Annotated in this window: 51 protein-coding genes, 1 tRNA gene and 2 pseudogenes (1 of these 54 running past the window's edge); 26 read left to right on the top strand and 28 right to left on the bottom strand. The window is 67.7% G+C overall.

Annotated elements, in window-relative coordinates; translation table 11 throughout:
- Both tnpB and SLQ33_RS15725 read right to left on the bottom strand, forming a co-directional pair.
- Positions 1-1,215 carry the 5' portion of an IS607 family element RNA-guided endonuclease TnpB gene (gene tnpB / locus SLQ33_RS15730; protein ID WP_319454801.1) on the bottom strand. It extends 165 nt beyond the left edge of the window, so only the first 1,215 of its 1,380 coding nucleotides appear in the window; its start codon is at positions 1,213-1,215; its stop codon lies off the left edge, out of view.
- Between the two features lie 10 nt (positions 1,216-1,225).
- Positions 1,226-1,498: pseudogene (locus tag SLQ33_RS15725) on the bottom strand (recombinase family protein); the annotation flags it as partial.
- Between the two features lie 64 nt (positions 1,499-1,562).
- Here SLQ33_RS15725 and SLQ33_RS15720 point away from each other — a divergent pair.
- A pseudogene (locus SLQ33_RS15720) lies at positions 1,563-1,823 on the top strand (class I SAM-dependent methyltransferase); the annotation flags it as partial.
- Here the strand turns inward: SLQ33_RS15720 and SLQ33_RS15715 are convergent.
- A complete protein-coding gene (locus SLQ33_RS15715; RefSeq protein ID WP_319454799.1) occupies positions 1,820-2,215 on the bottom strand; it encodes a hypothetical protein in 396 nt (131 codons plus the stop codon). The pseudogene SLQ33_RS15720 and the gene SLQ33_RS15715 overlap by 4 nt on opposite strands.
- 135 nt (positions 2,216-2,350) lie before the next feature.
- On the opposite strand from SLQ33_RS15715, the gene SLQ33_RS15710 reads away from it, so the two are divergent.
- The 6 genes from SLQ33_RS15710 to SLQ33_RS15685 all read left to right on the top strand — a co-directional run bounded on the left by SLQ33_RS15710 (position 2,351) and on the right by SLQ33_RS15685 (position 11,030).
- Entirely contained in the window at positions 2,351-6,274 is a 3,924-nt protein-coding gene (locus SLQ33_RS15710; RefSeq protein ID WP_319454798.1) for a Pls/PosA family non-ribosomal peptide synthetase, read from the top strand.
- Positions 6,271-7,608, top strand: a complete 1,338-nt coding sequence (locus SLQ33_RS15705; RefSeq protein ID WP_319454797.1) for a M1 family metallopeptidase — start codon at positions 6,271-6,273, stop codon at positions 7,606-7,608. Before SLQ33_RS15710 ends, SLQ33_RS15705 begins: the two co-directional genes overlap by 4 nt.
- Complete coding sequence (locus SLQ33_RS15700; RefSeq protein WP_319454796.1) at positions 7,605-8,852, top strand: hypothetical protein; 1,248 nt, start codon at positions 7,605-7,607, stop codon at positions 8,850-8,852. Before SLQ33_RS15705 ends, SLQ33_RS15700 begins: the two co-directional genes overlap by 4 nt.
- A gap of 18 nt (positions 8,853-8,870) precedes the next feature.
- Positions 8,871-9,584 (top strand): glycosyltransferase family 2 protein, encoded by a 714-nt coding sequence (locus SLQ33_RS15695; protein WP_319455151.1) that lies wholly within the window; start codon positions 8,871-8,873, stop codon positions 9,582-9,584.
- Positions 9,581-9,922 (top strand): DUF2304 domain-containing protein, encoded by a 342-nt coding sequence (locus SLQ33_RS15690; RefSeq protein ID WP_319454795.1) that lies wholly within the window; start codon positions 9,581-9,583, stop codon positions 9,920-9,922. The genes SLQ33_RS15695 and SLQ33_RS15690 overlap by 4 nt, the downstream gene beginning before the upstream one ends.
- A 235-nt stretch (positions 9,923-10,157) precedes the next feature.
- Entirely contained in the window at positions 10,158-11,030 is an 873-nt protein-coding gene (locus tag SLQ33_RS15685; RefSeq protein ID WP_319454794.1) for a hypothetical protein, read from the top strand.
- An 88-nt stretch (positions 11,031-11,118) separates the two neighbouring features.
- Here SLQ33_RS15685 and SLQ33_RS15680 read toward each other — a convergent pair whose 3' ends face one another.
- Genes SLQ33_RS15680 through SLQ33_RS15670 form a run of 3 tightly spaced genes read right to left on the bottom strand, consistent with a single transcriptional unit; the run spans position 11,119 to position 14,467 of the window.
- Entirely contained in the window at positions 11,119-11,712 is a 594-nt protein-coding gene (locus tag SLQ33_RS15680; RefSeq protein WP_319454793.1) for a TetR/AcrR family transcriptional regulator, read from the bottom strand.
- A gap of 1 nt (position 11,713) precedes the next feature.
- Positions 11,714-13,492, bottom strand: coding sequence for an amidohydrolase family protein (locus tag SLQ33_RS15675; protein ID WP_319454792.1), 1,779 nt, complete (start codon positions 13,490-13,492; stop codon positions 11,714-11,716).
- Positions 13,493-13,531: 39 nt separating this feature from the next.
- Complete coding sequence (locus SLQ33_RS15670) at positions 13,532-14,467, bottom strand: NAD-dependent epimerase/dehydratase family protein (RefSeq protein ID WP_319454791.1); 936 nt, start codon at positions 14,465-14,467, stop codon at positions 13,532-13,534.
- Positions 14,468-14,605: 138 nt separating this feature from the next.
- On the opposite strand from SLQ33_RS15670, the gene SLQ33_RS15665 reads away from it, so the two are divergent.
- From SLQ33_RS15665 to SLQ33_RS15645, 5 genes are all read left to right on the top strand, one after another.
- On the top strand, positions 14,606-16,252 hold the full coding sequence (locus SLQ33_RS15665; RefSeq protein WP_319454790.1) for a hypothetical protein: 1,647 nt from the start codon (positions 14,606-14,608) through the stop codon (positions 16,250-16,252).
- Between the two features lie 25 nt (positions 16,253-16,277).
- The gene (locus SLQ33_RS15660) at positions 16,278-18,044 is read left to right on the top strand and encodes a hypothetical protein (RefSeq protein ID WP_319454789.1); all 1,767 of its coding nucleotides are present in this window, start codon (positions 16,278-16,280) and stop codon (positions 18,042-18,044) included.
- Positions 18,045-18,109: 65 nt separating this feature from the next.
- Complete coding sequence (locus tag SLQ33_RS15655; protein ID WP_319454788.1) at positions 18,110-20,302, top strand: EspA/EspE family type VII secretion system effector; 2,193 nt, start codon at positions 18,110-18,112, stop codon at positions 20,300-20,302.
- On the top strand, positions 20,299-21,114 hold the full coding sequence (locus SLQ33_RS15650) for a hypothetical protein (RefSeq protein ID WP_319454787.1): 816 nt from the start codon (positions 20,299-20,301) through the stop codon (positions 21,112-21,114). Before SLQ33_RS15655 ends, SLQ33_RS15650 begins: the two co-directional genes overlap by 4 nt.
- 24 nt (positions 21,115-21,138) lie before the next feature.
- Positions 21,139-21,513 carry a carboxymuconolactone decarboxylase family protein gene (locus SLQ33_RS15645; protein ID WP_319454786.1) on the top strand — a complete coding sequence of 125 codons (375 nt, stop codon included), beginning with the start codon at positions 21,139-21,141 and terminating at the stop codon, positions 21,511-21,513.
- 2 nt (positions 21,514-21,515) lie between these two features.
- On the opposite strand, the gene SLQ33_RS15640 is transcribed toward SLQ33_RS15645, so the two are convergent.
- Both SLQ33_RS15640 and SLQ33_RS15635 read right to left on the bottom strand, forming a co-directional pair.
- A tRNA-Thr gene (locus SLQ33_RS15640) sits at positions 21,516-21,591 on the bottom strand.
- 55 nt (positions 21,592-21,646) lie between these two features.
- Positions 21,647-22,855, bottom strand: coding sequence for a DNA polymerase III subunit delta' (locus SLQ33_RS15635; protein WP_319454785.1), 1,209 nt, complete (start codon positions 22,853-22,855; stop codon positions 21,647-21,649).
- Between the two features lie 52 nt (positions 22,856-22,907).
- Between SLQ33_RS15635 and SLQ33_RS15630 the strand changes: the two genes are divergently transcribed.
- On the top strand, positions 22,908-24,530 hold the full coding sequence (locus SLQ33_RS15630; protein ID WP_319455150.1) for an adenylate/guanylate cyclase domain-containing protein: 1,623 nt from the start codon (positions 22,908-22,910) through the stop codon (positions 24,528-24,530).
- Here SLQ33_RS15630 and topA read toward each other — a convergent pair.
- The 3 genes from topA to SLQ33_RS15615 form a co-directional block, all read right to left on the bottom strand.
- Positions 24,527-27,331, bottom strand: coding sequence for a type I DNA topoisomerase (topA, locus tag SLQ33_RS15625; RefSeq protein WP_319454784.1), 2,805 nt, complete (start codon positions 27,329-27,331; stop codon positions 24,527-24,529). The two genes, SLQ33_RS15630 and topA, sit on opposite strands and share 4 nt — an antisense overlap.
- A 145-nt stretch (positions 27,332-27,476) precedes the next feature.
- Positions 27,477-28,067, bottom strand: a complete 591-nt coding sequence (locus SLQ33_RS15620; RefSeq protein ID WP_319454783.1) for a hypothetical protein — start codon at positions 28,065-28,067, stop codon at positions 27,477-27,479.
- A 129-nt stretch (positions 28,068-28,196) separates the two neighbouring features.
- Positions 28,197-28,400 (bottom strand): cold-shock protein, encoded by a 204-nt coding sequence (locus SLQ33_RS15615; protein ID WP_319454782.1) that lies wholly within the window; start codon positions 28,398-28,400, stop codon positions 28,197-28,199.
- Positions 28,401-28,709: 309 nt separating this feature from the next.
- Here SLQ33_RS15615 and SLQ33_RS15610 point away from each other — a divergent pair, with 309 nt between their 5' ends.
- A complete protein-coding gene (locus tag SLQ33_RS15610) occupies positions 28,710-31,049 on the top strand; it encodes a DEAD/DEAH box helicase (protein WP_319454781.1) in 2,340 nt (779 codons plus the stop codon).
- A gap of 261 nt (positions 31,050-31,310) precedes the next feature.
- Positions 31,311-32,372: a PAS domain-containing protein gene (locus tag SLQ33_RS15605; protein WP_319454780.1), complete on the top strand. Its 1,062-nt coding sequence runs from the start codon at positions 31,311-31,313 to the stop codon at positions 32,370-32,372.
- Here the strand turns inward: SLQ33_RS15605 and SLQ33_RS15600 are convergent.
- The 7 genes from SLQ33_RS15600 to ssd are packed head-to-tail and all read right to left on the bottom strand — an operon-like array spanning position 32,369 to position 36,878.
- Positions 32,369-32,779, bottom strand: a complete 411-nt coding sequence (locus SLQ33_RS15600; RefSeq protein WP_319454779.1) for an Rv3654c family TadE-like protein — start codon at positions 32,777-32,779, stop codon at positions 32,369-32,371. The two genes, SLQ33_RS15605 and SLQ33_RS15600, sit on opposite strands and share 4 nt — an antisense overlap.
- Positions 32,712-32,978 (bottom strand): TadE family type IV pilus minor pilin, encoded by a 267-nt coding sequence (locus SLQ33_RS15595; RefSeq protein WP_319455149.1) that lies wholly within the window; start codon positions 32,976-32,978, stop codon positions 32,712-32,714. The genes SLQ33_RS15600 and SLQ33_RS15595 overlap by 68 nt, the downstream gene beginning before the upstream one ends.
- 59 nt (positions 32,979-33,037) lie before the next feature.
- A complete protein-coding gene (locus tag SLQ33_RS15590) occupies positions 33,038-33,241 on the bottom strand; it encodes a DUF4244 domain-containing protein (protein ID WP_319454778.1) in 204 nt (67 codons plus the stop codon).
- A gap of 55 nt (positions 33,242-33,296) precedes the next feature.
- Positions 33,297-33,872, bottom strand: coding sequence for a type II secretion system F family protein (locus tag SLQ33_RS15585; RefSeq protein ID WP_319454777.1), 576 nt, complete (start codon positions 33,870-33,872; stop codon positions 33,297-33,299).
- Complete coding sequence (locus tag SLQ33_RS15580; RefSeq protein ID WP_319454776.1) at positions 33,869-34,654, bottom strand: type II secretion system F family protein; 786 nt, start codon at positions 34,652-34,654, stop codon at positions 33,869-33,871. The genes SLQ33_RS15585 and SLQ33_RS15580 overlap by 4 nt, the downstream gene beginning before the upstream one ends.
- Positions 34,651-35,814, bottom strand: a complete 1,164-nt coding sequence (locus SLQ33_RS15575) for a TadA family conjugal transfer-associated ATPase (protein ID WP_319454775.1) — start codon at positions 35,812-35,814, stop codon at positions 34,651-34,653. The genes SLQ33_RS15580 and SLQ33_RS15575 overlap by 4 nt, the downstream gene beginning before the upstream one ends.
- Positions 35,811-36,878: a septum site-determining protein Ssd gene (ssd, locus tag SLQ33_RS15570; protein WP_319454774.1), complete on the bottom strand. Its 1,068-nt coding sequence runs from the start codon at positions 36,876-36,878 to the stop codon at positions 35,811-35,813. Before ssd ends, SLQ33_RS15575 begins: the two co-directional genes overlap by 4 nt.
- A gap of 441 nt (positions 36,879-37,319) precedes the next feature.
- Here ssd and SLQ33_RS15565 point away from each other — a divergent pair, with 441 nt between their 5' ends.
- On the top strand, positions 37,320-38,189 hold the full coding sequence (locus SLQ33_RS15565; RefSeq protein WP_319454773.1) for an HAD-IB family hydrolase: 870 nt from the start codon (positions 37,320-37,322) through the stop codon (positions 38,187-38,189).
- Positions 38,190-38,595: 406 nt separating this feature from the next.
- On the opposite strand, the gene SLQ33_RS15560 is transcribed toward SLQ33_RS15565, so the two are convergent.
- Positions 38,596-39,348, bottom strand: coding sequence for an oxidoreductase (locus SLQ33_RS15560; RefSeq protein ID WP_319454772.1), 753 nt, complete (start codon positions 39,346-39,348; stop codon positions 38,596-38,598).
- Between the two features lie 137 nt (positions 39,349-39,485).
- On the opposite strand from SLQ33_RS15560, the gene acs reads away from it, so the two are divergent.
- Complete coding sequence (gene acs / locus SLQ33_RS15555) at positions 39,486-41,438, top strand: acetate--CoA ligase (RefSeq protein ID WP_319454771.1); 1,953 nt, start codon at positions 39,486-39,488, stop codon at positions 41,436-41,438.
- 8 nt (positions 41,439-41,446) lie between these two features.
- Here acs and SLQ33_RS15550 read toward each other — a convergent pair whose 3' ends face one another.
- Entirely contained in the window at positions 41,447-42,100 is a 654-nt protein-coding gene (locus SLQ33_RS15550) for a S1 family peptidase (protein WP_319455148.1), read from the bottom strand.
- A gap of 187 nt (positions 42,101-42,287) precedes the next feature.
- On the opposite strand from SLQ33_RS15550, the gene SLQ33_RS15545 reads away from it, so the two are divergent.
- Together SLQ33_RS15545 and SLQ33_RS15540 are read left to right on the top strand one after the other, a co-directional pair.
- Complete coding sequence (locus SLQ33_RS15545; protein ID WP_319454770.1) at positions 42,288-42,797, top strand: phage holin family protein; 510 nt, start codon at positions 42,288-42,290, stop codon at positions 42,795-42,797.
- A complete protein-coding gene (locus tag SLQ33_RS15540; protein ID WP_319454769.1) occupies positions 42,798-43,787 on the top strand; it encodes an alpha/beta hydrolase in 990 nt (329 codons plus the stop codon).
- On the opposite strand, the gene marP is transcribed toward SLQ33_RS15540, so the two are convergent.
- The 4 genes from marP to nth are packed head-to-tail and all read right to left on the bottom strand — an operon-like array spanning position 43,784 to position 47,122.
- Positions 43,784-44,974, bottom strand: a complete 1,191-nt coding sequence (gene marP, locus SLQ33_RS15535) for an acid resistance serine protease MarP (RefSeq protein ID WP_319454768.1) — start codon at positions 44,972-44,974, stop codon at positions 43,784-43,786. The genes SLQ33_RS15540 and marP overlap by 4 nt on opposite strands.
- Positions 44,971-45,780, bottom strand: a complete 810-nt coding sequence (locus SLQ33_RS15530; protein ID WP_413653753.1) for an NUDIX hydrolase — start codon at positions 45,778-45,780, stop codon at positions 44,971-44,973. The genes marP and SLQ33_RS15530 overlap by 4 nt, the downstream gene beginning before the upstream one ends.
- A complete protein-coding gene (locus SLQ33_RS15525; protein ID WP_319454766.1) occupies positions 45,781-46,431 on the bottom strand; it encodes a TlpA disulfide reductase family protein in 651 nt (216 codons plus the stop codon).
- Between the two features lie 10 nt (positions 46,432-46,441).
- A complete protein-coding gene (gene nth / locus SLQ33_RS15520; RefSeq protein ID WP_319455147.1) occupies positions 46,442-47,122 on the bottom strand; it encodes an endonuclease III in 681 nt (226 codons plus the stop codon).
- Positions 47,123-47,311: 189 nt separating this feature from the next.
- Here nth and SLQ33_RS15515 point away from each other — a divergent pair, with 189 nt between their 5' ends.
- Together SLQ33_RS15515 and crp are read left to right on the top strand one after the other, a co-directional pair.
- A complete protein-coding gene (locus tag SLQ33_RS15515; protein ID WP_319454765.1) occupies positions 47,312-47,632 on the top strand; it encodes a hypothetical protein in 321 nt (106 codons plus the stop codon).
- A 102-nt stretch (positions 47,633-47,734) separates the two neighbouring features.
- Entirely contained in the window at positions 47,735-48,409 is a 675-nt protein-coding gene (gene crp, locus SLQ33_RS15510; protein ID WP_247056989.1) for a cAMP-activated global transcriptional regulator CRP, read from the top strand.
- Positions 48,410-48,453: 44 nt separating this feature from the next.
- On the opposite strand, the gene SLQ33_RS15505 is transcribed toward crp, so the two are convergent.
- From SLQ33_RS15505 to SLQ33_RS15495, 3 genes are read right to left on the bottom strand one after another with little or no spacing between them, the layout of a single operon-like run.
- Positions 48,454-49,233, bottom strand: a complete 780-nt coding sequence (locus SLQ33_RS15505; RefSeq protein ID WP_319454764.1) for an MBL fold metallo-hydrolase — start codon at positions 49,231-49,233, stop codon at positions 48,454-48,456.
- Positions 49,230-49,685: a RidA family protein gene (locus SLQ33_RS15500; protein ID WP_319454763.1), complete on the bottom strand. Its 456-nt coding sequence runs from the start codon at positions 49,683-49,685 to the stop codon at positions 49,230-49,232. Before SLQ33_RS15500 ends, SLQ33_RS15505 begins: the two co-directional genes overlap by 4 nt.
- Complete coding sequence (locus tag SLQ33_RS15495; RefSeq protein ID WP_319454762.1) at positions 49,682-49,843, bottom strand: DUF4177 domain-containing protein; 162 nt, start codon at positions 49,841-49,843, stop codon at positions 49,682-49,684. Before SLQ33_RS15495 ends, SLQ33_RS15500 begins: the two co-directional genes overlap by 4 nt.
- Before the next feature lie 48 nt (positions 49,844-49,891).
- Here SLQ33_RS15495 and SLQ33_RS15490 point away from each other — a divergent pair, with 48 nt between their 5' ends.
- The gene (locus SLQ33_RS15490) at positions 49,892-50,920 is read left to right on the top strand and encodes an ArsA family ATPase (RefSeq protein ID WP_319454761.1); all 1,029 of its coding nucleotides are present in this window, start codon (positions 49,892-49,894) and stop codon (positions 50,918-50,920) included.
- Complete coding sequence (locus SLQ33_RS15485) at positions 50,917-52,062, top strand: ArsA family ATPase (protein ID WP_319454760.1); 1,146 nt, start codon at positions 50,917-50,919, stop codon at positions 52,060-52,062. The genes SLQ33_RS15490 and SLQ33_RS15485 overlap by 4 nt, the downstream gene beginning before the upstream one ends.
- A 7-nt stretch (positions 52,063-52,069) precedes the next feature.
- Here SLQ33_RS15485 and SLQ33_RS15480 read toward each other — a convergent pair whose 3' ends face one another.
- Positions 52,070-52,426 (bottom strand): WhiB family transcriptional regulator, encoded by a 357-nt coding sequence (locus SLQ33_RS15480; RefSeq protein ID WP_319454759.1) that lies wholly within the window; start codon positions 52,424-52,426, stop codon positions 52,070-52,072.
- 280 nt (positions 52,427-52,706) lie between these two features.
- Here SLQ33_RS15480 and ponA2 point away from each other — a divergent pair, with 280 nt between their 5' ends.
- The 3 genes from ponA2 to SLQ33_RS15465 are packed head-to-tail and all read left to right on the top strand — an operon-like array spanning position 52,707 to position 57,240.
- Entirely contained in the window at positions 52,707-55,151 is a 2,445-nt protein-coding gene (gene ponA2 / locus SLQ33_RS15475; protein ID WP_319454758.1) for a transglycosylase/D,D-transpeptidase PonA2, read from the top strand.
- Between the two features lie 26 nt (positions 55,152-55,177).
- Positions 55,178-56,137, top strand: coding sequence for a metallophosphoesterase (locus SLQ33_RS15470; protein ID WP_319454757.1), 960 nt, complete (start codon positions 55,178-55,180; stop codon positions 56,135-56,137).
- Positions 56,134-57,240 carry a PLP-dependent cysteine synthase family protein gene (locus SLQ33_RS15465; protein ID WP_319454756.1) on the top strand — a complete coding sequence of 369 codons (1,107 nt, stop codon included), beginning with the start codon at positions 56,134-56,136 and terminating at the stop codon, positions 57,238-57,240. The genes SLQ33_RS15470 and SLQ33_RS15465 overlap by 4 nt, the downstream gene beginning before the upstream one ends.
- Positions 57,241-57,671 lie beyond the last annotated feature (431 nt).

The following is a 57,671-nucleotide window of genomic DNA, read 5'->3' as shown; positions in this document are numbered from 1 at the left end:
GAGATTCACGGCGGCGTTGTCATCACGCTGGTGCGTGATCGAACAGGCCTCGCATTGCCAATGTTCGGCCCATCCGATGTCCTGCACATGGCCGCAGCCATGGCAGGTTTTCGACGACGGAAACCACCGGTCGGCCACCACCAGTGCCGATCCGTACCAGCCTGTCTTGTACGACAGGTGCCGGCGCGGGGTACCTAGGGCGGCATCGGACAGCCCGCGCCGACGTGCGCGCGCACCCGGAAGGCCGTTTTGCCGCAACATCCCCGCCACGTCCAAACCTTCAACAACGATCCGGCCGTGAGTTTGAGCCAACCGCGTCGTCAGGACATGCACATGGTGGGTACGGACATCGTTGACCCGGCGATGCAGCCGGGACATCTGTGTGGTGCGCTCACGGTAACGCCGTGAGCCCTTCGTGCAGCGCGACCGCGCCCTGCAGACGTGCCGCAACTCGCGCAAAGCTGCATCAAGCGGGCGTGGATTGGGCACTTGTTCAAGCACCGTGCCGTCAGCGTCAGCAACGGTGGCCAGACGACGCACACCCACATCGACACCCACCCGTGAATCAGGAAGGGCCACCCGCGGCTGTTGGGGGCGTTCGACGAGCACTCGCACGCTCGCGTCCAGCCGGGTACCGTTGCGCCGCACGCTGATTGCCAGCACCCGCGCCCGGCCTTTCGCAATGAGCCGCTCAATCCGGCGGGTGTTCTCATGTGTGCGGACGGTGCCGATGACCGGCAGTGTGAGGTGCCGTCGGTCGGGCTCGACCCGCATCGCGCCGGTCGTGAACGACACCCGATCGGCGTCGTGTCCCTTCTTCTTGAAGCGGGGGAAACCCATCGGTTTGCCGTCACGTAGGCCGGATCGGGAGGTCTGCCAGTTCCAGTACGCGTCGACCGCGCCGTCGATGCCATCGGCGTAGGCCTCTTTCGAACATTCCGGCCACCACACGACACCGGTCTCAGCGTTGACGCACACGTCGTCCTTGACGCTGTTCCAGCGTTTGCGCAGCACCCGCAGCGACGGTTTCGCTGCCGCGAGACCGGTTGCGTGCCACGCCTCGATGTCGGCCTTCAGGGTGGCCACGGTCCAGTTGTATGCCTTGCGACGAGCACCGAAATGCCGCGCCAACGCGCGGGCCTGGTCCTCGGTCGGATCCAGCGTGAACCGGAACGCCTGCACCGTGCAGCCCTCAGGAATCTCGAACTTCGCCACCTCAGGCCGCCTCGGTCACGACCTTGTCGACCGGGATCTGCTGGTCCGTGGCCCACGCGGTCACCCGCGCCACCTGCCGATCCAGATCGGCTTTCTGGCCCGCTGACGACACCCGCGCGTACTCCGCCGTCCGCCCGTGCCGGGCCGTCTCGGCCGCCGCATCGTTGACGAGGATCGGCCGACCTACTCGTCGGGCCGGAACCGGCAACAGCCCAGCGTGATACCAGCGATACGCCGTCACCAGCGCAACACCGTTGCGCTCAGCCCTCACCGCCAAATTCATGCTCTCGTTCCTACAGCACACCCCCGACAACTACCGACCACTCAACCCGCAACAGCTGGCAACCCCCTTCGCCGACGCCACCTTCGACGTGGCGTTCCTCGCCGAGGTCATCGGGGAGGTGCCGGACCAGCCGGCCTGCCTGAACTCACTCGCCCGAGTCATCAAACCGGGCGGGGTCCTAGTGTTCGAGGAGTCCTTCCCCGATCCCGACCGGCTGACGGTGACGGAGCTGCGGGAGCTCGCCGAACCCGCGGGCTTCGCGTTCCTCGAAGCGCGGGGAGGCCGCTGGCGTGACGTCGTGCGGTTCGAGCGTCGCGCCGACTAAGCCGACGCCCGACCCCGCACGGCCAGCCGGTTCAGCACGTCGCGGCCCACTCCGCGGAGGTCCTGCCGCGGGCCAACCGGGATCAGCGTGACGCCGTCCGCGACGCCAGCCAGCTCGATGTCGGCCACTAGGCCGGTGAGCCCGTCGACGGTGCCCGTGTACCGCACCGTCTGCTCGTCGTCCGCGGCCAGCGTCGCGCGGGCGGTGCGAAAGTCGCCGGGCACGGCCACCGCGATGTCGAGGATGACGGCCACGTCGTGCTCGGCCCTGATGCGCGCCGCACCTCGTTGGGCGCGCTGGAGATCGGGTGCCGCAAGGCGAACTGCGCGGCGGCCCCCCGTCGTCAGCTCGGTCCAGTCGTCCTTCGCCTCGCCCGCCACGAACAGTCGCACGCCGCGACGGTAGGTCGCCCAACGCGGTTCGTCGACGGTTGCAATCAGCCCGAGTCCAGCGGAATGGGCGAATGTGACCTCAATCCGCGTGCGGCGCGGGCCGGACGGACGCGAAGGCTTAGTAGGTTTGTACCCGTGACGACGACGGAACCGCGGCCGGACATCCCCGCCCAGTACCTGTTGTCAGGGCAAGCCCCCGAACCAAGGACGCTGATCGACGTCCTCTATGCCACCGCCGAGCGTCACCCCGACTCCCCCGCCATCGACGACGGCGACGTGCAACTCACCTATGCCGAGTTGATCGCCGACATCGAGGAGAGCGTCGAATGGCTCGCGTCTCGGGGCATCGGCCGCGGCGACCGCATCGGAATCCGCATGCCCTCGGGCACTTATGCGCTCTACGTCGCGATCCTGTCGACGCTGGCCGCGGGCGCCGCCTACGTGCCCGTCGACGCCGACGACCCCGACGAGCGTGCCGAGTTGGTGTTCGGCGAGGCGGGCGTCGTCGGCGTCATCAAAGAAGGCGGATTGGTCCGTGGCCACGGGTTGTCCCGCGGATGGCGGGCCGGACGTCCGCTCGGCCGCGACGACGCCTGGATCATCTTCACCTCGGGGTCCACCGGAACCCCCAAGGGCGTCGCGGTGACGCACCACAACGCGGCGGCCTTCGTCGACGCCGAAGCGCAGATCTTTTTGCAAGACAATCCGCTTGGGCCCGGCGACCGGGTGCTCGCGGGGCTGTCCGTGGCGTTCGACGCATCGTGCGAGGAGATGTGGCTGGCCTGGCGCCACGGGGCCTGCCTGGTTCCAGCGCCGCGCTCACTGGTCCGCAGCGGGATGGACCTGGGGCCGTGGCTGGTGTCGCGCGACATCACCGTCGTCTCGACCGTGCCGACGCTGGCCGCGCTGTGGCCCGCGGAGGCGTTGGAGGCAGTCCGGCTGCTGATCTTCGGCGGAGAGGCCTGCCCGCCCGAGCTCGCCGAGCGCCTCGCCGTCGAGGGACGCGAGGTCTGGAACACCTACGGTCCCACCGAGGCGACCGTGGTGGCGTGTCTCGCCAAGCTCGAAGGGAAGGGCCCGGTCAGCATCGGCCTGCCGCTGCCCGGCTGGGATCTCGCCGTCGTCGACAAGGACGGCCAGCCCGTCGCCATGGGCGAGGTCGGCGAGCTCGTCATCGGCGGCGTCGGGCTCGCGCGCTACCTCGACCCAGAAAAGGACGCCGAAAAGTACGCATCGATGCCGACGCTGGAGTGGGCCCGCGCCTACCGCAGCGGCGACCTGGTCCGCCTCGAACCCGAAGGCCTCTACTTCCAGGGCCGCGCCGACGACCAGGTCAAGGTCGGCGGCCGGCGCATCGAGCTCGGCGAGGTCGACTCGGCCCTGGTGAACCTGCCCGGCGTCAGCGGCGGCGCGGCAGCGGTGCGCCGCACCGCGAGCGGCACGCCCCTGCTCGTCGGCTACATCGCAAGCGCCGACCCGGAATTCGACCTCACCGCGGCGCGCGCTGCGCTGGCCGAATCGCTGCCCGCCGCGCTGGTGCCCCGCCTGGTGCTCGTCGACGAACTGCCGACCCGGACGTCGGGCAAGGTCGACCGCAACGCGCTGCCCTGGCCGATCGAGGGCGACAGCGGCGCCGACGATCCGGCGCTCGCAGGCACCATGGGCTGGCTGGCCGGACTGTGGCGCGACGTGCTCGCCGCGCCGGTCGAGGGTCCGGAGGCCGACTTCTTCGCACTCGGCGGCGGGTCGCTGTCCGCAGCACAGTTGGTGGCCGCGCTGCGTGGCAAGTACCCGCAAGTGACCGTCGCCGACCTCTACGACCACCCGCGGCTCGGTTCGCTCGCCGGCTACCTCGACGAGCTCGAACCCCCACCGAAGGTCGAAACCCGCACGGTCAAACCGGTTTCCAAGTGGACGGGCCTGGCGCAGGTCGCTGCGTCGGTTCCGCTGGCGACCCTAGCGGGCATGCAGTGGGTCGTGTGGCTGGCGTTGCTCAACAATGTCGCTGCGGCGCTGCACCTCCTGCCGTGGACCGTGCCGGTGAACTGGTGGGTGCTCCTAGCAGGGTTCGTCGCGTTCGTCACACCGTTGGGGCGCATGGCGATTGCGGTGCTTGGAGCGCGCATCCTGGTCGGTGGCCTCACACCGGGCACCTACCGCCGTGGTGGGACGGTGCACCTGCGGGTCTGGCTTGCCGAACGGCTCGGGGAGGCCAGCGGCGCCGAGAACCAGTCTGGCGCTCCGTGGTTGGTCTACTATGCGCGCGCGCTGGGCAACAAGATCGGAAAGGGTGTCGACCTGCATTCGGCGCCGCCCGTCACCGGGATGCTCACCCTGGGCCACCGCTGTTCGGTCGAGCCCGAGGTTGACCTCACCGGGCACTGGATCGACGGGGACCTGTTCCACGTCGGACCGATCACCATCGGCAACGACGCCACGATCGGCGCGCGAACCACGTTGCTACCCAACGCCATCGTCGGCAAGAACGCCGACGTCGCACCGGGCTCGGGAGTGGTCGGCAAGGTCAAGGCAGGCCAGTACTGGAAGGGCTCCCCTGCGATGAAGTCCGGCAAGGCCCGCCATCCGTGGCCGGACGAACGCCCGCGCCGCGCACCGTTCTGGGTTGCGGTGTACGGCATCACGTCGATCCTGCTCGGCGGCGTGCCGCTGGTGGCGCTCGGCGCCGGGCTGGCGGTGCTCGGCTGGGCGGTGCGGCACACCACGTCGCTGGTGGACGCGATCATCCCGTTGGCCGTGTGGACCCCGGCCGCCACGCTGGTCGCGGTCGTCGTCTACGCAGCACTCACCATCGTCGGCGTTCGCATGCTGGCGCTGGGCCTGCGGGAGGGCTATCACCCGGTGCGCAGCCGGGTGGGCTGGCAACTGTGGGCCACCGAGCGACTGATGGACGCGGCTCGAAACTACCTGTTCCCCATCTACGCCAGCCTGCTCACGCCGTGGTGGCTGCGGCTGCTCGGCGCGAAGATCGGTAAGGGAACCGAGATCTCGACCGCGTTGCTCACTCCGAAGTTCACGGTCGTGGAGGACGGCGCCTTCCTGGCCGACGACACCATGGTCGCGTCCTACGAACTCGGTGGCGGATGGATCCACGTCGCGAAGGCCACCGTTGGCAAGCGGGCGTTCCTCGGCAACTCCGGCATCACCCAACCGGGCCGGCGGGTGCCCGACGACGGACTGGTGGCCGTGCTCAGCGCGACGCCGCACAAGGCCAAGGCCGGGTCGTCGTGGCTGGGCAGTCCGCCGATCCGGCTGCGCCGCCAACCCACGGCCGCCGACGTGCTCCGCACGTTCCATCCTTCCCCACGGCTGAAGGTCATGCGCGCGGCGGTCGAGACGTTCCGCATCGTCCCCGTGATCGTGACGTTTGCGATCGGCGTCACCGTGCTCGGCGGATTACAGGCATTGGCAAACGAATTCGGCTGGCTGTGGACCGCTCTGACCGGCGGCGTCGTGCTGCTAGTCGCAGGCGCGGTGGCCGGCACCATCGCCGTCGTCGCCAAGTGGCTGGTGATCGGACGGATCAAGGCCATCGAACATCCGCTGTGGTCTTCCTTCGTGTGGCGCAACGAGGTGTCCGACACGTTCGTCGAGACCGTCGCGGCGCCCTGGTTCGCCCGCGCGGCCAGCGGAACGCCGGTGATGAACCTGTGGCTACGCGCCCTCGGCGCATCCATCGGCCGCGGCGTGTGGTGCGAAACCTATTGGCTGCCAGAGGCCGACCTGGTCAGCCTCGGCCACGGCTCCACCGTCAACCGGGGGTGCGTGGTGCAGACCCACCTCTTCCACGACCGGATCATGCGCATGGACACCGTCGTGCTGGAGGACGGCGCGACCCTCGGCCCGCACTGCGTGGCGTTGCCCGCGGCCAAGATCGGCGCGGGCGCAACGGTGGGCCCCGCTTCGCTGGTGATGCGGGGTGACGAGGTGCCCGCGTCGTCCCGGTGGCAGGGCAACCCCATCGCGCCGTGGAATGCATTCGGCAAGAAGCGCGGTGGCGCACCCAAGGCGCCGAAGACCACTGGGGAATCCGCCGCGTGACCCGATCCGCAAAGAAGGCCGCGCGCAAGAGCCCGCCGCCGGTCATCGATCCCTACCTGCCAGGCAACGGCAACTTCGGCTACCGGGTATCCCGGTATGAGCTGGAACTCGAGTACAAGGTCAACGCCAACCGGCTGTCGGGCGCGGCCACCATCACCGCCGCCACGCTGGCGTCGCTGAAGACGTTCACCCTCGACCTCGCCGATCCCCTGACGGTGTCCAAGGTGTCAGTCAATGGCCGCCGGCCTGCGCAGTTCCGCCACTCCGCGGGCAAGCTGCACGTCACACTGCCTTCTGCGCTGCCCGCCGGGGCGGCCATGTCGATCAACGTGCGGTACGCGGGCAATCCACGTCCCATCCGATCCCTTTGGGGCGAAGTGGGTTTCGAGGAGCTCACGAACGGGGCCCTGGTCGCCGGTCAACCCAACGGCGCGGCGTCGTGGTTCCCCTGTGACGACCACCCGAGCTCCAAGGCCAGCTACCGCATCCAGCTCAGCGCCGACAACCCGTATCGCGTGGTCGCCAACGGCGAGCTGGTGTCCCGTCGTACCCGGGCCGCCATGACCACGTGGGTCTACGAGCAGGCCGAGCCCACGTCCACCTATCTGATGACCGTGCAGATCGGCGACTACGGCACCTATCGGTTGGCCAAGAGCCCGGTGCAGATGAACGCGGCACTTCCAGCTCGCTTGCGGCGCAACTTCGATCACGACTTCGGCCGCCAACCCGAGATGATGAAGCTCTTCATCGAACTGTTCGGCCCCTACCCGCTCGCGACGGGCTACACCGTGGTGGTGACCGACGACGACCTCGAGATTCCGGTTGAGGCCCAAGGTATTTCGATCTTCGGCGCCAACCACTGCGACGGGCAGCGCACCGCAGAGCGGCTCATCGCGCACGAACTGGCCCACCAGTGGTTCGGCAACTCGGTGACGGCGCGGCGCTGGCGCGACATCTGGCTGCACGAAGGTTTCGCCTGTTATGCCGAATGGCTGTGGTCGGAGAACTCGGGCGGGCGCACCGCCGACGACTGGGCCGCGCACTACCACCAGCGGCTCAAGTCGTCGCGGCAGGATCTGCTGCTGTCGGACCCCGGTCCCCGGGACTTGTTCGACGACCGGGTGTACAAGCGCGGCGCACTGACACTGCACGTGCTGCGCCACACCATCGGCGACGAGAACTTCTTCAGTCTGCTGCGGGACTGGACGACGCGACATCGGCACGCGACCGCCGTCACCGATGACTTCACTGGGTTGGCGGCCAACTACGCCGACGAATCGTTGCGGCCGCTGTGGCAGGCCTGGCTGTATTCCACGCGGGTCCCAGACCTGTGACCGACGGCGCCGCGGTACCGGCGCAGGGCCCCGTCACCCGGGGCAGTGTCGTCCGGGTCGGCGCCGCGACCGTGGTGAGCGCCGTGTTCGGCTACGCGGTGCTTTACCTCGCGGCGCGTGACCTGGAACCCGCGGGCTTCTCGGTGTTCGCCGTGTTCTGGGGAGCGTTCGGGCTCCTGGCGGGCGCCGCCAACGGCCTGCTTCAGGAGTCGACCCGCGAGGTGCGCCAGGCGCAGGTCGCGATTCCCGACGGCCCGCAGCTTCACCCGCTGCGGGTGGCCGTGCTGGTGGGCGTCGGCTCCGCGGCGACGGTCGTCGGCACCTCACCGTTGTGGTCATCTCACGTGTTCGTCGAGTCCCGGTGGCTCAGCGTCGCGCTGCTGGCCGCAGGCATCGCCGGCTTCTGCCTGCACGCGACGCTGTTGGGCGTGCTGGCCGGGGTGAACCGGTGGAGCCAATACGGCTCGCTCATCGTCGGAGACGCGACGGGGCGCGTCGCCGTCGCCACGGCCACCTTCCTGGTCGGTTGGGGCCTAGTCGGGTATCTGTGGGCGACGGTCGCCGGTTCGATCGCCTGGCTGGTGCTGCTGTTGGTGTCCCCCGCGACGCGCGCAGCGGCCCGGTTGCTCACCCCCGGTACGACAATGACGTTCCTGCGGGGCGCCTCGCACTCGATCGCCGCCGCCGGCGCCAGCGCCATCCTGATCATGGGGTTCCCCGTGCTGCTGAAGGCCACCTCCCAGGACCTCGGCGCGGCGGGCGGGGTGGTGATCCTCGCGGTGACGTTGACCCGCGCTCCCCTGCTCGTGCCACTCACCGCGATGCAGGGAAACCTGATCGCACACTTCGTCGACCAGCGCGCCGCGCGGCTGAAGGCGCTGGTGATGCCGGCCCTGGTAGTCGCAGGGCTCGGCCTGCTCGCGGTACTCGTCGCCGGGTTCGCCGGACCGTCGTTGCTCCAGTTCGCGTTCGGGCCGCAGTACCGGGCCGGGGGTGCACTGCTGGCGTGGTTCACGGCTGCGGCGATAGCCATCGCACTGCTCACCCTCACCGGCGCGGCCACGGTGGCGGCCGCCCTGCACCGCGCCTACGCCGCGGGCTGGATCAGCGCCACCCTGGCGTCGGCACTGCTGTTGTTGTGGCCTGCGCCGTTGGAAACGCGCACGGTGGTTGCGCTGCTGTGCGGACCGTTGGTCGGAATCGTTGTGCATCTGGTCGCGCTAGTGCGAGCACAGCAAGGCTGAGCGTGTAGTTTGTTCGGCATCGACACCGGAGACACCTCACCTGGCCGCTACCACGACGTTTGGCTCGTCGTCCCTGCCTTCAACGAAGCGAGCGTGATCGCCGAGGTGATCACCGACGTCCGCACCGTCTTCGACCACGTGGTGTGCGTCGACGACGGCAGCCGCGACGATACGGGCGAACGGGCACTGGCCGCAGGCGCGCACCTGGTGCGCCACCCCGTCAATCTCGGCCAGGGCGCCGCCATCCAGACCGGCGTCGAGTACGCCAGAAGCAGGCCGGGCGCCGCGGTGTTCGTGACCTTCGACGCCGACGGCCAGCACCGCGTCAAGGACGTGGTCCGCATGATCGACAGGCTCGTCGCCGAGCACCTCGACATCGTCGTCGGCACCCGTTTCGGCGACAGTGCACCCCAGCAAATGCCGAGACTGCGACGGATCTTGTTCCCGATCATCGCCAAGCTGAGCCCCGCCAGCCGGAAGTTGGGGCTCACCGACGCCCACAACGGGCTGCGGGTGTTCAACAAGACCGTCGCCGACGGGCTGAACCTCACCATGAACGGAATGAGCCACGCGAGCGAGTTCATCGCCGTGGTCGCCGAGAACAACTGGCGAGTGGCCGAGGAGCCCGTCGAGATTCTCTACACCGACTACTCGATGTCGAAGGGCCAGCCGCTGATCAACGGGATCAACATCGTCTTCGATGGGCTGCTGCGCGGAAGGATGCGCAAGTGAACTGGATTCAGGTACTGCTGATCGCGTCGATCGTCGTGCTGCTGGTGTACCTGCTGCGGTCCAGACGCAACGCGCAGTCCAAGGCGTGGGTGAAGGTCGGCTACGTGTTGTTCGTCATGGCGGCGATCTACGCGGTGGTCCGACCCGACGACACGACCGTGGTGGCCAATTGGCTCGGCGTCGACCGCGGTGCCGACCTGATGGAGTACGCGCTGGTGATCGCGTTCCTGTTCACGACGCTGAGCGCGTACATGCGGTTCAAGGACCTCGAACTGCGGTACGCCCAGCTGGCCCGCGCGATTGCGCTCGAGGGGGCGCGGGCCCCCGAGGACGGCTAGCCGAGCGCACCGAAACGCGCCCCGCGCCTAGCCGGCTTCATGGTCGCCTTCCGATGAGCAGGGTTGCTGAGCGTTGACGCTACGAGGTCAAAGGCATTGTTGAATCGGGTGTTTCCCTAACCCTCACGACAAACCACCGGAACTAGGCCCTGGCAGATGGTTCAAACCGTCGAAGGGGTCGATACGTAGGGAAACACCCGATTCAACTCCGATGTCCGGCAAATAGTGTCACGACATGACGATCAGAACCGCCACGCGCCGAGCCGCTGTGGCCATACGAACACCTGCATTACTTGCCATCGCAACCGCCATCGCCGCCTCCGTGCTGTCAGGGACTGTGGCGGCGCCGGTCGCAAGCGCGGACAGTTTGTCCAACGGGCTCAACGTGAGCTGCAATGCCGTAGGCGCTAACCAACTTACCTGCGTTATTAGCGGCTGTCCCCGAGTAAACGGCGACTACGTCGTCGACGCCGTGCACGTGATGGACAACGGACATCAAGACGAGTACCCATTCAAATGCATCAACGGCCAGACCGCCACGCATAACGTCGCCATCATCATCGGCAGTATCGGAAGTGGTGGATTCACGCTTGGGTTCCAGGGCTGCCGCAAGAAAGACCTTGAGGGGGATTGGTGCGGCCCCTGGGCGGACTACACATACAAGCCGCCCGCCGCCCCCGCCGCCCCGGCCGCCCCGGCTGCCCCCGCCGCCCCGGCTGCCCCGGCGGCAAAGCCGGACATTCAGTGTCCTGCAGGCTCGCCCACTCCGACCGTTCCGGCCAGCCAGACGTGCGCCCCGATCCCGGACGTGACCAACGCTATCCAGGCGTCATTCGGTGACCCTGGGCTCACGAGCGTCGACTTCAATGTCACCAACACGTCGAACATTGAAGCGTCGTGCAACTACACCGCTACGGCAAGTTCGTTGAATCCCTTGGTACCCAAGAAGACAACGAGACAGTTCAACGTTCCTGCGAATGGCAACCACACGGAGAGTTTCAGCGGCACCATAACCGGCACTACGTACAACGCCGTGCTGTCGTGCAAGGACGCCAGTGGCAAGCAGAAAGCGGAGCTGGGTCACGTCAACACGTCGGTGACGTGGTAGCCGCAGCGGAACTCTGAACTAATCGTCTGCCACGGTCCAATCTCCGCCGGGCCGTGGCAGACGTCTCGCAGGCGATTTCGGGCAGGTTCTAGCCCGGCAAGTCTCCGGTGATCAGCGTCGTCAGCAGCGCGATTCGGCGCTGTTCGAGTTCGGGTTGTGGCAGTACCGCGCGCACGATTGCGGCGCCGTCGAACGCATTCGTCAGCGTCGCCACCAAGGTCGCGAAGATCTCAGGCGGGAACCTGTCCGCCCCGGGCACGGCGCTGGCGACCTCGTAGATGTTCGCCGCGTACTCGGCGAGCACTTCCCGCAGCGTGGCGTTCAGCTTCTCGTCGGTGCGCGCAGCGATCAGCAGTTCGTACATCACGGCGTTCGTCGGGTTGGCCGTGACGTCGCGCATCACGACCAGGGATGCCTCGAGCACCGGTTCGCCCGCCGGGATCTCCGCCACTCGCTTGGTGAACAGCTCGAGTTGACGGCGCATTACCTCGTGCGCGGTGGCGGCCATGAAGTCGCCCATGGTGGCGAAGTGACGGAACAACGCACCGTCGGACACCTTGGCGCGCTTGGCAATCACGGCGGCCGATGCGCGTGCGTAGCCGACCTCGATGATGGTGTCGATGCTCGCGTCGAGCAGGCGCGCGACCGTCTCCTCACGGCGCTGTTGCTGGGTTCTGGCCATGTCAGACGAGCGCCCTCGCCCGTTCGGCACCGGCCCGCAGGAAGCGACCGGACTTGACCGTCTCGCCATAGCCTTCGCAGAACCGACCGTTGCGGAAGACGACGATGCCGTTGACGCCCGTCGCGACGACGGTCTCGTCGTTGCGGTTGACCATGCGCGAAAGTCCGCCGTAGAACGGAACTTCCGCTTCGTGATAGGAGTCGACCGAGTCGTTCAAGCCAGCTGGATCGATGACAACGAAGTCGGCGCGCTCACCCTCACGCAGGGTGCCCGCCGGAATGCCGAACCATTCGGCTACCTCAGCGGTCAGCCGATGCACAGCGTGTTGGACGGTGAGGAACGGGCGACCGGCGCGGTCGGCGTCGCGGACGCGTTTCAGCAGCCGCAGCGAGAAGTTGTAGAACGCCATGTTGCGCAGGTGCGCACCGGCATCCGAGAAGCCCATGTGGATCGACGGGTCCTTGGCGAGCGCGTCGAGGTGCTTCGGTCGGTGGTTGGCGACGATCGTCGTCCAGCGCACGTTGCGCTCGCCGTTCTCGACCAGGACGTCGAGGAACGCATCGAGCGGGTGCAGGCCACGCTCGTCGGCGAGCTGTCCGAAGCTCTTGCCCACGAGTGACTCGTCGGGGCACTCGACGATCGTCGCGTCGTGAAAGTCGCGGTGCCACAACGTGGGGCCGAGCTTCTTGCGGTCGAACGACCGACGGAACCGGCGACGGTACTCGGTATCGGCGAGCAGTTCATTGCGCTCGAGCTGGTCGCGGAGGTGCAGCGCCGCAGTGCCTGCGCCGAACTCCTCGAAGACCGGCAGGTCGATGCCATCGGAGTACAGCTCGAACGGGACCGGGAGGTGCTGGAACCGCACGGAAGCGCCGAACACCTTGTTGAGCAGCCTCGTGCCGGGACCGAGTACGTACACCGCACCCTGTGCGGACTTGGCATCGGCGGACACCAGCAGGCTCATCCGAACGCCCTTGCGGCGGCCGAACATCCGGCTGCTGGTGAGGAAGAACATCAGCGCCGAGATCGCGTTCGTGGTATTGGGCGCGCTCTGCAGTATCCGCCCGCGCTTGCGCAGCACGGAGATCAGCCTGCGACGTTCCCGCCAGGTCGCGAACGTCGACGGCAGCGCACGGGAGCGGTAGCGGTCGCCATCGAGTTTGTCGATGGGCGCATCCATTCCGGACATGCCGAGCAGTCCGGCGTCGAGCGCCTGTTCCAGAAGGTTGGCCATGCGGCTCAGTTCGGCGTTGGTCGGTTCGACGCCATCGGTGGTGGCGCGGTCGAGTCCCAGCACCGCGGTGCGCAGGTCCGAGTGACCGAGCATCGAGCCGACGTTCGGCCCGAGTGGCAGTTCATCCAGTGCGGCAACGTATTCCGCGGCTGATGACCACGTCTGGTTCGCCTCGAGCGCTCCAAAGACGTACTTGCGAGGGACCGCCTCCACCCGGCTGAACAGGTCGGCGGCGTCCTCCGAATTCGCGTACACCGTCGACAGCGAGCAGTTGCCGAGCAGGACCGTGGTGACGCCGTGCCGCACCGACTCCCGCAGGCCGGGGTCGAGCAGCACCTCTGCGTCGTAGTGGGTGTGGACGTCGATGAAGCCGGGAACGATCCACTTTCCCGCCGCGTCGATGACGTCCGGGCAGCCGGCCTCGTCCAGCGGCGTCATCGACACCGTCGCCACGATTCCGTCCCGTATGCCCAGCGTGCGGACCCTCGGGGCGCCGCCGGTGCCGTCGAACCACAGACCGTTGCGGAGGATCACGTCGTACGTCATGTCATGAACGTACAACAGATAGTGAGTACTTACAATCTTTTATTGCTGGCGGAAGTAGTCGACGGTCCTGCCCACGCCTTCTGAGAGTTCGACCTTCGGCGTCCAGCCCAGCACCTCGTTGGCGCGGCTGAAGTCCAGGCAGCTCCGCCGCAGATCCCCGAGTCGTGGCGGATGCAGTTCGGGCTCGTCGGGCTTGCCAGCTGCGGCGGCGATGGCCGAATGTAGTTGGCGCACCGAGGTTTCGACGCCGGTGCCGACGTTGAAGCGCTGACCGCCCCCGGCCTCACCCGAGGCACGCACGAACGCGTCGACGACGTCGTCGACGAACACGTAGTCGCGGGTATCGGTGCCGTCGCCGAAGATCTTGGTCGACTTGCCGGCGAGGAGCGCCCTCGAGAAGATCGCGACGACGCCGGCCTCCCCGTGCGGGTCCTGGCGCGGCCCGTAGACGTTGGCGGGTGCGATGTGGCTGCAGTCCAGCCCGTAGAGGTTGCGGAACATGTTCAGGTACACCTCGCCGCACACCTTGCTGGCGGCGTACGGGGACGACGGGTCGACGGGCATCTGCTCGTTGGTCGGGTATCCCGGCGGAGTGCCGTAGACCGAGCCGCCCGACGACGTGTGGACGACCTTGCGGACGCCCGCCTGGCGGGCCGCCTCGGCGAGCCGCACGGTGCCTACGACGTTGACGCTCGCATCGAACTGCGGTTCGTCGACCGAGCGGCTGACCGAGATCTGGGCGGCGAGGTGAAAGACGACCTCGGGTTGAATGTCCCTGAGCAGCCCGGTCAGGTCGGCGTCGACGATGTCGGCCTTGACGAATTCGAAGGCGTCCGCACGCTCGGCGCGACCGAGGTTGACGCTGTTGCCCGAGCTGAGGTCATCGACGGCGACGACGCTGTGACCGTCCGCCAGCAGCCGGTCTACCAGCGTCGACCCGATGAATCCGGCAGCGCCGGTGACCAGTGTCCGCACCGGGCCACCATACCGGCGCGCGTTGGGGTTGGCAGTTGTCGGTCGGATAGTGATCGGGACTGAGTGATACCGAGTGGTAGTCAGTGTTGTGACGGCTCGGCGGTCCAGTCTGTCGGTGGTGGCTGCCAGCATGAGGGCATGGGTAGGCAGCTGCGATGGATTGGTGATCCGGTGGTGGCTGCAGGGCCGGCGGGGGTGCGGATCCGGACCCGCATTCACCTGAGCGAGGCCGAGGTTGGCGTTGTGGCGACGATCGGATCGTTGCTGGGATCGGTGTATCGGGCGGAGCTGGCGGGCCGAGTCGAGTTGGGCCCAATGGATCGCCAATCGCATGCCCAGTGGCGCGCACGGCGCAAGCGGGCTGTGACCGCGGTGGCGTCCTCGCGCTGGGCCGGGGCTATCACCCGGGCGGTCGAGGACCAATATCAGCTGGGCATGCGAGCGCTGAGCGCCCACGTGGCCGATCTGCGTCAAGCCGTCGACGTGCTCGAGGCGCGGTGCGCGCCACGCCCCGGAGAACAGGATCGGCTCCCGACAACCTCGCGCCGTCGCCGGCGTGGTTACCGCACCGCCGGTGAGCGGTTTGCCAAGACGCGGCGGCTGGCGATCCTGCGTCAGCGGCTGGCCGAGGCCGAACAGGCATTGGGTGCCGGCCGTCCGTCGATCACCGTGGGCGGGAAACGGCTGTGGCGCAACCGCGCCCACCTCGACCAGGCCGCCATGACCGAACCGCAGTGGCGGGCACACTGGGACGCGGCGCGGATGTTTCTGACCGCCGACGGCGAATCCGGAAGACCGGGTGGCAATGACACCATCCGCGTCGACGAGGCGGGCCGGTTGCGCATCAAGGTCCCCGTCGCACTGGTACCCCAATACGGGACACATCTGACTGTTGCGGCACCGGTCGAGTTCCCGCATCGCGGCACCGAGTGGGCCCAGCGGGTGGCGGGGCGCCGCGCGGTGCGCTACGACATCACCTATGACCCGGTCAAGGACCGCTGGTATCTGGACGCCTCCTGGAAACAAGACGCAGTGACCGCGGCGCCCTCGATCGACGAACTACGTGCCGGCCCGGTATTGGGGGTCGATCTCAACGCCGATCATCTGGCCTGCTGCGTGCTCGACGAGTCAGGGAACCCCGTTGGGAACCCGATATCGATCCCGATCGACACCGCGGGGCTGCGTGCATCGCGCCGTGATGGGCGGGTCCGTGCGGCGATCACCGCGCTGCTCGATACCGCGGCCCAGGCCCAATGCACGGCGGTGGTGATCGAGAACCTGGACTTCGCCGATGCCCGCGCTACCGGCCGCGAGACGATGGGCCGCGGCACGCGCGGGAAACGGTTCCGCCGCACCGTGGCGGGTATCCCCACTGCGAAGTTCCGCAACCGCCTCACCTCGATGGCCGCCCGCTGCGGTATCGCGGTCATCGGCGTGGATGCCGCTTACACCAGCAAGTGGGGTGCCCAGCACTGGGTCAAACCCTTGCAGCAGCAGACTTCCGAACCGGTCACCGGCCATCATGGTGCGGCGACCGCGATCGGCAGACGTGGCCTCGGATTGAAGATCAGGCGACGGCCGGCAGGACCCCGCAACGGACAGAGGACCGTTGCGGGCACGCCACCGGTCAGGCCCGATCGTCAACCGGACCACGGTGGCAGGCACGGCAGTTCCGGCCCACCGGCACGCACACGATGCGCACCGGTCCACCGGAGAACACCCGCCGCCAGCGGCCAACACCGTTCGGGCCGCAACCGAGCAACACACGCTGCTGCTCACTCCTAAGGAACGGTCCGTACAGTCGGCGGACGTGCACTGGGTCCGGCGTACTGCTTTGGCGCTGATCGCGCTGCAGTTGGTCATCCGGGCGGTGGTGGCGTTCGGCGGCTACTTCTACTGGGACGACCTGATCCTCATCAGCCGCGCAGGTACCCACCACCTGCTCGCCCCTTCCTTCCTCTTCGACGATCACGACGGCCACGTGATGCCCGCCGCGTACCTCGTCGCCGGCAGCATCTCCAAGCTCGCGCCATTCAACTGGATCGGGCCGGCCGTCAGCATGGTGCTGCTGCAACTCGTCGCATCGCTGGCACTGCTACGCGCGCTGCATGTGATCCTCGGGTGGCGCCCGGTGTTGTTGGTCCCCCTGACCTTCGCGCTCTTCGTCCCACTTGGATTGCCCGCCTTCGCATGGTGGGCGGCCGCACTGAACGCGCTGCCGATGATCGCCGCGTTGGCATGGGTGTGCGCGGACGCGATCCTGCTGGTGCGCACCGGCAATCGGCGTTATGTCGCGTCTGCCCTTGCCGCGTACTTCATTGGGCTGCTGTTCTTCGAGAAGGCCGCGGTCATCCCGTTCGTCGCGTTCACGGTCGCCGCGCTGCTGGCGCACGTCACCGGCGAGCCAGCGCCGCTGAAGTTGGTGTGGCGCAGAGGCTTTCATCTCTGGGCCGCATCCTTGGCGTTGACGACGGCCTGGATTGGCGTGTATCTCGTGGTCGTCGACCAGCGGCGGTGGACCTTGGATTACTCGATGACGTGGGATCTGCTGGTCCGATCAGTGACGCGCGGGATCCTGCCGGGGTTGGTCGGGGGCCCGTGGGATTGGGAACGCTGGGCACCCTCGTCACCGTGGGCACTACCTCAGTGGCCGGTCATCGTGCTCGGCGCGCTGGCACTGGCGGCCATCATCGCGGTGTCCGTGGCGCGCAAGGACCGCATCGGCCCGGTGTGGGCAGCGGCGGTCGGGTATGTCGCGGCCTGTCAGGTACCGATCTACTTGATGCGATCGTCGCGGTTCACCGCCATCGAGCTCGCGCAGACGCTGCGCTATCTGCCGGACCTCGTCGTCGTGCTCGCCCTGCTGGCGGCCGTCGCATTCTGCGCGCCCAATCGGCGTGCTTCGACGTGGCTGGACGCCTCACGCCTCCGCACCGGTGTAATCGCCTCGTGCGCAGTGCTCTTCGTCGGAAGCAGCCTGTACTCGACCGCGACGTTCTTCACGAGTTGGCGGGACAACCCGACCCGGTCCTACCTGGACAACGCACGGACAGGGCTGTCCGCGGAGAATGCCGCGTCGGTCGCGCCGATGCTCGACCAGGAGGTCGACCCCCACATCCTTCAGCGCTTTTCATGGCCGGACAATTTGGCCAGTCACGTCTTCGCACTGCTGCGGGATCGGCCCGAGTTCAGCACGAGCACAACGGATCTCCGATTCATCGAGCGCTCGGGCCGGGTGGTCGATGCACAGGTGACGTGGGTTCGATACACCCTGGCCGGCCCCGCCCCGCAATGTGGCTACCTCGTCCAGCCCGGCACCCCGGTCCGGATGCCGCTCAGCGGCCCGATGCTGCCGTCGGAGTGGACGGCCGAGATCAACTATCTCGCCAACACCAACGGATCGATGACGATGGCGCTGTCCGACGGCACGGAGACCAAGGTGCCGGTGCGGCCGGGACTGAACCGCGTATTCGTCAGATTGTCGGGCGCGGGCAACGCTATCGACGTCCGCGCCAACACCTCCGCACTGTCTCTGTGCCTTGCTTCCGGGCCGGTCGGATTCGTGGCCCCGCCGTAGCCGTCGTCGGTGATAATTAGGTGGTGTCGGCGATGACGCCGTACTGATCCGGGGGGTGAACGCAGGTGAGCGCGCTCGACGGCTTCCATTCGACGTGGTCGCAGGCCCGACAGACCTACGGCGAAGGCACGCCCCAGACCGGTGAACGCTTCGACCAGAGCAGCAAGCTCAACCAGCTGAAGTCCGATATGGACGCCGCGGCGCCCGGCGGACGCTGGACCGGCGCAGCGTCGGAGGCCTACGCCGCGGCGAACGCCGAGCACCAGCGGGTCATCGGGGCGATCGCCGACGTCGACAAGAAGCTTGGCATCCAGATCACCAACGCGGCCAACCTCGTCACCTCGGGCCGCAACGACCTCGAGACCCTACGGAAGTGGGTCAACGACGCTGCCGCGACCACTACCAACGACCAGGCCGGCAAGACCATGCAGATGCAGATCGCCAAGCAAGGCCTGCAGCGTCTCACCGAGATCATGAACCACACCCACGCGGGCATGCAGACCATCAAGGGCACAGTCACCGGGCTCAAGGGCGAGTACGACATGCTCGGGGCGGGTCAGAAGTTCGCCAAGGAGGGACAGGGCGACGACTCGCTGCCCGTGGGGGACGACGAGGACGGCAAGGACGACGACGTCGAGAAGCGGGCCAAGGAGGACGTCGAGAAGACGCTAAAGGACGGCGACGAGACCGCGGCGGGCCGTGTCAACGACGTCTTGAGCACGATTCAACCCGGTCAGCCGCTGTCGCCAGAACAGCAGGCGTACCTGAGCGAAATGCAGTCTCAACAACACGACATGAGTGTCGATGACTTGACGACGGCAGAGGAAAACCTCAATGAGCACAAGAACGTCATCGGCGACTCGTGGCAGTTGATGAGCAATGACGACGTCGCTTTTGGGAAGCCCGACGAGAACGGAAATCAGCCGAAGGGCTCGTTCGATCGCCTGCCCGATTCGGTTCAGCGGGCGCTCTCGAACGACAATCTGATCGGCTATCCGGGCGACGAGGTCGAGAGGCAAAAAGTCGAGGCAATTGCAGACATCGTCAGGAACGGGGACGCCAAATTCCAGGACGGCACCGAAATCGATCGCGAGATGATTCGGCTGTCCGACCGGCTTATGGACGAGAGTCCGGCCAATCAGGAGACCGTGCGAGACCTCTTCACGTCTGCGGGCCGCGATCACCAGGTCGTGACCGACCACATGGTCGGATGGCAGCCGGAAACCGGGCGGTCGGGTTACGACTACAACAGCGACGACTTCCTGAAGGACGTCATGACCACCGGCTGGGCTGACGACGGCAAGGACGCTGCCACGCTGTTCAATTGGACCAACGAGAACGCCAGTGGCCCCAACGCCGACATCGCCTCCGCCGCAGCCGAGAGGTACGCCCAGTTCATCGGTGGCCATCCCGAGTTGATGGACATCCCGAATGCGTTCGGACAGACGGACACGCTCGGCCAGGTCAACCCCGAGTTGGTCAAGGGCATGGCGCATGGGCTCACCCCGTACATGGCAGACATCGCCAACGTAGGAGGCGGCGCGGACGACAACTTCCAGCCGCTCGATCACGGCAAGGATTCGCAGGACCGCAACCTTGCCAAGGGCGTCTTCACCGTTCTCGGATCCCAGGTGGACGCGTATCGCGAGTTCTACGGCGCGGCAAACGAAATGGCCCTGGAAAAATCGTACGAGTGGGCGAACAAAGTCGGTGCAGGCGAGGAAGTGTTCTCGCACGATGCGTCGATGAACGGCGCCGCGTCGCTGAAGGCCCTCATGGACCACGGAACTGCCGAAGGCCTCAAGACCATCGGCATGGACAACAACGAAATGACGGATCTGAAGAAGTCCGTCTACAACCACGCGGTCGACACCCTCTCCGCGGCGGGTGGCCCGTACGGGAAGGCCATCGGCATGATGGGTGGCGCGTTGGAGGACAGTTTCTTCGGCAACGGGTCCGACATCTCGGGCGACGTGGTGCCGATGTATGCCGACGAGTCAGCGCGATTCACCACCAACGCCCTACTGGCTACGGGAGTCGAGGTGCCGGGAACGGAACAGTTCCAGATCCAGGACTTCGATGAGAACGGCCAGCCCTATCAGCGGCTGATGACCACAGCCGAGTTGGAGGAGCGGACAATTTACAAGACTCCAGACGAACTGGGCGGCGATCTGAACGAAGCCTTGGACAGGAAGTTGGGGCTCGGCAGAAGCCCGGTCGTCCCGTTCGGTGACCAATACGATCGCATCACACAATGATTCGACGTTCTGTTCGCGGCTGCGTCTCGCTGTCGTTCTTGATGCTGCTGACCGGCTGTCACCTGTTCGGTGACGACGGAGCCCGCATCGACCGGTCTGTCGGTCAGCTTGCCGACGAGCACTACCAATGGACGGGCGGGCCGGCGATCGAACTCCTGACCGGGCCTGCAGTGCCCGTCCGGGCGTTCCTGGAGTCACGCCTGGACAGCCAGACGATGCACAACCTCGACTACGCGTATCCCGGCTTCGACCGCGCTGTCGCCGAATCTGAAGACGGCAAAGACATCTTCACCCGCAATCTGCGGCCGGATGTGAGCAGGGGCAGTGCGTCGGACGCAGTCCGGCTCGGGAACAACCGGTTTCGGATTGACTCGATGACCCACAATGGCGACACGGTCACCGCGATCGTGTGCAATTACCGGTACGGTCTGGCACTCGAACAAGAGAATGGCGCGTTCGTCAGCGTCGTGAACAACACCCCCTACAACGACGGCATCGACGCGTTGCTCTTGATACTCACCACCCCAACGAACGAGTCGAACAACGCGTTGCCCGCGCAGGAGGGTCCTGCGGTGGCGCCGGCTGTCGACGTCTTCGGTGAGTGGAAGATCACCGGTTTCCTGACCCTGTACGGCGGACCTGAACCGGCCTACGCACAGGCGTGGCCGACCCAGGAGGCGGACCTCGCCAAGTGCGTTGCCGAGGCTCCCGACCCACCGGAACGGCGTGCCTTCCTCAGTCGAGGCGAGCATCCGCGCAGCGACTTTCCCACCTCACCGCCGAGTCCTGGCTGGCCGGCACCGCCCCAGTAGGCCCCTTGTGCCAAACTAGTAAGTATGACTAACTTACGCGCCGACGGACTCAAGGTGTTTCGCGAGCTCCTACCGGGATCGCTGCCCGACGACGACGCCGACGTCGACTTTGGCGGCGGCTTCGCCCCCGAACTCATGGACATCGGCCTCGAAAGCGTCTTCGGCAAGCTCTGGAGCCGCGATGGCCTGAGCCGTCGCGACCGCAGCCTGGTCACGCTGGGCATCCTCATCGCGCTGCGCGCCAACGAGGAACTGAAGAACCACTTCCGGATCGCCAGGAACAACGGGCTGACCGACGAGGAACTCGCCGAGGTGATCTATCACTCGTGCGGCTACGCCGGCTTCCCCGCGGGCAACACGGCCAAGGCAATGGCACTCAAGGCGTTTGCGGAAGAGTGAAGTGGAGCCGCCTCCGGGAATCGAACCCGGGACCTTCTCATTACGAGTGAGACGCTCTACCGACTGAGCTAAGGCGGCGTGCCCAGCCAAGCGGGCGGGACGAGTCTACGACAGGGCATGCCGCCGACCCAATTCAGTTACGGAGCGCCTGGCCGACCGTCGCCACCATCGCGTCGACCGCGAACTTCGGCTTTACGTTGACGGCGAGCGCCTCCCGGCACTCCAGCACCGCCTCGATACAGCGCAACAGCCGATCCGGCGGCACGTGCGCGGCCATCGCCGCGATCTTGTCGGCCATGTCGGGGTGGTTGGCCTGCACGCCGGTTGCCCCCGACGACACCAGCAGCGCGTCGCGGAAGTACGTGGCGAGGTCGATAAGCGCCCGGTCCAGCGCATCGCGGCCGGCCCGCGTGTGGCGCGACTTCTGCCGTCGCTCCAAATCCTTGAGCGCGCCCGCCGAACCGCGCAGCGCGGTGGCGGTGCCCTTCCCGCTTCCGCCCGCCCCCAACGCGGTGCGGAGCTCCTCGGTCTCGGACTCGTTGCGGTCCTCCGTCAGGGCCTTCGCCTCGGCCTCCGCCGTGGCGACCAGTTCCTCGGCGGCCGCGTAGGCCTTCGTCGGCGTTGCGGCGTCGCGGGCCAGGCCCAGCGCGCGTTCCCGTCGGTGCCGGGCCTGCTCGTCGGTGGCCAGCCGGCGCGCCCGGCCCACGTGTCCACCGCTGACGGATGCCGCCCACTTCGCGTCGGCTTCGGGCAGCCCATCGGTGTCGATCAACACCGCGGCGATGGCATCGCGCGGTGGCGTAACCAACGCCACGTGGCGGCACCGCGACCGCAGCGTGATGGAGATGTCCTCCGGATCTACTGACGGCGCACACAGCAGGAAGACCGTCGACGGCGGCGGTTCCTCCACCACCTTCAGCAACGCGTTCGCCGCGCCCTCGGTCAACCTGTCGGCATCCTCGACGACCACGATCTGCCACCGGCCGGTGCCGGGCCGTCGCGACGCGATCTGCACGATGGCGCGCATCTCGTCGACCCCGATCGACAGTCCTTCGGGGATGATCCGGCGCACGTCGGCGTGCGTGCCCGCCATCGTCGTGGTGCACGCATGGCACTCGCCACAGCCCGGAACCCCGTCCGACGTGCACTGCAACGCCGCGGCGAAGCACAGTGCCGCCACCGATCGACCGGACCCGGGAGGGCCAGTCACCAGCCACGCATGTGTCATGGTCCCCGTCGCGAGGCCGCTGTGAGCCGAGTCACCGCGCGCGGCACGGGCCGCGGCCAACAACTCCGCTTCGACGGCATCCTGACCGACCAGACGCGAGAAAACACCGCTCATCGGCGCCAAGCCTAGTGCTCGAGGCGGACACGACCTACGCGCAGCGACCGTACTGGTCGGCCCGGCCCGATACGGTTATGACGTGACCACCAGCGTGCTACCGATCGGGCGAATCACCGCATTCGTCCGATGGGTGGCGCGCACTCCCTGGCCGGTCTTCCTCCTTGGCATGCTGCAGTCCGACATCATCGGGGCCCTCTTCGTGCTCGGATTCCTGCGATTCGGGCTGCCGCCGGAGGATCGAATCCAGCTCCAAGACCTCCCGACGTTCAACCTGGCCATCTTCCTCGGCTACCTGTTCGTGTCGTTCACACTCGCGTCCTGGCTAAGCCTGCGGCTGCTCATCCCGGTCATCCGGTGGCAGCGCCGTGACACCCTGCCCGGCGGCGGCGATTCCGCCGTCACCGAGCTGGCGCGCGTGCGCGCGTTGAAGATGCCGTTCTACCGCTCCGTGATCAACGTCGCGAACTGGTTCCTGGGGTCCGTCGTCTTCATCGTCGCCAGCTGGCCGGTGGCCAGCAACTCTGCGCCCGTCGTCGCCGTCGCCACCGCACTCGGCGCGACGGCCACGGCGATCATCGGCTATCTGCAGTCGGAGCGGGTGCTCCGGCCCGTCGCCGTTGCCGCGCTACGCGGCGGGGTGCCCGAGACGTTCAAGGCGCCGGGCGTCATCCAGCGCCAGGTACTGGCGTGGGTGCTGTCCACCGCCGTACCGGTGCTCGCGATCGTGCTGGCGTTGGTGGCCAGCAAGTTCGAAATCCTCACCGCGCCGGCCGAACGGCTCAACACGCCGATCCTGTTGCTGGCCATCTTCGCGCTCGTCGTCGGCCTCGCCGGCACCGTGCTGGTGGCCATGTCCATCGCCGACCCCCTGCGCCAATTGCGTTGGGCCCTCGGCGAAGTGCAGCGCGGCAACTACAACGCGCACATGCAGATCTATGACGCCAGCGAACTGGGTCTGCTACAGGCGGGGTTCAACGACATGGTCCGCGACCTCGCGGAACGGCAACGGCTGCGGGACCTGTTCGGCCGCTACGTGGGCGAGGACGTGGCCCGGCGCGCCCTCGAGCGTGGCACCGAGCTCGGCGGCCAGGAGCGCGAAGTCGCCGTCCTGTTCGTCGACCTCGTCGGCTCCACGCAACTCGCCTCGACGCGGCCGGCCTCTGAGGTGGTGAACCTGCTCAACGAGTTCTTTCAGATCATCGTCGACACGGTCAACCGGCACGGCGGCTTCGTCAACAAGTTCCAGGGCGACGCGGCCCTGGCAATCTTCGGTGCGCCCATCGAACATCCCGACGCCTCGGGCGGCGCGCTCGCCGCATCGCGCGAGCTGCACGACGAACTGATCGAGGTGTTGGGCCAGACGGAGTTCGGCATCGGGGTATCCGCCGGCCGTGCCATCGCCGGACACATCGGCGCCCAGGCGCGCTTCGAATACACGGTGATCGGCGACCCGGTCAACGAGGCCGCCCGCCTGACGGAGCTGGCCAAGCTGGAGGAGGGCCACGTGCTGGCGTCGGCCATCGCCGTGAGCGGCGCGCTCGACGCGGAAGCCCTGTGCTGGGACGTCGGCGAGATCGTCGAACTGCGCGGCCGGTTGGCGCCCACACAGTTGGCCCGGCCCACCAATCTGGTATCGCCAGAACGGGTTCCGAGCGAAGCGCGCCAGACCTAGGCCTTCTTGGCCGCCTTCTTCGCAGGCGCCTTCTTGGCCGCCTTCTTCGCAGGCGCCTTCTTGGTGGTCTTCTTCACGGGTCCGCGCGCACGCCGGTCAGCGAGCAGCTCGGAGGCCCGCGCGTCGGTGATCGACAGCACGTCGTCACCCTTGCGCAGGCTGGCATTGGTCTCGCCGTCGGTGACGTACGGACCGAAGCGACCGTCCTTGATCACCATCGGCTTCTCGGACACGGGATCGTTTCCAAGTTCACGCAGCGGCGGGGTGGCCGCACCCTGCCCGCCGCGCCGCTTGGGCTCGGCGTAGATCTTCAACGCCTCGTCGAGCGTGATGGTGAACATCTGCTCTTCGGTGGCGAGGGACCGAGAATCGGTGCCGCGCTTCAGGTATGGGCCGTAGCGGCCGTTCTGCGCGGTGATCTCCTCGTTGTTCGCCGGGTCGGCGCCGACGACGCGCGGCAGCGACAGCAGCTTCAGCGCGTCCTCGAGGGTGACCGTCTCGAGATCCATGGTGCGCAGCAGCGAACCGGTGCGCGGCTTGGGCCCAGTCGGCTTCTTGCCCTTCTTGGCGGTCGCCCCATCCTCGGGCTCCTCCGGCGGCGCGGGCAGCACCTCGGTGACGTACGGTCCGTACCGGCCGTCCTTGGCGACGATCTCGTTGCCCGACTCCGGATCGACACCCAGCGAACGGCCCTCTTGCGGTGTGGAGAAGAGCTTTTCGGCCAACTCGAGCGTCAGCTCGTCCGGAGTCAGGTCGTCCTTCAGGTTGGCGCGCTGAGGCTTGAGTTCACCGTCGGGGTTGTCCGGGTCGACGATCATCCGCTCCAAGTACGGACCGTTGCGGCCGACGCGGACGTTGACCGCGCGACCTTCGTCGTCGTCGAACAGCTTGATGGAGTTGACTTCCCGGGCGTCGATCTCCTCCAGGTTGCCGCCGACGAGCTTCTTCAGTCCGCCGGAGCGGGCGATCGAGCCGACCACACCGTGATCGCCGCCGAAGTAGAAGTTGTTGAGCCAGTTGGTCCTTCGCTCGTTGCCCGAAGCGATCTCGTCGAGCTCGTCCTCCATGGCTGCGGTGAAGTCGTAGTCGACCAGCCGTCCGAAGTGCTGTTCGAGCAACCCGGTGACGGCGAACGCGACCCACGACGGCACCAGGGCACTGCCCTTCTTGTGCACGTAGCCGCGGTCCTGAATGGTCTTGATGATCGACGAGTAGGTCGACGGGCGCCCGATGCCCAGCTCCTCCAGCGCCTTGATCAGCGACGCCTCGGTGTACCGCGCGGGTGGGCTGGTGGTGTGGCCGTCGGCGGTGAGGTCGGCGGCGTCGACGCGCTGTCCCTGCGTCAGGTTCGGCAACCTGCTCTCGGCGTCGTCCGCCTCGCCACCGGCCTGCTCGTCCAGGCTCTCGACGTAGGCCTTCAGGAAGCCCGCGAAGGTGATGGTGCGGCCGCTGGCGCTGAACACCACCTGCTCGCCAGATGCGGCAGCTCCGGCGATGCGCAGTGACAGCGTGGTGCCGCGCGCGTCGGCCATCTGCGAAGCGACCGTGCGCTGCCAGATGAGCTCGTAGAGCCGGAACTCGTCGTTGTCGAGCGCGGAGTGCAGCTGACCCGGCGTCTGGAACACGTCGCCTGCTGGCCTGATGGCCTCGTGGGCCTCCTGCGCGTTCTTCACCTTGCGGGTGTACTGGCGCGGTGTCGGGTGGACGTACTCGTCGCCATACAGCTGTCTGGCCTGGTTGCGCGCGGCATTGATGGCCGACTCCGACAGCGTCGTCGAGTCGGTACGCATGTAGGTGATGTAGCCGTTCTCGTAGAGCCGCTGCGCGATGCTCATGGCGCGTTCGGCGGTGAACCGCAGCTTGCGGCCCGCCTCCTGCTGCAGCGTCGACGTCATGAACGGCGGGTAGGGCCGCCGCGTGTAGGGCTTCTGCTCCACCGACGACACCGCGAGCTGTGCCCCGCGCAGCCCGCTGGCCAGGGCGGTCGCGGCCGATTCATCGAGCACGCGCACCTCGTCGGGCTTGCGCACCGCGCCGAGGGAGTCGAAGTCCCGCCCCGTGGCGACACGGCGTCCGTCGACGGTGTTGAGCTTGGCCGTGAACTTCGGCGGCGACGCCTCGGCATCCGACACGCTGGCGTCGAGTTCGGCGGTGACGTCCCAGTAGCCGGCGCTGCGGAACGCCATGCGCTCGCGTTCGCGCGACACGATGATGCGCGTCGCCACCGACTGAACGCGGCCCGCCGACAACTTCGGCGCCACCTTCTTCCACAGCACCGGGCTGACTTCGTAGCCGTACAGCCGGTCGAGGATGCGCCGGGTCTCCTGCGCGTCGACCAAGTCGATGTCGAGGTCGCGGGGATTCTCCGCGGCGGCGAGGATCGCGGGCTCGGTGATCTCGTGGAACACCATCCGCTTGACCGGCACGCTGGGCTTGAGCGTCTCGAGCAGGTGCCAGGCGATGGCCTCCCCCTCGCGGTCACCGTCCGTCGCCAGGTAGAGCTCGTCGACGTCCTTGAGCAGGCCCTTGAGTTCGGCGACGGTGCCCTTCTTCTCCGGGCTGATGATGTAGAGCGGTTCGAAGTCGGCGTCGACGTTCACGCCCAAGCGGGCCCACGGTTCCGACTTGTACTTGGCGGGCACATCCGCCGCGGCCCTCGGCAGGTCGCGAATGTGGCCGCGAGACGATTCGACGATGTACCCGGAGCCCAGGTACCCAGCAATTTTGCGCGCTTTAGTGGGCGACTCGACTATGACGAGTCGCCGCACACGACCGTTGCCGCTGCCATCCTGGTCAGCCAACTGTGCCTACGCTCCACTTCTTATGCCGCCATCTGGCGTGCCCCCCGACGCGTCCGCGGCCGGATTCACCCTATTTCACCAATGGCAAGGGACAATTTCGCACTCTGCGCGAGCGTACGCAAACCGGCTCACCGGGAGAATGACGTCAAATGCGCGGCCAGGCCAGGAACGCCTCGGTGTGCCCTGGAGGTTCCCCGACGTTCTCTACCAGGCGCGATAGTCGTCTGCGGCCGCTGATTCGCAGGGCTGGACGAGCTCCGCGAGTACCGATCAACGTCGGAGCTATTCCGACCCGCATCATCGCCGATGCGAGTGCGGAATGCGTATCCGGTGCGTGTGGATCGAGCCCGAGCAGGTAGCGGTCGGCCTCGGGCACACCAGCGGCCAACGTCCACGCCCGCAGCTCCCGAGGCCCTGGCAACCACTGCGGAGGGACCGTCTTGACCGCTCCACGGGTCCACTGCACCGCGATGGACGTCAACCGCGCGTCGACGGCGGTGCGCACGAGTGGGGTGTTCTCGTCCGTGCGAGCGAGCTCGGGCTGCAGACCGGCCTCGGCGATCATCTCGGCCAGCGCCTCGGCTCGCCACAGCCGGTCGACGACCACGGACAGTCGCGCGGCCTGCTGAGCCCCAGAGCCCACCAGCACCACCTGGCCGGAAGCCGCCAAAATCCCGGTCAAGTCGGCGACCGCGGGCGGCACCGACTCAGCCGAGAAGAACGACAGCTGACTCACCAAAATGACACTAGGGCAGCGACGCACTTAGCAGGAGTCGCCAGGCCGACCCGGCTCCTGCCGGAAAGCAGAACACCCCCGCATCGTCCTCGAACGGACGGTGTGGGGGTGCCTTGCGAAAAGCGTGAGTCAGACGGTGCGGACGTTCACGGCCTGGGGGCCCTTGGCGCCCTGCTCGACCTCGAACTCGACCTTCTGCTTCTCCTCGAGGGTGCGGAACCCATTCGACTGGATCTGGTTGTAATGAACGAAGACGTCGCCGCCGCCGCCGTCCTGCTCGATGAACCCGTAACCCTTCTCGGGGTTGAACCACTTAACGGTGCCCTGTGCCATCTGTACTTCATTCCTTCTACTACTACTTCGGGTGCGATCCACCGTGCTTCGGTGGGTCGGGCCCGTTCCGACCGCCATACCTTCGTGGAAGCGCCGGAACTGGCCGACCTACAACCCTCGCAGGAACCGCGACCGCAACGACGTTCCTGCGGGTGCTGACACACGAACACAGAAGCTGCGACCGTCGTAAGTCAATCACGTTCAGCGTCGTCGCGACAGTCTCGCGACGATCGATGTGGTTAACAATTCACCGAGGGTCACCGCACCGGCTACGAGGGGCCGGACCGACCCGCAACCAGGAGGCAGGCCGTGGCGCATCGAGGGTCGGATTTCGGCCGCGAGCTACTCGCCTGCGCGGTCGACGGGACCGCCGCCGACGAACAGCCGCTGCGGCACGTGTCAGACCTGGCCCCACGCCAGGCCAGTGGGCGGCCGTGGCCGCCGTGGGCCGCACCGGACGTGGTGCGCGCCTTCGTTGATCAGGGCGTCACCGAGCCGTGGTCGCATCAGGTCGCCGCCGCCGAGCTGGCCCATTCTGGGCGCCATGTCGTGCTCAGCACGGGCACCGCATCTGGCAAGTCGATGGCCTATCAGTTGCCCATCATGAGTGCGCTGTCCGCGGACCCGCGCGCCCGCGCACTCTACTTGTCGCCGACCAAGGCGCTCGGACACGATCAACTACGCGCCGCCCAGAACTTGGCGAACTCCGTCGAACGACTGGCGGACGTGGCGCCCAGCCCATACGACGGGGACAGCAGTACCGACGCGAGACGCTTTGCGCGCGAACGGTCGCGGTGGATCTTCTCCAACCCGGACATGATTCACCTCTCCCTATTGCGCAACCACGCCCGCTGGGCGGTGTTCCTGCGCAACCTTCGGTTCATCGTGGTCGACGAATGTCACTACTACCGAGGCATTTTCGGCTCCAACGTGGCGTTGGTGCTCCGCAGACTGGTGCGGCTCTGCGCGCGCTACGCCACTGCCGACTCGCCAGGGCCGACGGTGATCTTCGCCAGCGCGACGGCATCGTCACCCGCGGCCACTGCCTCCGAACTACTCGGGCAGTCGGTCGCCGAGGTGACGGAGGACGGGTCACCGCAGGGCGGTCGCACCGTCGCGCTCTGGGAGCCTGCCCTGCGCAGCGACCTGTCCGGCGAGAACGGGGCTCCGGTAAGGCGTTCCGCCGGCGCCGAGGCAGCGCGCGTGATGGCCGACCTGATGGCCGAGGGCGCGCGCACGCTGACGTTCGTGCGATCCCGGCGTGGAGCCGAGCTGACGGCGCTGGGGGCCCGCGCGCGTCTCGAGGACGTCGCACCGGAGCTCGTCGAGCTCGTCGCGTCGTATCGCGCCGGGTATCTGGCCGAGGACCGCCGAGAACTGGAGTCCGCGTTGGCCGACGGCCGGCTGCGGGGGCTGGCCACCACCAACGCCCTCGAACTGGGCGTCGACATCGCGGGCCTCGACGCGGTGGTGCTGGCCGGCTTCCCCGGCACCGTCGCGTCGTTCTGGCAGCAGGCCGGACGGGCGGGGCGGCGCGGGCAGAGTGCATTGATCGTCATGATCGCGCGCGACGACCCGTTGGACACCTACCTGGTGAACCACCCGGCTGCGTTGTTGGGCAAGCCACTCGAGCGCGTCGTCATCGATCCCACCAATCCATTCGTGCTCGGACCGCAACTGCTGTGCGCGGCAACCGAACTCCCGTTGACCGAAGCCGAGGTGCGGATGTGGAACGCCGAAGCCGTCGCCAAGTCGCTCGTCGACGACGGCCTGCTGCGGCGTAGGCCCTCGGGTTACTTCCCGACCCCCGGGGTCGACCCGCATGCGGCCGTCGACATTCGTGGGTCGATCGGCGGACAGATCGCGATCGTCGAGACCGAGACCGGTCGGCTGTTGGGCAGTTCCGGTGCGGGCCAAGCGCCCGCGTCGGTGCACCCGGGCGCCGTCTACCTTCACCGCGGCGAGAGCTACGTGGTCGATTCGCTCGACTTCGAGAGCGGCGTCGCCTTCGTGCACGCGGAGGATCCGGGGTACAACACCTCGGCGAGGGAGGTCACCGACATCTCGGTGTTGGGCACCGGCGAACGCCACGCGGTCGGATGCGTGACGACCGGCGTGGTCCCGGTTTCGGTGAGCCACACCGTGATCGGCTACCTCCGCAGGCGCTACGACGGCGAGGTGATCGACTTCGTCGACCTGGACATGCCCACGCAAACCTTGGAGACCGTTGCGGTGATGTGCACGATTACTCCGGAAGCACTGCAGGACAGCGGCGTTGACGCGCTCCGCATCCCTGGGGCGCTGCACGCCGCCGAGCACGCGGCGATCGGACTGCTGCCGTTGGTGGCCAGCTGCGACCGGGGCGACATCGGCGGGGTGTCGATGGCCGTCGGACCAGACGGTTTGCCGACGATCTTCGTCTACGACGGCCATCCCGGGGGCGCGGGCTTCGCTGATCGTGGATTCCGGCAGCTCCCGGTGTGGTGGGAGGCGACGGCGGCGGCCATCGAAGCGTGTGAGTGCCAGGCGGGTTGTCCATCGTGTGTGCAGTCGCCGAAATGCGGGAACGGCAACGAGCCCCTGGACAAGGCGGGTGCGATCCGGGTGCTCCGGCTGGTGCTCGGCGAACTCGCGAACGACGGCGCGTAACCGTCCGCAGGAGACGACCGACCCCTCGACGGTCGTCTCCACGAAATGGCGACGAACGGTCGGACAACGCGATCCGTTCCCATTCCCGGTAAGCCCGGGTGCAGGGCAAAAGTACCTTTTCGTATGGGATGATGCAACCCGACCAGCATCCCCGGCCGCTGAGTCGAGACCTTCCGAGCACGCATTTCGTAGCGTGCTACGACGGATTTCGTCGCGCCGTTCGCCGCCGGGAGGTCGTGCTGTGAACGGTAAGATGCCCGCATGACCCACGACTGGCTCCTCGTGGAGACACTCGGTGCGGAGCCAGCCGTGGTTGCACAGGGCCAGTCCACCAAGAATCTCGTTCCAATCAGCGCATTTCTGCGGCGCAACCCCAACCTCATGGCCATCCAGACGGCGATTGGCGAGACGGTACGGGCGGGTCAACCGCTCAGCAGCATCACGCCAAAGCACGACCGCGTGATTCGCACTGAGGTGGTCCAGATGACCGACGGCCGGATCCACGGTGTGCACGTGTGGATCGGCCCGCCCGACACCGAACCTCCCGATCGCGTCATTCCCGGGCCGTTGAAGTGGGACCTGACCCACGGGATCGCGACCGACACACCGGAGTCGCTGTTCAACATTGGGAGGGATCCGTCGGCCGAGGCAACGCACGGCCGGGCGTTCGCCGAGGATCTGCCGACGCGGGCGCTCAACCCGAGTGAGGCGCAGGTGTTGTCGGTGGCGATCAAGCCCGAGCCGGGGCGGTCCTTCTGCAGCACGTGGGACATCGTCGACTACCAGGACAAGCCCATCACGGTCGGCTTCGTCGCCCGCGTGCTGTTGGAGGACGACGACGGTGGGCCGGGCGAGCTGATCTGCCGGGCAATGAACTGGCGCAGTGTGCGCGACGAATCGACCAACGTACCAGTGGATCTCGGGCAGCGGATCCTCAACGGGCTGGCCCAGCCGGGGGTGCACCGCGCGCTGGTGAACCTGCGGACGTGGACGTTGCTCAAGTGGCTCGACGACCCGTGTCCGTTCTACGACTGGCACGCCAGCGAATCGGGCGAACCCAACGTGCACCCCGACGACGCCGCCGTAATGGCTTCCATGACAACCGAATTCGAGAAGGGTGCGGCATCGCGTGTGTTGCGGCTGCGCGCGCTCGACGGGGGATGGACACCCATCCATGTCACCGCGCACCGCGTCGAGCTCGACGAGGGCACCTTCGCGGGACTGCTGTCGCTGCGGCTGCCCACCGATGACGAAGTCGCCGCCGCCGAGCCGCCGAAGACCCGCAAGTCACGGGCACGCAAGGACAAGGCGGCCCAGGGCTAGCCCGACGGTTCGCCCGGGCCCGCTCGGGCAGCCGCCCGCGCCGAACCGAGTCCCCACCGGCCAAGGTCGACGGGCACCTCGACACTGACGATCACGTCGAGTTCCTCGACGCGGCACGTGGTCACGACGGTGCGCATGGCCCCGGCGACCGCAGCGGCCTGCGAACACGCCGCCTCACCACCCGATGCGATCCGCCCCGCCGCGGCCAGCGCCGCCAGGTCAGCACTGGCCTGGGCGCGGTGACGGGCGACCACCGCCGACCCAACCACCATGGCCGCCATGGCAATCGACACCACCACCGCCATCATCGCCACCGCCACCAAGTTCGCAGAGCCACGCTCACGCTCCGGGCTCGCGAGCCGCGACCGCCTCCCCCGCGATGGCGAAACCCCGCAGCAGCGGCGCATCCACACTGACCCTCGCGACGACGTAGTCACCGTCGCGCCGCAGCGCCAACACCGACCCCGCGGGTCCGAGTCGACGCGCCGCCTCCGTCGCCGCACGTTCGTCGCCCCTCGCCGCCAGCCGGGCCGCCTCCCTGGCCGAGTCGATGCAACGCACCTGGGCCGCCATCGCGGACGCTCCCCCCAGACACGCGACGAGCACCACCGACAATGCGGCGATGGCGAAGGCGGCTTCGACCGTGGCCCCACCCGCCGCTCCATTCAGGCGTTGGTGTTCAACGCCTTCGTGATGATGTTCGTCAGCGCGTTCACGATCGAGTCGCCGGTGACGACCGTGTACAGAATGGCGCCGAAGGCCGCGGCGGCGATGGTGCCGATGGCGTATTCGACCGTCGACATCCCTGCCTCGTCGACCCACAGCAGCGCCAGCCGTCCCCGAATTCGGCGAATGGTGTTCCCCATCATCGTGCTTCCCTTCCATTGCCCCTCCCAAGGCTCGCGGTCGCTCCGCGAGCCGGTCTCACCTCGTGCCCATCGTCAGCACGTCGCGCGCCAACCCCATGACCACCGGCACGACGCCCAGACACAGGAACGCGGGCAGATAGCACAGCCCCAACGGGCCTGCGATGAGGACTCCGGCGCGTTCGCCGGCGGCGCGGGCGGCGTCGCCGGCATCCTGACGCGATTGCTCGGCCAACTCGGCGACGCCCTGTGCCAGTGCGGCTCCCGAGGCGGCCGACCGACGAGCCAAGCGCGTCAACGCCTCGACGTAGCGGTCGGATCGATCTTGAGTCGACCACGCCGTCGTGGCGTCGGCTCCCACCGCCAGCAGTTCGGCGGCGCGGCCCAACACAGCGGCCAGCGGTGCCGGCGACGAGGGTGCCGTAGCGGCCGCCGCCGCGGCGACGGCCATCCCCGAGGACAGGCACGCCGCAAACACGTCGAGCGCGGCCGCCACTGCGAGCGGATCCGCGGGTCCATCGGATCGCCGTTGGTCGGCACGCTCCCGCGCGGTCAGCCCTGCCCGCCGCTCCACTCGCGCCCGATCGACCGCCACCAGTAATGCTCCAGCGAGACACACTGCGGCCCAGGTCATCTCGGTGTCCGATTGGTGATGTGGTCCGACCAAAGCAGCCCGCCACACGCCAGCATCGTTCCGACCACGAGCAGCCCACCGCCGAGCCCTCCGGACAGCAGGAAGCGCACCGGATCGGCGTCCACCAGTTGCCCGAGGCCGATACCGAGCACCGGTAGCCCGGCGAGCACGAGTGCCGTCGTGCGTGCGCCCGCCATGGCGGCTGCGAATCGAGACTCGAACCGCTCGCGCTCGACGAACTCGCGGTGTGCGGTACGCATTAGCGTGGCGATGGCCAAGCCGTGGCGATGCGCCAACTCCCAGCACACTGCCAGGCGCCTCCAGTGGCTCGGCACTGCGGAACCGGCAGCGGCAGCATGCAAGCCAGCAGCCACGTCGACACCGAGCCGGGCCCGCGCGGCGACCGCCCGCAGCGATGCCGCGACGTCGTCGGGCACCTCTGCCGCCGCCGTCTCGAAGGCGACCACGGGATGTGCACCCGCCCGCAACTCTCCGGCAAGCACGTCGAGCGCCGCTTGCAACGCGGCGGACTCGATAGCCCTTCGGGCGCGCAGGTTGGCCCGGTGCCTGCGGAGTGCGACGGTGCCGGCCACGACCGCCAAGGCCGCTGCCACGGTCATGGGTGCGACGAGCGCGACGGCGATCACGAGCGACCCTGCGCCCGCTGCTGTCCACCACCTCCTACGCTTGCGCACCGGCGCGGGAGAATCGGGACCGACGGCGCGCCTGCGCCTCGGTGCGACGAGCAACGCGGCCGCCAGCGCCAGTAAGGCGGCAGTCATGGTCGCCGCCTCGCCGACAACAGCCGTTCCAAATCGGCCATACCCGTGGCGGTTCCACGGTCGACGTGCCACGCGGTGTGCGCGTTCACCAGTCCGTCGGTACCCCGGCGCAGCACGGCGATCTCCTCGAGTCTGCGGCGGCCCGTCCGATCACGCCCGACGTGCAGCACGACGCGTACGGCCGCGGACAACTGACTGTGCAGCGCGGCCCGGTCCAGGCCGCCGAGTGCGGCCAGCGCCTCCAGTCGGGCAGGAACTTCTGCGGGCTCGTTCGCGTGCACGGTGCCGGCGCCACCCTCGTGCCCCGTGTTGAACGCGGCCAACAGATCGACGACCTCGCCGCCACGCACCTCGCCGACGACGATCCGGTCCGGTCGCATCCGCAGCGCCTGCTTGACGAGGTCGCGAACCGTCACCTCACCGACGCCTTCGACGTTGGCGCCGCGGGCCACCAACTTGACGAGGTGCGGATGCCGAGGCGCCAGTTCGGCCGCATCCTCGATGCAGACGATGCGTTCGTCGACCGGAACGGCCCCGAGCGCGGCCGCCAGGAGCGTCGTCTTTCCCGCACCCGTACCGCCCGAGATCAGGAACGCCGTTCGCGCTGCGATGATTTCGCGCGTCAGGTCGACCGCGGCCGCCGGGATGGCCCCACATTCGACGAGGGCCGCGAAGTCCTGGGTGGCCGGCCGCAGCACCCGCAGCGACAAACAGGTGCCCGCGGCGGCGATCGGCGGCAGCATCGCGTGCAGTCGAACCGCGAACTCGCCGCCGAGACCCGCCAGGTGTCCGTCGACCCACGGTTGTGCCTCGTCGAGCCGGCGCCCCGCACTGAGCGCCAATCGCTGCGCCAACCTGCGGACCGCGGCGTCGTCGGCGAATTCGATTGGCGCGCGCCGCAAGCCGGACCCGTCGTCGACCCACACCGCGTCGGGCGCGGTCACCAGAACGTCCGTGGTGCCCTCCGCCCGCAAGAGCGGCTCCAGGATGCCGGCGCCCGAGAGTTCCGTCTGCAGGACGCGGAGGTTGTCGAGCACCTCGGTGTCGCCGAGCACGCCGCCCGACTCGGCGCGGATGGCTGCGGCGACGACGTTGGGGCGCAACGGCATCGGCTCCGAGGCCAGCCGCTCCCGGACGCGTTCGATCAGTGAGGCACTCATGCGGCAGTCGATTCCGTCGGGAGCTGGTGCAACACGGCGAGCACGCGACGCGCTGCCATGCCAAGTGGCGAGCGTCGGCGTGGCTTGAGCCCGGCATGCTCGAGCGCACCCGCCAGACCCGGCTGGGCACGCATCGCGGCGAGCAACGGGAGCCCCGCCGCACGCGCCACGTCCGCGGCCGTCAAACCTCCTGGTGCGGGCCCGCGTACGACGAGCCCGACATTCGCGTTCGCCGACGCCAGCCACTGACCGATGGAGACCGCCGAGGCGCAGGATCTGACGTCGGCCGGGGTGACGAGCACGACGAGATCGGCCGAGGCAATGGCGGTTTCGACTGCGGAGGTGGCCCGCCGCGGCAGGTCGCAGACGACGGTGGCCCCGCCGCGACTGCCTGCGTCGACGACCGCATCCAGCGCCACGGCGTCGACCTGGCCGCCGCCACGTGCGGCCGACAACACCGCAACGCCGTCGTGCACCGGCAGCGCGGCGCGCAAGGCCGCCCAGCCGATACGTCCGCCCTGAAGCGCCAACTCAGGCCACCGCAGCCCCGCCGAGTCTTCACTACCCAGCACCAGGTCGAGGCCGCCACCCCAGGGGTCGACGTCGATCAGCAGGGGGTCCGTGGCGGCATGGGCGATCGCCGTCGCGAACACCGATGCGCCGGCGCCCCCACGTGCCCCGATGACCGCGACGACGGCGCCCCGTCGCCGTCCGTCACGATTCGCCTCCGCGGCATCTGCCAGCGCCGCGACGAGGTCGACCTCCTCGGCGGGCAGGGTAAGGAACCGTTGCACCCCAACGGCGATCATGATCGGCCAATCGGCGGCATTCGGCTCAGTCCGACCGACGGCGAACACCCGCTCGCGTCGCGACTGCACCAGCGTCGCGCAGCGCTTTGCGCCCTCGAGATCGAGCAGGACCGCCGAGGCGGCGACCCACGACTTGGCGCTGGACGGTTCGGACACGTGGACGACCCGCACTCCGGCCGCCGCGGCGATGCGGTCGACGTCGTGGCGCAGGGCCTCGTCGACGACCAGGGCCAGGACGCCATTGCTCGTTGTCACGCCACCACTGTGAATCGGCCCAATGACACCGCGCCAGGCCCAACGTCGTGTTTGTGGATGAAGTCGCGGCTGTGCACAAGCCGCCGTCGAGAACGTGTGTCAACAACAACCCCGAAACGACGTTCCGCAACTTTGGGTGCGAAACTCGCGGGACTCTGGGGATTGCTCGACGGGCGCTCGGGAAACTTGCCCTAGAAAAGGGACGACCCCCGCCAGGGGGGGAGGAGGCGGAGGTCGTCGTGTATCAGCCCCGGGGGGTCGGGCTGATGCACACCCGGCATAAGCCGAGTGATGTTCACTATACACGCGGCGACGCCACGCGGCGCAAGCCCTGCTTGCGAACGAAACCATGCGGTGACCTGGAAAGTTGCAGAGTCGGACACGTGTCGGCGACTGACACTTTTCGCAACCGACGTGCCCCGGCGCGACTCAGCGCCGCTTATGCTGAGCACCGTGACCGCATCCGAATCGGCCCCGGACGGTTCGCTCGCGCCGCGGACCGAGTCCGCCCCGGGCCGTCCGGTACGCACCGCCGCATTCTTCGATCTCGACAAGACGGTGATCGCGAAGTCGAGCACGCTGGCGTTCAGCAAACCCTTCTTCGAGCAAGGGCTAATCAATAGGCAGGCCGTGCTGAAGTCTGCCTACGCGCAATTCCTGTTCCTGATGTCCGGCGCCGACCACGACCAGATGGACCGCATGCGGTCCTACATCACCAATATGTGTACGGGCTGGAACGTCGAACAGGTGAAGTCCATCGTCAGCGAAACACTGCACGACATCGTCGACCCCCTGGTCTTCGCGGAAGCTGCCAATCTCATCGCTGACCACAAGCTCTGTGGCCGCGACGTGGTGGTGGTCTCGGCCTCGGGCGAGGAGATCGTCGCCCCCATCGCGCGGGGCCTCGGCGCGACGCATGCGATGGCCACCCGCATGGTGGTCGAAGACGGCAAGTACACCGGCGAAGTGGCGTTCTACTGCTACGGCGAGGGCAAGGTCGAGGCAATCCGCGAGTTGGCCGCCCGCGAAGGCTATTTACTCGAGCACTGCTACGCCTACTCCGACTCCATCACCGACACGCCGATGCTCGAGGCGGTCGGGCACCCGACGGTCGTCAACCCCGATCGGGCGTTGCGGAAGGAGGCGGTCGCCCGCGGCTGGCCAGTCCTCGAATTCTCCCGGCCGATCCCGCTACGCGACCGAATTCCCGCGCCGTCGGGCGCGGCCGTTGCCACTACCGTCGCCGTCGGCGTCAGCGCGTTGGCGGCCGGCGCCCTCACCTACTCGCTGCTCCGCCGCTTCGGCTTCTGACTGCGCCCCGCCGATAGCTGCTTTGCTGCGCGGTAACGATCGCAACTCGGGGCCAATTGACCCTTGATGTGACCGCGGTCACGGAGTACAAAGGAAGCACGGACGCTTGGTACGGCCAAGTTCGAGTCGGAAGAGAAGGCTCGCTCTCCCAAGTCAGGCGACCCAGCACGGATCCCGGCACCCACGCGGAGCACAAGCCGCGTTATGGCAATAGTGTTGCGGGCCTGCGTAATTGCGAAGAGCGGACGACCACGACGATCCCTTGGGTGGGGTTGCAGCCGTAGCGCATCGCAAGGACGCCGAGGCCACCCACGCAGCCCACCGAGCACGCTTGGTAACCGAGAATCCGTGCTAGCGGGCGGCGAGCCGAATTATTTTCGGAGCGCCGCCCGCTTCACTTTGCTGGCTACTGCCCCGACGAGGCTTCGGCAATGGACAGCGCCTCGCGCGCGCCGTCCTCAAATGCCCGGCAGCTGGTGATCAGCCACACCGCCAGCCCGTCGGACGTACCCGACGCAAATCCGCGCGCCGCGGCGCGGTAGTCGCCCGATTCGCGCATCCAGTAGATCTCGGGAACGCCGAGCCCGTGTGGGTCGAGCCCGCTGGTGATCGTGATCAGCCGCGACACCGCGCGCGCCACCACTCCGTCGGCCACCCCGAACGGGGCCAAGGTGAGCAGTTCACCGTGGGCCACCGCCGCGAGCACGGGCGCGGGCACCCCGGTCCCTCCGGTCACGATGTCGCCCAACAACTCGAGCCTGCGGCCCACGTCGGGGTCGGGCCGTGGCCGCCCCAGCGCGTCGTCGTCGGTCAGCTCCGCCGCCGCCAACGCATGAAGTCGGGCCATGGCCTGTAGCGGGGCGCGCTTCCACACGCCGACGAGCGCGGTGGCGCCACCCTCGAGCGCCTCCGCGACCCGCAATGCACCCGCGAGCACCGGCTCGGCCTGCCCGTCGTCCCCTGAGATCGACAGCGCACCGCCGTCGAGCACCGACGAGGCCCGCGCACCGCGCACCGCGGCTTCGGCCGCCGCCGCTGGCCAGCCACGCAGATTGGCGCGGTGCCGGTGGGCGCGGGCGATCGCGGCGCGGGCCGCCTCGCTCGCTTCGGCCACCCCGGGTAATTGCGCCAGCGGGGCGAGGGGGTCGGAAGCGGCCACGACACGACACGCTACGTGGCACGGCGATCGACCGTTGGACCCGTCTCGACGCGCATTCGTCGCAGACCTCCCACCGTCTACGGCCGGCGGTATGAGTTGCAACCGCCCTGCAACGTCGGGTGACTAGGCTCACAACCATGTCCGAGGCTTCTACTGCGACCGCGTCCACCTATCCCCCGTCGGCCGAATTCGCCGCCGCTGCGAACGCCACCACCGAGCTGTACGCCGAGGCAGAGCGCGACAGGCTCGCGTTCTGGGCGGCCCAGGCGAACCGGCTGTCGTGGGACACCCCGTTCACCGAGGTGTTGGACTGGTCGGGAGCGCCATTCGCCAAGTGGTTCGTCGGGGGCAAGCTCAACGTCGCGTACAACTGCGTGGACCGCCACGTCGAAGCCGGCAACGGCGACCGGGTGGCGATCCTCTGGGAGGGCGAGCCCGTCGGCGACAGTCGCTCGATCACCTACGCACAGCTCAAGGACGACGTGTGCAAGGCCGCCAACGCCTTCTCCGAGCTCGGGCTGGTGGCCGGGGACCGGGTCGCGATCTACATGCCGATGGTGCCCGAGGCGATCGTCGCGATGCTGGCCTGCGCACGGCTGGGCGTCATGCACTCGGTGGTGTTCGCCGGCTACTCGGCGACCGCGCTGCAGGCGCGCATCGAGGACGCCGAGGCCAAGCTCGTCATCACCACCGATGGGCAGTTCCGCCGCGGCAAGGCAGCCTCGCTGAAGGAAGCGATCGACGAGGCCTGCGACGGCCAGCCCAGCGTCGAGCACGTACTGGTGGTCCGCCGCACCGGGATCGACGTGGCGTGGACCGAGGGCCGCGACCTGTGGTGGCACGACGTCGTCGACGGCGCGTCGACCGAGCACACCCCGGAAGCGTTCGACGCCGAGCATCCGCTGTTCCTGCTCTACACCTCGGGCACCACGGGAAAGCCCAAGGGCATCGTGCACACCACCGGTGGGTACCTCACCCAATCCAGCTACACGCACCACAACGTGTTCGACGTCAAACCCGAGACCGACGTGTATTGGTGCACGGCCGACATCGGCTGGGTCACCGGCCACAGCTACATCGTGTACGGGCCGCTGTCCAACGGCGTCACCCAGGTGGTCTACGAGGGCACGCCGGCTTCACCCGACGAGCACCGCCACTTCCAGGTCATCGAGAAGTACGGCGTGACAATCTATTACACCGCCCCGACGCTGGTGCGTACGTTCATGAAGTGGGGGCACCAACTCCCAGCCGAGCACGACCTGTCGAGCCTGCGACTGTTGGGTTCAGTCGGCGAGCCGATCAACCCCGAGGCCTGGCGCTGGTACCGGGATGCGTTCGGCGCCAACAAGACCCCGATCGTCGACACCTGGTGGCAGACCGAGACGGGGTCCATCATGATCTCGCCGCTGCCGGGTGTCACGGCGGCCAAACCAGGCTCGGCGATGACGCCGCTGCCCGGCATCTCGGCCAAGATCGTCGACGACGACGGCAACCAACTCTCACCGGGCGCCGACCACGGCGAACAGCCCAACGGCTACCTCGTGCTCGACAAGCCGTGGCCGTCGATGCTGCGCGGCATCTGGGGAGATCCCGAGCGGTTCAAGGAGACCTACTGGTCGCGGTTCGCCGAGCAGGGCTGGTACTTCGCTGGCGACGGGGCCCGCTACGACGCCGACGGCAACATCTGGGTGTTGGGCCGCATCGACGACGTGATGAACATATCCGGGCACCGAATCTCCACTGCCGAAGTGGAATCCGCGCTCGTCGGACATTCGGGAGTAGCGGAGGCGGCGGTCGTCGGCGCCAGTGACGACACCACCGGGCAGGCGATCTGCGCGTTCGTCATCCTCAAGTCCAGTGCCCAGGGCGGCACCGAGGACATGATCGACGAACTCCGCAAACAGGTGGCCAAGGAGATCTCGCCGATCGCGCGCCCCCGCGAGATCCACGTCGTGCCCGAACTCCCCAAGACTCGCAGCGGCAAGATCATGCGCCGACTTCTGCGCGACGTCGCCGAGGGCCGCGAGCTCGGTGACACCTCGACTTTGGTGGACCCCAGCGTCTTCGAAGCGATCCGCGCCAGCAAGTAGCCGCGGGCTTAGGCGACGGGGACGAAGCCCGATCCCGGCCGGTTCTTCGCCGCGATGTCGGCGAGGATCGAGTTGATGGACATCGTGACCGCAGGCGTGTGCAGTGGCACGAACTTGACGACGCACGTGGGCAATTCCTCGCTGAACGCGCCGTGGATCATGCCGACCAGATGGTTGTCGACGGTGACCGGCGCACCCGAGTCACCGGGTTGACCGCACACCTGGTTGACGATGGTGCCCGGTTTGTCGCCGGGCCCCCACGTGACGCCGCACGAATAGCCGGTGGTCCGCCCGAGCTTGCAGGCCACCGCACCGAAGGTGGGGTCGGGGGCGATGCCGTCGATCCGGAAGCCGTTGACGGTGCTGACCGGCTGCACCTTCGCCGGATCGAACTCGATCACCGCGTAGTCGAGGCCGTCGTTGCCGGCCACCATGGTGCCCAAGGTGCCACGGTCCGCGGCCCCCTCGGCCGCGACCTGCGCGCCCGGCCCTCCACAGTGCGCCGACGTGAACCCGATCAGATTGCCGCGGCTGTCGTTGCCGATGGCGGTCAGCGTGCAGAACGTGTCCCCGTCGACCACGATTCCCGAACCGCCGCCGAGCGGAACCGGCGCATCTGCCTGGGCGGCCGGAAGGGACGGAGTGGTCAGGGTCAGGACCACGATCGCGAGGACCGCCGACACCACGAATGGCCAGCGGTTGAACAACAGCCAACTCCGTTCGTCCGCCCCGACTATTTGCCAAGCGCGATCAGTCTATCGTCGGCCGAGATCGAACTGCCCGCTGCGACATGGCAACATGAACCGCATCGAGCTTGACCACGAATCCGACGCTGGGAGGACGTGACCCGTGAGCAGTGGCGACCGCAAGAACGGCGTGCCGGCGACTGTGACGTCGATTCCGCTGGTCGACGCGCACGCACCAAAGGTCGATCCTTCGATCGGTGACCTGGTCAAGGACACTTCTGCGCAGATCTCGACGCTGGTCCGGGCCGAGGTCGAACTGGCCAAGGCCGAGCTCACCCGCGACGTCAAGAAGGGGCTCACCGGCAGCGTCTTCTTCATCCTGGCGCTCGTCGTGCTGTTCTATTCGACGTTCTTCTTCTTCTTGTTCCTCGCCGTGCTGCTCGACTTGTGGCTGTGGACCTGGGTCGCGTACCTCATCGTCTTCGGGCTGATGGTGCTGACCACTGTGGTGTTCGCGCTGCTCGGCTATTTGAAGGTGCGTCGGATTCGCGGGCCGCAGCAGACGATCACGTCCGTCAGGGAAGCGCGGGAAGCGCTGGTGCCGGGCCAAGCCAAGTCCGCGGGCAAGCCGGGAGCGACTCCGGAGTCGACGGCAGATCCATCGGGCTGGTAGATGGCTGCGCGCCGCCAGGGCGGCGAGTCCCGGCAGCCGCCCGATCCGTCGGTCGTCCGCATCGACGGTCCATGGCGGCATGTCGAGGTGCACGCCAACGGGATTCGCTTTCACGTCGTCGAGGCGAACACCCCTGACGACTCGCCCGCCAGGGCCGGCGAGCGGCCGCTGGTAATCCTGCTGCACGGCTTCGGTTCGTTCTGGTGGTCGTGGCGCCACCAACTGCGGGCGCTCACTGGGGCCCGGGTGGTGGCGGTGGACCTGCGCGGCTACGGCGGTAGTGACAAGCCCCCGCGCGGCTACGACGGCTGGACGCTGGCCGGCGACACCGCAGGACTGGTGCGCGCGCTCGGCCACGAGCGGGCGACCCTGGTGGGGCACGCCGACGGCGGGCTGGTGTGCTGGGCGACGTCGGTATTGCATCCGCGGGTGGTCCGGGCGATCGCCCTCGTGAGTTCGCCACATCCGGTGGCGCTGCGCGCTTCGGCGTTGACGCGGCGCGATCAAGGGCTGGCGCTGCTGCCGTGGATGCTGCGCTACCAATTGCCGTGGTGGCCAGAGCACGTGCTGACCCGCCACGACGCCGAAGAGCTCGAGGTCCTGGTGCGTAGCCGCGCCAGCGCCAAATGGATTGCCTCCGAGGACTTTTCGGAGGCCATCGGACACATGCGTCGCGCCATCCAGATCCCGTCGGCCGCTCACTCGGCGCTGGAGTACCAGCGGTGGGCGGTTCGCAGCCAGCTGCGTGGCGAGGGCCGCCGGTTCATGCGGTCGATGAAGCGGCCGCTGGCGGTCCCGGTCCTGCACATGCGCGGCGACGCCGACCCCTACGTACTGGCGGAGCCGGTAGATCGCACCCAGCGCTACGCGCCGCACGGTCGCTACGCGTCACTGGCAGGCGCGGGTCACTTCGGTCACGAGGAGGCTCCCGATCAAGTCAACGAGCACCTGATGCGCTTCCTCGGTCAGGTCTACAGGACCTCACGTTAAGGGATGCAGGTCCCGGTTGGCACCGTCGCGGTGTTGCCCACCTTCGCCATCTGCTTGGCCACCTCGTTGGCAGTGAGCACGAAGCCGGTGTCCGCGTCGTCGACTGCGGCGCCGAAGACGACGCCGAGCACCCGGCCTTCGCGATCGATCAGCGGTCCACCCGAATTGCCCTGTCGGACAGTGCCTCTGATGGTGTAAACCTCACGGGTGACCGTGTTGGTGTGATAGATGTCGGGCCCCTTGAGCTGAATGATCTCGCGGATGCGCGCAGGCGTCGCGGTGAAGTCGCCTCCACCCGGGTAGCCCATCACCACCGAGTCCGTCCCGGTCGGGGCCTCCCGCATGTCGAAGGCCAGCGGCGGCGACGGCAGGTTCGGGACGTCGAGCAGGGAGATGTCCGCCTCTGGGTCGTATGACACGACGCTCGCGTCGTACGACTGGCCGTCGGCCTCGACGGTGACGGTCTCGGAGCCCGCAACGACGTGCGCGTTGGACATCACCCGATTGGGCGAGACGACGAACCCACTGCCCTCGAGCACCCGCTGGCAGCTGGGTGCCACGCCGCGGATCTTCAGCACGCTCGGACGGGTGTTGGCCACCACCGGGTCCGACGCCAGGGTCGCATCCGGAACGTCGACGTCGACGTTCGGCGTGCGGCCAAACCGCGGCAGCACGTCGGGGAGCCCGGACGTGCCATACAGCTTGTTCAGGCTGGCCCGCAGCTTGGAGGTCACCCACTCTGGCGCCACCTGGTCGACCCCGGTGAGAATTCTCGAACCACGCACTGCCGCAGCGAGATTCGGCTGATTCGCAGACGTCAGCGGAATGGCCAACACCCACGCGGCGAGCAGAATCGTGACGACCTGCAGCGCCACCCCCACCAACGAGTCGAAGCTGCGCAGCGCTGGATTGCGGATCGCCGCGCGCGCGGCCCGGCCGAGCACCACGCCCGCGATCTCACCGATGACGACGAGGCCGAGGATCAGGAACAGTGCGACGAACAACCGGGTGCGCTGGCCATCGAGATGGCTGACCACGTGCGGTGCGAGCAGGATTCCCGCGACCCCGCCGAGCACGACCCCGAAGAACGCGAGCAGCGAGCCGAGCGCGCCCGTACGCCAGCCAGAGATGGCGGCCACGAACGCGACGGCCAGGATCGCGAGGTCAAGCCACTGTGACGATGTCATTGTTGGTCATCACGGTAACTGTTGCCGCCGCCAACGAGCGCCATCGCCGCGTCGAGCTCAACAAGGTCGCGCGTGTTCCACGGCGTGGCCCAACCGGCGACGTCGAGCATCGCCGAGATGACCTGACCGGTGAACCCCCAGACGAGCATCTGATTCAGCAGGAACGCCGGCCCCGCGAAACGGCTGGTGTTCTGCTGGCGGTACACCATCAAGCGATTATCGGGGTTGATGAACGCGCGGACGGGGACCCGCGCGACGATCGCCGTCTCCCCTGGATCGACGACACCCACCGGCCCGGGGTCGGGCGAGTACGCGAGCACCGGAACCACGTGAAAGCCCGACGGCGGAATGAACATCCGGTCCAACGTGGCCAGCGTCCGCAGCCGGGCGGTGTCGATGCCGGTCTCCTCGCGCGCCTCCCGCAACGCGGTGAACACCGGGCCCTCGTCGTCGGGGTCGGACGCTCCGCCGGGGAACGCCGCCTGGCCCGCGTGGTTCCGCAGCGTCGACGCGCGCACGGTGACCAGCAGGTCCGCGTCGTCGGGCAGCCCACCCGTCGGGGAGTCCTGCGGCCCGGAGAACAACACCAGCACCGCTGCGTCACGCTTCTGCATGGTCAGCGTGGCAGCGGCGTTCGCTGCCGTCATGGCGGCCAGCACGTCGGCGGGCACCCGGTTGCGATAGGCGCTCGGTACGTCACCGACGTTGTCGACGAGCGGCTTGAGCCAGGTGGGGGCGGCGTCGGGACTGAGCGGACTGCCTACGCGGTCGGAGCTCAACCAGGCACTCCTTATGTCGGGGTTGATCTAGGTTATCGCTGCGTTCACCGCAGCGGCTATCTCGTCGGCGGTGGTGAACGACCGCGGTAGCACCTCGGCCACGCTACCGTCCGAGCGCAACACGACGGTTGCAGGCATGACGTTTGGCACGCGCAGCGCGGCCGCGACGAGCCGTTGCCCGTCTTGAAGCGTGGGCAACCGCACGCCCAGTTCGGCCATGAGCAACAGCCCCGCCGTCTCGTTCTCGTCCTGATGCACGGTGAGCACGGTGACGTCATCGCCGACCCGGCGTTGGTACTCGGCCATGGCGGGGAGCTCGTCCCTGCATGGCCCGCACCAGTAGGCCCACAGGTTGAGCACCGTCGTTCGCCCCGCCACGACCTTGGCCACGTCGACCTGCGACCCGTCGCCCGCGCATTCGAGCGTGATGCCGCGCAGGAGTTGCGGGCCGTCGCCCCGGCCCGGCGGCGGACACGGCTCGAGCTTGGCGTCGGCGCGCGGTCCGGCAAGCGCCTCAGCGGTGTCGACGTCGCGGTGGTCGCGCGCCGCGCCGGGGCCGGCGGTCCCGACCGACGTACCGGCCACTGAGTCGGAGTCGCGTAGTTCGGTCCACAGCGCCGCCACGATCGCCGCGACGACGATCAGCACCGCGACGGTCCAACGGGTCGACCTGTTCATCGGCCGGGGCTCAGAGCCCGGCCATCGCCAAGAGGTGCTCCGTCTCCGGCCCCTTCACCAGCGGCGCCGCGAGCAGCGGGTCCGTCGGCCCGGTACCGAACGACGGACAGTCCTTGGCCAGCGCGCAGACCCCGCAGGCCGGCTTCTTGGCGTGACACACGCGCCTGCCGTGGAAGATCACCCGGTGGCTGAGCAGCGTCCACTCCTTGCGCTCGATGAGCTCACCGATGGCGAACTCCACCTTCACCGGGTCCTCGAGCTCGGTCCAACGCCAGCGCCGGACCAGCCGGCCGAAGTGCGTGTCGACGGTGATGCCAGGAACGTCGAACGCGTTGCCGAGCACCACGTTGGCCGTCTTGCGACCGATGCCCGGCAGCGTCACCAGTTCGTCGAGCGTGTCGGGCACCTGCCCGTCGAACCGCTCGACGAGCTCCTGGCCGAGCTTCATCAGCGACGTCGCCTTGTTGTGGAAGAAACCGGTGGGACGGATGATCGCCTCGAGTTCGTCGCGGTCGGCTCGTGCGTAGTCGAGCGCGCTCCGGTACTTCAGGAACAACGCGGGGGTAGTGAGATTGACCCGGACGTCGGTGCTCTGCGCAGACAGAATCGTGGCCACCGTCAGTTCCAGCGGATTGGTGAAGTCCAGCTCGCAGTAGACGTGCGGAAATGCCTGGGAGAGTGTGCGATTCATTCGTCGGGCGCGACGGACCAAACCAGTGTGCGTCTCGTTGTCGAACTTGGCGGTTCGCTTGTCGGACTTCGGGGACGACGCCGCTTCAATTGCCACGGATTCAGCGTACTGACGGGGCCGACAAGTGTAGACGCGGACCGGTGGCATTTCGTGATCCCGCTGAGACCTTCGGCGTGTTTACTTCGCCATGTGTCTTGGTTGCTCGTCGCGTTCATTCCGGGGTTGCTGATGCTGGCAACCTTTGGGCTGGACCGACTCGAAGCGGGCCTCGACGACGGCACCGTCTCGGAGACCGACGTAACCGCGTTGCTCGAACAAGCCAAGGCAGACTCGGCGCGAAGGCCGCTCGCCGTCCGCGACACCACCCCGCCGGACACGCTGCCGCTGCGAGAATCGCGGCCCGAGAGGTACGCACCGGCCGATTCAGGCGCAGGTTTGCCGACGCGCGTGTACGTCCATCACCGGTCGAATCCGCAATTTCAGCCGACTCGACAGGCCGATCGTGTGTAGCGTTGGCACGTCGCAACGGCGCCTACCTCTAGACTGACTTCGGCAACGAGTTAGTGGTTGGCCTGCGCGTGTCATATCACCGAAGAGCTTAAGAGGGGCAACGTGGACGAGATCCTGGCCAGGGCCGGAATCTTCCAGGGCGTCGAACCCACCGCGGTATCAGCGCTGACGAAACAGCTTCAGCCCGTCGACTTCCCGCGTGGACACACCGTATTCGCCGAGGGTGAGCCGGGCGACCGGCTCTACATCATCATCAACGGCAAGGTGAAGATCGGTCGCCGGTCGCCGGACGGTCGCGAGAATCTGCTCACCATCATGGGGCCGTCGGACATGTTCGGCGAATTGTCGATCTTCGACCCTGGGCCACGGACGTCGAGCGCCACCACCATCACCGAGGTGCGCGCCGTGTCGATGGACCGCGACGCGCTGCGGGCATGGATCGCCGATCGGCCGGAGATCGCCGAGCAGCTGCTGCGGGTGTTGGCCCGTCGCCTGCGCCGCACCAACAACAACCTCGCCGACCTCATCTTCACCGACGTGCCAGGCCGCGTGGCGAAGCAGCTTTTGCAGCTGGCCCAGCGGTTCGGCACCCAGGAAGGCGGGGCGCTGCGCGTGACGCACGACCTGACCCAAGAGGAGATCGCACAGCTGGTGGGCGCCTCCCGCGAGACTGTGAACAAGGCGCTGGCCGACTTCGCGCACCGCGGCTGGATCCGGCTCGAGGGCAAGAGCGTGCTCATCAGCGACTCCGAGCGCTTGGCTCGCCGAGCGCGATAAATCGCGCCCAGCGAGCCTTCATCGCGCCCGCTAACTGCAGGGGTCTAGGCGCGCAGGTAGTTCAGCTGAGCCTGAACGCTCCACTCCGCGTGATCCCACAGCTTCTCGTCGACGTCGGTGTAGACGTGTTCGACGATCTGGCGGGCCGTGGCGTCGTCGCCCAGCGTGCGTAGTGCGTCGCGCACCTGCTCGAGCCGCTGCTCGCGATGCGTCAGGTACATGTCGGTGACGGCCTCGAGATCGGGCAGGTCCGGCCCGTGCCCGGGCAGCACCGTGCGCCCGCCCAGCCCGTTCAGCCGCCGCAACGACTCCATGTAATCGCGCAGGCTGCCGTCCTCGTTGTCGATGACGGTGGTCCCCCGACCCAACACCGTGTCAGCGGTCAGCACGGCATCCTCGACAAGGAACGACAGCGAATCCGCCGTGTGTCCTGGCGTCGCCATCACCGTGATCCGCAGCCCCGCGGCGTCGATGACCTCGCCGTCGGTCAACGGACCGCCTAGACCGCGCAGGAAGCCGCTGCCCACCGCCCGCACCGTCGCCCCGGTGCGGTCGACGAGCTTGTCGATCGCGTCGGTGTGGTCGCCGTGCTTGTGGCTGATCAGCACCAGCGGGATCTTGCCGAGCGCGGCGATCCGCTCGATGTGCGCGTCGTCGTCGGGGCCGGGGTCGACGATCACGCGCTCGTCGCTGCCCGGGCCTTGCAGCACCCAGGTGTTCGTGCCGTCGAGGGACAGCAGGCCGGGGTTCTCGCACAGCAGCACCGACGCCGTGTCGGTCACCGGTCGCAGCAGTCCGTAGGCCGGATGCTCCAGGACCGTCACGCGACCTCGACGATCAGTTCCACCTCGACCGGCGCGTCGAGCGGCAGTTCGGACACGCCGACGGCCGACCGGGCGTGCGCGCCCGCGTCGCCGAAGATCTCGCCGAACAACTGCGACGCCCCGTTGACGACGCCGGGTTGTCCGCTGAAACCCGCTGCGGAGGCGACGAATCCGACCACCTTCACCACGCGGGTGATGGAGTCGACGCCCACCAACGAATGGACGGCGGCAAGCGCGTTCAGCGCGCAGACCCGGGCCAGCGCCTTCGCATCCTCGGGGCTGACCGTCGCGCCGACCTTCCCGGTCTGCAGCAGCTCACCTCCGACGATCGGCAGCTGACCCGAGGTGTAGACGAGGTTGCCCGTGCGCACCGCAGGCACATACGCCGCCAGCGGGGCGACCACCTCGGGTAGTTCGATGCCGAGCTCGGCGAGCCGGGCCGAGACGCTCATTTCGGCCTTTTCAGATAGGCGATGTGCTGCTCGCCCGTGGGCCCGACCAGTACCGACACCAGTTCCCAGCCGTCCTCGCCCCACTGATCGAGGATCTGCTTGGTCGCATGGGTCAATAGGGGCACGGTCGCGTATTCCCACTTGGTCGGTTCACTCATGTGGCTGAGCCTATCGGCCCACCCGTCGCACTTGGCTAGCATGCTCAGGTGGCTTCCCAGACTTCCGCACCCGTCGGCCGAGCGGCCGTTGCCTGGCCGTCGCGCCTCACCAAGGCGCGCTTGCACTTCGTGACGGGCAAGGGCGGCACCGGAAAGTCGACCATCGCGGCGTCGTTGGCACTCGCCCTCGCGGCGGGCGGTCGCAAGGTGTTGTTGGTGGAAGTCGAAGGGCGCCAAGGCATCGCGCAACTCTTCGACGTTCCACCACTGCCGTACGAGGAGGTCAAGATCGCCACGGCCGAGGGCGGCGGTCAGGTCAACGCACTCGCCATCGACACCGAGGCGGCGTTCCTCGAGTACCTCGACATGTTCTACAACCTCGGCATCGCCGGCCGGGCGATGCGCCGCCTCGGCGCCGTCGAGTTCGCGACGACCATCGCGCCCGGCCTGCGCGACGTGCTGCTCACGGGCAAGATCCGCGAGATCGTCACCCGGGCCGAGAAGGGCAAGCAGCCGGTCTACGACGCCATCGTCGTCGACTCGCCGCCGACGGGCCGTATCGCCCGCTTCCTCGACGTCACCAAGGCCGTCTCCGACCTGGCCAAGGGCGGGCCGGTGCACGGTCAGGCCGAGAGCGTGGTCAAGGTGCTGCACTCAGAGCTGACCACCATCCACCTGGTCACGCTGCTGGAGGCGCTTCCGATCCAGGAGACCGTCGAGGCGATCGACGAGCTCAAGGGGCTCGGGCTGCCGATCGGCAGCGTGATCGTCAACCAGAACATCCCGAACTACTTCGGACAAGCTGACCTGGCCAAGGCCGCCGAGGGGGACGTCGACGCCGACGCGATCCGCACGGCCCTGTCGAAGTCAGGAATCACGTTGTCCGACAGCGACTTCGCCGGACTGCTCACCGAGGCCATCCAGCACGCGACCCGCATCGCCGCCAGGGCCGAGAGCGCCGCAGAGCTCGACGAGCTCGACGTGCCGCGGCTCGAACTGCCCGCTCTGCGCGACGGAGTGGACCTGGGCAGCCTGTACGAACTCGCCGAAGAACTCGCCTCCCAAGGGGTCAGATGAGCACCGCACCACGCGCCCTCGACATGGGCGCCATCCTGGCCGACACGGCCAACCGGGTCGTCGTATGTTGTGGCGCAGGCGGTGTCGGAAAGACGACCACAGCGGCGGCCATGGCGCTGCGCGCCGCCGAGTACGGTCGCACCGTCGTCGTGCTGACCATCGACCCGGCCAAGCGCCTAGCCCAGGCGCTCGGCATCGAGAGCCTCGGCAACTCACCGCAGCGGGTTCCGCTCGCGCCCGAGGTCAAGGGCGAACTCCACGCGATGATGCTCGACATGCGCCGAACCTTCGACGAAATGGTGCTTCAGTACTCCGAAGGCGACCGCGCCGAGGCGATTCTGGAGAACCAGTTCTATCAAACGGTCGCCACGTCGTTGGCGGGCACGCAGGAGTACATGGCGATGGAGAAGCTGGGTCAGCTGCTCGCCGAGGACAAGTGGGACCTCGTCGTCGTCGACACCCCGCCGTCCCGCAACGCGCTGGACTTCCTCGACGCCCCCAAGCGGCTAGGCAGCTTCATGGACAGCCGGTTGTGGCGCCTGCTGCTCGCTCCTGGCCGAGGAATCGGAAGACTGGTCACGGGCGCCGTCGGCCTGGCAATGAAGGCGCTCTCCACGGTGCTGGGCTCGCAGATGCTCTCGGACGCAGCTGGGTTCGTGCAGGCATTGGATGCGACGTTCGACGGTTTCCGCGAGAAGGCCGATCGCACCTACGAATTGCTGAAGCGGCGCGGCACTCAGTTCGTCGTGGTCTCCGCTGCCGAGCCCGATGCGCTGCGCGAGGCGACCTTCTTCGTCGACCGGCTGTCGCAGGAGAAGATGCCGCTCGCCGGCCTCGTGCTGAACCGCACGCACCCGATACTGTGCGACCTCAAGGCCGACAAGGCCAACGAGGCCGCCGACCAGCTGGGTGGCGAAGACGGTCCCGACGCCTTGACGGTGGCGGTGCTACGGATTCATGCGGACCGGGCGCTCACCGCCAAGAGGGAGGTTCGGCTGTTGTCGCGGTTCACGGGCGCCAACCCGCACGTGGCGATCGTCGGCGTTCCGTCACTGCCGTTCGACGTATCGGATCTGGAGGCGCTGCGCGCCATCGCGGATCAGCTCACGGGCGAAGCGGAACCAGCCGCGACCGCGGGATAGGGCGGATTTAGACCGCGCTGCGGTGTTTGCGCTGGGCGGCGAAGAACTCGGCCCAGGAAACGACCTCGGGGTGTTGCTTGAGCAGGGCACGGCGCTGACGCTCGGTCATTCCGCCCCAGACGCCGAACTCGACGCGGTTGTCCAGTGCATCGGCACCGCACTCCAGGATGACGGGGCAGTGTCTACAGATCACGGCGGCTTTGCGCTGAGCGGCGCCGCGGACGAAGAGCTCGTCGGGGTCGGCCTGGCGGCAGCGGGCTTGGGAAACCCACGCGATGCGGGCCTCGGCCTCAGCACCTTGGACTACACCGTTGACTGGGGACGTCGTCATTGTTCTACGCGCTGCGGGCCGTGTTCCTGACACCAGCGATCCCTTCGTCCAGCCGCCACTTGGGGCGATCCAAACCTCGGTGTAGAACGCCGGTGCGATCTACGCCACATTGCGCCAGGAGTGTTACCTAGATCGCACTGTGTGTCCAAGCTAGGTGGTCAGGGGGGTTTTGCGCAACAGTCAAATCTCGAATTTTTGGGACGACCGTGCCGTGACCCATCTTTGCGCATGATCAGAGCCGCCGCAGCCCCTGGTTCTGCGCCTATACCAGAGCCACGAGGCTCTCGGCGAATGACGTGACTACTCTGTAGCCATGTCTGAGCGACCGTCGACGCGGCCACCGGCAGCGGTGACGGTCATCAAGCTCGCGTGGTGCATCTTGTTGGCCAGTGTGATCGCCGCCGCGCTGATGTTCCCCCTCGTCGGCGGCTTCGGCCTGATGTCCAACCGCGCGTCCGACGTCGTCGCCAACGGCTCCGCTCAACTCGTCGAGGGCGAGGTACCCGCCGTTTCGACGATGGTGGACGCCAAGGGAAACCCCATCGCGTGGCTATACACCCAGCGTCGGTTCGAGGTGCACAGCGACCAGATCGCCAACACCATGAAGTTGGCTATCGTCTCGATCGAGGACAAGCGCTTCGCCGAACACAACGGCGTCGACTGGAAGGGCACGCTGACCGGTCTCGCCGGCTACGCCTCCGGCGACCTGGACACCCGCGGTGGCTCCACCATCGAGCAGCAGTACGTGAAGAACTACCAGTTGCTGGTGATCGCTCAAACGGACGCAGAGAAGCGCGCGGCCATCGAGACGACGCCGGCGCGCAAGCTGCGCGAGATCCGCATGGCGTTGACGTTGGACAAGACGTTCCCCAAGCCGGAGATCCTCACCCGCTATCTGAACCTGGTGTCGTTCGGCAACGGCGCATTCGGCGTCCAGGACGCCGCACAGACCTACTTCGGGATCAACGCCTCGGAGTTGAACTGGGAGCAGGCCGCGCTGCTCGCAGGCATGGTGCAGTCGACCAGCGCGCTGAATCCGTACACCAATCCCGACGGCGCGCTCGCGCGTCGAAACGTGGTGCTGGACACCATGATCGACAACATTCCTGCGGAGGCCGAGGCGCTGCGGGCCGCCAAGGAGGCGCCGCTGGGCATCCTGCCGCAGCCCAACGAGTTGCCGCGCGGCTGCATCGCCGCGGGCGACCGTGCCTTCTTCTGCGACTACGCGCTGGAGTACCTGGCCCGCGCGGGGCTGTCCAAGGAACAGGTCGCCAAGGGCGGCTATCTCATCAAGACCACGCTCGACCCCGACGTCCAAGGCCCCGTCAAGTCGGCGGTCGACGGTATCGCCGCGCCCGACCTGGACGGCGTCGCCAGCGTCATGAGCGTGATCCGCCCCGGCAAGGAGGGACATCCGGTGCTGGCGATGGCCAGCAACCGCACCTACGGGTTGAACCTCGACGCCGGGGAAACCATGCAGCCGCAACCGTTCTCGCTAGTCGGCGATGGTGCCGGTTCGATCTTCAAGGTGTTCACCACGGCAGCGGCCCTCGACATGGGCATGGGCATCAACGCTCAGCTCGACGCCCCGGCCCGGTTCGAGGCGAAGGGGCTGGGCAGCGGCGGTGCCAAGGGCTGCCCACCGGCGACGTGGTGCGTGACGGGCGGCGCACGGGGCGCGCTGAGTGTCACCGATGCGCTGGCGACGTCGCCGAATACCGCATTCGCCAAGCTGATCTCGCAGGTCGGCGTTCAGCGCACCGTCGACATGGCGGTCAAGCTGGGGCTGCGGTCCTATGCACTGCCCGGCACGGCCCGCGACTACGACCCCGACAGCAACGAAAGCCTGGCCGAGTTCGTCAAACGGCAGAACCTGGGTTCGTTCACGCTTGGCCCGATCGAGGTCAACGCGCTCGAGTTGTCGAACGTCGCGGCGACGCTGGCCTCGGGAGGGGTGTGGTGTCCGCCCAACCCGATCGACAAGGTCTTCGATCGCACCGGCAACGAGGTCGCGGTCACGACGGAAACCTGCGAGCAGGTGGTCCCGGAGGGCCTGGCCAACACCATGGCCAACGGGATGAGCAAGGACGACACGGGCGCCGGTACCGCGGCCGGGTCCGCAGGGTCAGTCGGTTGGAATCTCCCGATGTCGGGCAAGACCGGAACCACCGAGGCGCACCGGTCGTCGGGTTTCCTGGGCTTCACCAGTGCCTTCGCCGCAGCCAACTACATCTACGACGACTCCACTACGCCGTCTGACCTGTGCTCCTGGCCGCTGCGGCAGTGCGGATACGGCGACCTGTTCGGCGGCAACGAGCCGGCCCGCACCTGGTTCACCGCGATGAAGGTCATCACCCCCGAGGACGTGGCGCTGCCTCCGACCGACCCGCGCTACGTCGACGGCGCACCGGGCTCAAAGGTTCCGAGCATCGCCGGAATGAGCCAGGACCTGGCCCGTCAGCGCCTGAGGGACGCCGGCTTCCAGGTCGCCGAACAAGCCACCCCCATTAACAGCGTCTCCCCGGCGGGTGCGGTGGTCGGTAGCTCGCCCGCCGGGCAGACGGTTCCCGGCTCGATCATCACGATCCAGGTCAGCAATGGCATCGCGCCGCCGCCTCCGCCGCCACCTCCAGGGATGCCACCGTTCGACCCGAACAACCCCCTGGCAGCCATCGGGTCGACCGTCGTGCAGATCCCCGGCCTGCCGCCCATCACGGTGCCGGTGCTCGGACCGCCTCCGCCGCCACCACCACCGTGATCAGGTTCTCGCAGTAAGCTGCCACCATGTCCGCCCCTTCGACGGTCTTGAAGAACTCTGCCGTGGTGGCCGCAGGCTCGTTGGTCGCCGGCGTCGCCTACGCCACGCTGATCGAGCGCAACGCCTTCGTGATGCGGGAACTGACGATGCCGGTGCTCACGCCGGGATCGTCGCCCTTGCGGGTGCTGCATCTCAGCGACTTCCACATGCGGCCGCAACAACGCCACAAGCAGGCGTGGCTGAGGGAGCTCGCCCGGTGGGATCCGGACCTGGTGGTCAACACGGGCGACAACCTGTCACACCCCAAGGCGGTGCCGTCGGTCGTGCAGGCGATGGGTGACCTGTTGTCGGTGCCCGGCCTGTTCGTGTTCGGCAGCAACGACTACTTCGGGCCGACGCCGAAGAACCCGGCGAGCTACATCTTCAACCCCTCCAAGCGGGTGACGGGCGAGCCGCTCCCATGGCAGGACCTGCGTGCGGCGTTCAGTGAGCGGGGCTGGCTGGACATGACGCACACGCGGCGCGAGCTCGAGGTCAAGGGCCAGCTGATCGCGGTGGCCGGCGTCGACGACCCACACCTGACGCGCGACCGCTACGACACCATCGCTGGACGGCCCAACCCGGCGGCCAACCTGACGCTTGGCCTGACGCACGCGCCGTACACCCGGGTGCTCGACCGCTTCGCCGAGGACGGCTACCAGCTGGTGATGGCCGGACACACGCATGGTGGACAGCTGTGCGTGCCGTTCCGGGGTGCCGTCGTCACGAACTGCGACCTCGACCCGTCGCGGGCCAAGGGCATGTCCCGGTGGGGCTCGGCCATGCAACTGCACGTGTCGGCGGGTATCGGCACCTCCCCGTACGCCCCGTATCGGTTCTGCTGCCGGCCAGAGGCCACGCTGCTGACGTTGGTCGCCGCGCCGACCGGTGGCGGGCACGCAGGCACCAAGGCGGGCGTGTCCCGATCGGCCGTATCGGCCCGGTGACCGAACCGGCTACCGTCGCGACCCGCAGCCAGCCACGCCGGTGGGTGGACAACGCGGTCCGACTGATCGAGGCCGACTCCCGACGCAGCGCCGACACGCACCTGCTGCGGTATCCGCTGCCGTCGCAGTGGTGCGACGGCGTGGACGTGCAGTTGTATCTCAAGGACGAGTCGACCCACATCACCGGCAGCCTCAAGCACCGACTGGCCCGCTCACTGTTCCTCTACGCCCTGTGCAACGGCTGGATCGGTGAACACACGACGGTCATCGAGGCGTCCTCGGGGTCGACGGCCGTGTCCGAGGCCTACTTCGCCGCGCTGCTGGGGCTGCCGTTCATCGCGGTGATGACGTCGTCGACGAGTTCATCGAAGATCGCACTCATCGAATCACAAGGCGGCCGTTGCCATTTCGTCGCCGAGGCGGCTCAGGTGTACGCCGAGGCGGAGCGGCTTGCCGAGGAGACCGGCGGGCACTACCTGGACCAGTTCACCAACGCCGAGCGCGCCACGGACTGGCGAGGCAACAACAACATCGCAGAGTCGATCTTCCAGCAGATGCACGACGAGCCACACCCCATTCCCGACTGGGTCGTGGTCGGCGCGGGCACCGGTGGCACCAGTGCGACGATCGGGCGCTACATCCGCTACCGGCGCTACCCCACCCGATTGTGCGTCGCCGACCCGGAGCACTCGGCCTTCTTCCCGGCCTACGCGATGGGCCGCCGCGACGTCGTCACGGGCGTGTCGTCACGCATCGAGGGAATCGGCAGGCCGCGGGTGGAGCCGTCGTTCCTGCCCGACGTCGTCGACTGCATGGTGACCGTCCCGGACGCTGCGTCGGTGGCCGCGGCTCATCACGTCAGCACGGTGCTGGGCCGACGAGTGGGCCCGTCGACGGGAACCAACGTGTGGGGTGCGTTCGGCCTGCTGGCCGAGATGGTCAAGACGAAGCGCAGCGGCTCAGTGGTGACGTTGATCGCCGATAGCGGCGACCGCTACGCCGATACCTACTTCGACGACGAGTGGCTAGCCAGCCACGGGCTGGACCCGTCGGCGTCGGCTGAGGTGTTGGTCGAGTTCGAGCGCTCCGGCCGCTGGTCCTGATCGTCTGCTCCGTTACCCCGGTAATCGGACGTCAGGAACAGCCACAGCGCGGCAAGGGCGAAGAACCCGCCATAGACTGCGGCTCCCAACCCAGTCATCTCAACCCTCAATTCATTCGGTGGTCGCGTATGCGATTCATTGTGTAGAACGCCACTGACATCCACTTTGATCCCCATTTGCGGGGTGAGCTTCGCCATGCGATACGTCCGTGCCCTACGGCTACCGTTACTGATGGGGTTGGCCGTTGTTGGCCGTTGCCGGGGTAACGGTTGCCCGGCTCGGTTGCCGCGTTCGTGCCCGGTCGGGTGGACGGTATTTGGTTCCCCGTGTCCCTGACTGGTGGCGGTTCCCGGTGGTCGCTGTTGGGCTGTGGGGTCCGGTCTGGTTGGTAGCTCTCACACCACGATCCTCTGGTCGTGGATGTGTCACAC

This window comes from Mycobacterium sp. RTGN6, assembly GCF_033804605.1.
In the GTDB taxonomy this organism is placed as follows: domain Bacteria; phylum Actinomycetota; class Actinomycetes; order Mycobacteriales; family Mycobacteriaceae; genus Mycobacterium.
This window is presented reverse-complemented; position numbering and strand designations above follow the sequence as displayed.

Excerpts from the sequence above, each read along its gene's own strand:
- SLQ33_RS15685 (WP_319454794.1), top strand. The coding sequence starts at position 10,158 with ATGACGATCAGAACCGCCACGCGCCGAGCCGCTGTGGCCATACGAACA.
- SLQ33_RS15680 (WP_319454793.1), bottom strand. The coding sequence starts at position 11,712 with ATGGCCAGAACCCAGCAACAGCGCCGTGAGGAGACGGTCGCGCGCCTG.
- SLQ33_RS15675 (WP_319454792.1), bottom strand. The coding sequence starts at position 13,492 with ATGACGTACGACGTGATCCTCCGCAACGGTCTGTGGTTCGACGGCACC.
- SLQ33_RS15665 (WP_319454790.1), top strand. The coding sequence starts at position 14,606 with ATGGGTAGGCAGCTGCGATGGATTGGTGATCCGGTGGTGGCTGCAGGG.
- SLQ33_RS15650 (WP_319454787.1), top strand. The coding sequence starts at position 20,299 with ATGATTCGACGTTCTGTTCGCGGCTGCGTCTCGCTGTCGTTCTTGATG.
- SLQ33_RS15645 (WP_319454786.1), top strand. The coding sequence starts at position 21,139 with ATGACTAACTTACGCGCCGACGGACTCAAGGTGTTTCGCGAGCTCCTA.
- SLQ33_RS15635 (WP_319454785.1), bottom strand. The coding sequence starts at position 22,855 with ATGAGCGGTGTTTTCTCGCGTCTGGTCGGTCAGGATGCCGTCGAAGCG.
- SLQ33_RS15615 (WP_319454782.1), bottom strand. The coding sequence starts at position 28,400 with ATGGCACAGGGCACCGTTAAGTGGTTCAACCCCGAGAAGGGTTACGGG.
- SLQ33_RS15605 (WP_319454780.1), top strand. The coding sequence starts at position 31,311 with ATGACCCACGACTGGCTCCTCGTGGAGACACTCGGTGCGGAGCCAGCC.
- SLQ33_RS15600 (WP_319454779.1), bottom strand. The coding sequence starts at position 32,779 with ATGCGCCGCTGCTGCGGGGTTTCGCCATCGCGGGGGAGGCGGTCGCGG.
- SLQ33_RS15590 (WP_319454778.1), bottom strand. The coding sequence starts at position 33,241 with ATGATGGGGAACACCATTCGCCGAATTCGGGGACGGCTGGCGCTGCTG.
- SLQ33_RS15585 (WP_319454777.1), bottom strand. The coding sequence starts at position 33,872 with ATGACCTGGGCCGCAGTGTGTCTCGCTGGAGCATTACTGGTGGCGGTC.
- SLQ33_RS15580 (WP_319454776.1), bottom strand. The coding sequence starts at position 34,654 with ATGACTGCCGCCTTACTGGCGCTGGCGGCCGCGTTGCTCGTCGCACCG.
- SLQ33_RS15575 (WP_319454775.1), bottom strand. The coding sequence starts at position 35,814 with ATGAGTGCCTCACTGATCGAACGCGTCCGGGAGCGGCTGGCCTCGGAG.
- SLQ33_RS15565 (WP_319454773.1), top strand. The coding sequence starts at position 37,320 with ATGCTGAGCACCGTGACCGCATCCGAATCGGCCCCGGACGGTTCGCTC.
- acs (WP_319454771.1), top strand. The coding sequence starts at position 39,486 with ATGTCCGAGGCTTCTACTGCGACCGCGTCCACCTATCCCCCGTCGGCC.
- SLQ33_RS15540 (WP_319454769.1), top strand. The coding sequence starts at position 42,798 with ATGGCTGCGCGCCGCCAGGGCGGCGAGTCCCGGCAGCCGCCCGATCCG.
- marP (WP_319454768.1), bottom strand. The coding sequence starts at position 44,974 with ATGACATCGTCACAGTGGCTTGACCTCGCGATCCTGGCCGTCGCGTTC.
- SLQ33_RS15525 (WP_319454766.1), bottom strand. The coding sequence starts at position 46,431 with ATGAACAGGTCGACCCGTTGGACCGTCGCGGTGCTGATCGTCGTCGCG.
- nth (WP_319455147.1), bottom strand. The coding sequence starts at position 47,122 with ATGAATCGCACACTCTCCCAGGCATTTCCGCACGTCTACTGCGAGCTG.
- SLQ33_RS15500 (WP_319454763.1), bottom strand. The coding sequence starts at position 49,685 with ATGAGCGTCTCGGCCCGGCTCGCCGAGCTCGGCATCGAACTACCCGAG.
- SLQ33_RS15495 (WP_319454762.1), bottom strand. The coding sequence starts at position 49,843 with ATGAGTGAACCGACCAAGTGGGAATACGCGACCGTGCCCCTATTGACC.
- SLQ33_RS15485 (WP_319454760.1), top strand. The coding sequence starts at position 50,917 with ATGAGCACCGCACCACGCGCCCTCGACATGGGCGCCATCCTGGCCGAC.
- ponA2 (WP_319454758.1), top strand. The coding sequence starts at position 52,707 with ATGTCTGAGCGACCGTCGACGCGGCCACCGGCAGCGGTGACGGTCATC.
- SLQ33_RS15470 (WP_319454757.1), top strand. The coding sequence starts at position 55,178 with ATGTCCGCCCCTTCGACGGTCTTGAAGAACTCTGCCGTGGTGGCCGCA.